We start from the raw sequence: 57,281 nt of genomic DNA on the forward strand, positions 1-57,281 counted from the left end.
CGAACTTGACGTCGACGACGGCGCCGATGACCTGAGTGATCCGTCCGATATGCGTGTCAGCCATCGATGTGGTCCTTGATCGAGTTTGCGGTCAGAGCGCCTCGGCGCCCGAAATGATTTCGACGAGCTCGGTGGTGATCTTGGCCTGGCGCGTGCGGTTGTAGGTGATCGACAGGCGGTCGATCATATCGCCGGCGTTGCGCGTGGCGTTGTCCATGGCCGTCATCTTGGCGCCCATCTCGCCGGCGGCGTTCTCCAGGAGGGCGGAGAACAGCGCGACGGAGACGTAGCGCGGCAGCAGCGTCTCGAGGATGTCCGCCTCGTCGGGTTCGAACTCGTAGTCGGTCTCGATGGCGGCAGCCGGCGCCTCGACCCGCACCGGCAGAAGCTGGCGCGCGGTGGGGATCTGCTGGATCACCGACTTGAATTCGGAATAGAACAGCGTGCAGACGTCGAACTCGCCGGCCTCGTAGAGTTCGACGACGCGCTTGCCGAGATCGACGGCGATGTCGAAGCTGACGGTCTTGATGCCCCGGAGTTCGACGCGGTCGATGATGCGGTTGCCGTGCTCGCGCTTCAGCGCGTCGGCGCCCTTCTTGCCCACCGTCAGGATCTTCACCGTCTTGCCGGCGGCGATCAGCGCGGCGGCATGTTCGCGCGCCAGACGGACGATCGACGAGTTGAAGCCGCCGCAGAGACCGCGCTCGGCGGTGCAGACGACCAGCAGGTGCACGTCGTCGCGGCCGGTGCCGGCGAGCAGCAGCGGCGCGTCGTCGCGGCCGTCCATGGCGGCGGCGAGGTTGGCGACCACCACGCCGAGCCGGCGGGCGTAGGGACGGGCGGCAACCGCCGCCTCCTGCGCGCGACGCAGCTTCGCCGCGGCGACCATCTGCATCGCCTTGGTGATCTTCTGCGTCGCCTTCACCGAAGCGATGCGGTTCTTGAGTTCTTTCAAGCTGGCCATATCGGCTCCTGCCCGTCGGGCATCGGGGCGCGGGAGAGGAGGGCGGCGCCCGCCCTCCCGGTTTCATCCGGCGAGGACGTCAGGCGAAGGTCCTGGCGAAGTTCGAGATGGCGTCGTGGAGCTTGCCGCGCAACTCGTCGGAAAGCTGCTTCTCGGCCCAGATGCGCTCGAGAATGTCGGCGTGCTTCTCGCGCAGGTAGCGCAACAGCCCCTCCTCGAACGGCCGCACCTTGCCGAGCGGCAGCGGGTCGAGGAAGCCGGAGACGCCGGCGAAGATCACCGCCACCTCTTCCTGGGTCTTCAGCGGCGAGAACTGCGGCTGCTTCAGAAGTTCGGTGAGGCGGGCGCCGCGGTTCAGGAGCTTCTGCGTCGAGGCGTCGAGGTCGGAGCCGAACTGGGCGAAGGCGGCCATCTCGCGATACTGGGCCAGTTCGCCCTTGATGGTGCCGGCCACCTGCTTCATCGCCTTGATCTGGGCCGACGAGCCGACGCGCGACACCGAGAGGCCGACGTTCACCGCCGGGCGGATGCCCTGGTAGAACAGCGAGGTCTCCAGGAAGATCTGGCCGTCGGTGATCGAGATGACGTTGGTCGGGATGTAGGCCGACACGTCGTTGGCCTGCGTCTCGATGACCGGCAGGGCGGTGAGCGAGCCGGCGCCGTTGTCGTCGTTGAGCTTGGCGGCGCGCTCCAGCAGGCGGGAGTGCAGGTAGAACACGTCGCCGGGGAAGGCCTCGCGGCCCGGCGGACGGCGCAGGAGCAGCGACATCTGGCGGTAGGCGACGGCCTGCTTGGTGAGGTCGTCGTAGGCGATCAGCGCGTGCATGCCGTTGTCGCGGAAATACTCGCCCATGGCGCAGCCGGCGAACGGGGCGATGTACTGCATCGGCGCCGGGTCGGAGGCGGTGGCGGCGACGACGATCGAATACTTGAGGGCGCCGGCGTCCTCCAGCTTCTTGACGAACTGGGCGACGGTGGAGCGCTTCTGGCCGACGGCGACGTAGACGCAGTAGAGCTTGTGCTTCTCGTCGTCACCCTCGTGCAGGGACTTCTGATTGAGGAAGGTGTCGAGGATGATGGCGGTCTTGCCGGTCTGGCGGTCGCCGATCACCAGCTCGCGCTGGCCGCGGCCGATCGGGATCATCGCGTCGATGGCCTTGAGGCCGGTCGACATCGGCTCGTGCACCGACTTGCGCGGGATGATGCCGGGCGCCTTGACGTCGACGCGGGCGCGCGTCTCGTACTCGATCGGCCCCTTGCCGTCGATCGGATTGCCGAGCGCGTCGACGACGCGGCCGAGCAGGCCCTTGCCGACGGGGACGTCGACGATGGCGCCGGTGCGCTTGACCGTGTCGCCTTCCTTGATGTCGCGGTCGGTGCCGAAGATGACGACGCCGACGTTGTCGCTTTCGAGGTTGAGCGCCATGCCGCGGATGCCGCCGGGGAACTCGACCATCTCGCCCGCCTGGACGTTGTCGAGGCCGTAGACGCGGGCGATGCCGTCACCGACGGAAAGTACCTGGCCGACCTCGGATACCTCGGCGTTGCGGCCGAAGTTCTTGATCTGCTCCTTGAGGATTGCGGAAATTTCCGCGGCGCGGATATCCATCAGCCGACCTCTTTCAATGCGATCTTGAGTGCGTCGAGTTTCGTTTTGAGCGACGTGTCGATCATGCGCGAGCCGAGCTTGACGACGAGGCCGCCGATCAGCGCCGGGTCGACGTCGAGTTCGACATGAACGGATTTGCCGGTCATTTCGGCCAGCGCCGCCTTGAGGTCGGCGAGCTGGCCGTCGGTCAGCGGCACCGCCGACACGATGCCGGCCGTCACCTCGCCCCGCCGGTCGGCGAGCAACTGGCGGAAGCCGCGGAACATGTCGGTCAGGGCGGCGAAGCGGTTGTTGGAGGCGACCAGCTTGATGAAGTTGCTGAACGTCTGGCCGAGGCCGGCCGCCTCGACGACGGCGCTGATCGCCCGGAGCTGATCCTCGTTGGAGAACACCAGCGATTTCATCAGGCGCCGGAGGTCGGCACTTTCGCGGCGGAGGGCCTCGAAACGGGCAATGTCGGCCTCGACGTCCTCGAGTTCGCCGTTGTCGCTCGCCAGCTCGAACAGGGCCGTCGCATAACGCTCGGCGACCCCGAAGACCATCGTTTCCGCTTCGCTCACGTAAGAACCCCTCATCGGTCGCGAACCGTCAAAGGTTCACCCGGCTGAACGCTTTGAAGTTATTCGCAAAATAGATACGACGGCGGCACGGCGCACGGCCCCGCAGCGAACTTGGCTCCGTCTACCACAGGACTTTCCCTCACGCAACGCATTCACTGGATTCAGGAATTCGCTTTTTTGCGCGAATATCCTTAGGTATTTGGCCGCTTGGGGCATCCCCTTAAAAAATGTTCATCCTAAAGTCGAATAGTATATCGTTTTAGATAGGCTTTGCCGGTGTTTTCGGGGGCGAATCCCTTCGCCGTCACAGGAAGTTCTGCGGGTCGACATCGACATAGGCCTCGACGCCGCGCGTCGGCCGGTCGGCGGCGGCGATCCAGGCGCGCATGTAGGCGGAAAGGTCAGTGTCGCGGCCCGAGTGGGCGAGGAGGCGGAAGCGGTGGCGGCCGCGCACCACGGCCAACGCCGCCTCGGCCGGGCCGAGCACCTCGACTGCCGGGTCGGCCGGCGCCATGCGGGCGAGGTGGCGGGCGTGATCCTCGGCCAGCTCCCGGCTGGGACCGGACACCAGGATGGCGGCGAGGCGGCCGAACGGCGGCAGACCCGCCCGTTCGCGCTCGGCCAGCTCGGTGCGATAGAAGCGCTCGGCGTCGCCGGAGACCAGCGCCTCGATCACCGGATTGTCCGGCGCGTAGGTCTGCAGGAGGCCGAGGCCCTTGCCGATCACCCGGCCGGCGCGGCCGGTGACCTGGGCCAGGAGCTGGAAGGTGCGCTCGGCGGCGCGCGGGTCGCCCTGGGCGAGACCGAGATCGGCGTCGACGACGCCGACCAGCGTCAGCTTGGGGAAGGTGTGGCCCTTGGCCACCATCTGCGTGCCGACGACGATGTCGCAGTCGCCTTTGGCTACCGCCTCGAACTCGGCCCTGAGGCGCTGGACGCCGCCGCCGATGTCCGACGACAGCACGACGGTGCGCTTGTCGGGCAGCAGCGCGGCGATCTCCTCGGCGACGCGCTCGACGCCGGGACCGCAGGCGACGAGGCTGTCGAGGGTGCCGCAGGCCGGGCAGGCGTCCGGCCGGGGTACCGAATGGCCGCAGTGGTGGCAGACCAGCCGGCCGCGGAAGCGGTGCTCGACCAGCCAGGCCGAGCATTGCGGACACTGGAACCGGTGGCCGCAGGAGCGGCAGAGGGTGAGCGGCGCGTAGCCGCGCCGGTTGAGGAACAGCATGGCCTGCTCGCCGCGCTCCGTCGTCTCGCGGATGGCGGCGACTAGGCCGGGGGCGAGGAAGCGGCCGCGCGGCGGCCCGGCCTTGCGCATGTCCAGAGCGTAGAGGCTCGGCAGGTCGCGGCCGGTGGCGCGGGCCGGCAGGACGATGTGGCGATAGCGGCCGCGCGTCGCGTTGACGCGGCTTTCCAGCGACGGCGTTGCGGAAGCAAGGATCACCGGCACCTTTTCCAGCCGGCCGCGCACCACCGCCATGTCGCGGGCGTGGTAGCTCGCCCATTCCTCCTGCTTGTAGGCGCCGTCGTGCTCCTCGTCGACGACGATCAGGCCGAGGTCGGAGAACGGCAGGAACAGCGCCGAGCGGGCGCCGACCACCACGCGCGCCTCGCCGAGCGCCACCGCCCGCCAGGTGCGGGCGCGCATCTTCGGGCCGACGTCGGAGTGCCATTCGGCCGGCAGCGCGCCGAAGCGCTCGGAGAAGCGTTCGAGGAAGGCGCGGGTGAGCGCGATCTCCGGCACCAGGATCAATGCCTGCCGACCGGCCCGGAGCGTGTCGGCCACCGCCTCGAGATAGACCTCGGTCTTGCCCGAACCGGTGACGCCGTCGATCAGCGTCACGCCATCGGGGCCGGCGGCGCGCAGCCGCTCGACGGCGGCGGCCTGGTCGGGCGTCAGCTCGATCGGGTTGAAATCGGGCTCCGGCGGGCGGAACGGCCGGCCGGGCGGCAGGTCGACCTCGGCCAGCGTGCCGGCGGCGACGAGGCCGTCGACCACCGACGACGACACGCCGGCCGCCGCCGCGAGGCCGGCCCGCGTCCAGGCCTGACCTTCGTTTTCCGACAGCAGGTCCAGCAGCCGGCGGCGGGCGTCGGTGAGCCGTTCGGGCGGCGGGCCGGCCAGGATGAGGCCGCGGATGGGCGGCTCCGGCGCCAGCGCCTCGGGCGCCCGCAGCACCATGCGCAGCACCATGCCGCGCGGCGTCAGCGTGTAGCGGGCCACCCAGTCGACGAAGGTCAGCATCTCCGGCGTCAGCGGCGGTGCATCGAAGGCGCCCTCGATCGGCCTCAGGCGGTTCGACGACGCCGACAGCTCGGGCGGCTCGGCGGTGACGACGCCGACCACCTTGCGCGGGCCGAGCGGCACCTGGACGATCGAGCCCGGTCCCACGTCGAGCCCGCGCGGCACGCGGTAGGAATAGGAGAGGTCGAGGCCGACCGGGGTCAGCACCTGCACCACCTCGCCGCCCCCCGATCGGGGAGCGTCCTTGCCGAACAGGTCGTGGAGTGGGCTGTCTGGTTTTTCCTGGGGCATCGGCTGATTCGGGATGTGCAACGGGCCATCATAGGCTAAACGGAGGGCCGCCGCCCCGCCAAGCCGCCCGAGCCGCAAGAGCCGCCCGCCATGAGCCTGCCCGCCGTCATCGTCCTGTCCTCCTTCGTCGCCCGCGGCTCGGTGGGCGCCCGCGCCGCCTTCGCGCTGGAGCGGCTCGGCCATCGCGTCTGGACGCTGCCGACCGTCGTGCTGCCCTGGCACCCCGGCCACGGCCGCGGCCACCGCATGGTGCTGCCGGAAGCCGACTTCGCGGCGCTCAGCGCCGATCTCGCCCGCGCGCCCTGGCTGTCCGAGGTGGGCGGCATCATCACCGGCTATCTCGGCTCGGCCGGTCAGGCGGAGGCCGCCGCCAGCCTGGTCGCCGCCGTCAAGGCCGTCAACCCAGGGGCGCTGCACCTGTCCGATCCGGTGATCGGCGATGGCGGCAGCCTCTACGTGCCCGAGCCGGTGGCGATGGCCCAGCGCGATCGCCTCGTCGCCATCGCCGATGTCGCCACGCCCAACCGCTTTGAACTCGGCTGGCTGACCGGCCGGCCGGTGGAGACGCTCATCGACATCACCACGGCGGCGCGGGTGCTCGGGCCGGCGCGCGTCGTCGTCACCTCGGCGCCGGCGCTGATGGCCGGCAAGATCGCCTCGGCGCTGGTCACCGAGGCGGACACCCTCGTCGCCGAGACCCAGAAGATCGACGGCGCTCCCAACGGCACCGGCGACCTGTTCGCGGCGCTGTTCCTGTCGCGCCTGATCACCGGCGCCTCCGACGAGGCGGCGCTCGCCGCCGCATCGGCCTCCACCTTCGAGGTGATCGCCCGCTCAGTGAAGGCCGGCGCCGGCGAGCTGGAACTGATGGCCGAGCAGGAGTCGCTGGTGCGGCCGATGACCATGGTCGACATCCGTCGCCTCGCCACCCGTCGCCGCGCCGTCCGGCCGGCGGCGATCGACGGGCCGTGATGGTGTGCGGTTGACGTGGATACGTAGACCTTCGTATAAGCGTCGCGGCGGGGAAACGCCCGCCGTTCCCCTTTTTGATGTGCGCATCGGATTTTTCCGAGAAGTGGCACCACTTTTCGGTCCGATGCTCCAGCCGGAGCGTTCCCGATGACCGAACCGAAAGCCTCCCTTCGCCCGCCGCTGCCTGCCTCGTTTCCGGGGCGCCTGACGACCGGTTACGAGGCTTTTCGCGACGGCCGCTACAAGTTCGAGCACAGCCGCTACAAGCGCCTCGCCGCCGAGGGGCAGAAGCCGCAGATCATGATCATCGGCTGTTCGGACAGCCGCGTGTCGCCGGAGGTGATCTTCGACGCCGGGCCGGGCGAGATCTTCGTCGTCCGCAACGTCGCCAACATCGTGCCGCCCTACACGCCGGACGGCGAGACGCACGGCACCTCGGCCGCGCTCGAATTCGCCGTGGTGGCGCTCGCCGTGCGCCATATCGTGATCATGGGCCACGGCCGCTGCGGCGGCATCGCGGCGGCGCTCGGCGCCGGCGATCCGCTGACGCCGACCGACTTCATCGGCAAGTGGGTGTCGGTGCTCGACGACACCGCCGAGCGGGTACGCTGCGATCATGCCATCGCGCCGTCGCTGCGCTATACCGCGCTGGAGCACGAGGCGATCAAGGTGTCGCTCGGCAATCTCCTCGACTATCCCTTCGTGAAAGCCCGCGTCGCCTCGGGCGATCTCGCCCTGCACGGCGCCTGGTTCGACGTCTCCGAGGGGGCGTTGCACGTGCTCGATCGCGACAGCGGCGATTTTGCCGTCCTCGCCGGTACGCTTCCTCTTGAACCTTGACGGCAAGGCGATTACGGCTAGCGCCCGTATCCGGCCGACGGCCGGCGCCCCCCTTCAAGTTCCAAGGATGCGACGATGCTCAAGAATTCGCTGTTCCTGCTGCCTGGCGACGGCATCGGCCCGGAGATCATGGCCGAGGTCGAGACGATCGTCGCCTTCCTGAACGACAAGGGGCTGACCGACTTCTCGCTCGACCGGGGTCTGGTCGGCGGTTCGGCCTATGACGCGCACGGCGCCGCCATCTCGGAAGCCGACATGCAGAAGGCGCTCGCCGCCGACGCGGTGCTGTTCGGCGCCGTCGGCGGTCCCAAGTGGGACGGCGTGCCCTACGAGTGCCGGCCGGAAGCCGGCCTCCTGCGCCTGCGCAAAGACCTCGGCCTGTTCGCCAACCTGCGGCCGGCCATCTGCTATCCGGCCTTGGCCGACGCCTCGTCGCTGAAGCGCGAGGTGGTGGAAGGCCTCGACATCCTGATCGTCCGAGAGCTGACCGGCGGCGTCTATTTCGGCGAGCCGAAGGAGATCGTCACGCTGGAGAACGGCGAGAAGCGCGCCGTCGACACGCAGGTCTATACGACGCACGAGATCGAGCGCATCGCCCGCGTCGCCTTCGATCTCGCCAAAGCGAGGAACGGCCGCGTCTCCTCGTCCGAGAAGCGCAACGTCATGAAGTCGGGCGTGCTGTGGAACCAGGTGGTGACCCGGATCGGCAAGGAAGAATATCCGGAGGTCAAGCTCGACCACATCCTCGCCGACAACTGCGCCATGCAGCTGGTGCGCCGGCCCAAGCAGTTCGACGTCATCCTCACCGACAACCTGTTCGGGGACGTGCTGTCGGATATCGGCGCCATGCTGACCGGCTCGCTCGGCATGCTGCCGTCGGCCTCGCTCGGCGCCCCCGACCCGGTGACCGGCCAGCGCAAGGCGCTCTATGAGCCGGTGCACGGCTCGGCGCCGGACATCGCCGGCACCGGCGCCGCCAACCCGATCGCCATGATCGCCTCCTTCGGCATGGCGCTGCGCTATTCCTTCGGCCTCATCGACCTCGCCACCAAGCTCGACGCGGCGATCGCCGCCGTGCTCGGCAAGGGGCTCAGGACGAAGGACATCGCCCAGCAGGGCGAGGCCACCGTCGACACCCGCGCCATGGGTGCCGCCATCCTCGCGGAATTCAAGGCTCTGATCGGTTGATGGCTACGACTTTCGGCGAAGGACGGGGCGGTCACGGAGTTGTTAACCAGACCGCTCTTGTTCTGCCGGTCTGCCGCACCAAATCTCAGTCATGACGGCACCGCCCATCAGGCACTGCCCCCCCGTCTCGCCAGCGGCGGTGACCGTCGGCCGGGCTCCCCTCCCGGCCCCGCGCTGATATCCCCAGCGCCGCGCCCAGCCTTCCCCCGAGGCTGGGCGCTTACGTTTGGGGCCGAAAGAAGCCCGGACGGGCCGGCGGCGGCACAACGGCGATTGTCGGCGGGCCGGTTTTTCAGTATAGAGCGTTTCCATGAAAGCGAAGCCGCAGCACACGCGCCTGCCGACGTCGGCCGACTATTTCCCGGCCCACGATCACGCGCGCCTGCCCTGGCGGTTCCTGGCGCGGCAGATCGGTGACGGCCGACTCTGACGGCGCCGTTGGCGCCTCTCCCTTTTCAACGCCTTTCCGGGCCAAATAGCGCCCAACCCACGGAATCGAAAGTCCGCCCATCATGACCGCCACCCCCCGGACCCTCTACGACAAGATCTTCGACGACCACGTGGTCGAAACCCAGGCCGACGGCACGTCGCTGATCTACATCGACCGCCACCTGGTACACGAGGTGACCAGCCCGCAGGCCTTCGAGGGCCTCAGGACGGCCGGCCGCAAGGTGCACCAGCCGCAGAAGACGCTGGCCGTCGTCGACCACAACGTGCCGACCACTGATCGCAGCAAGGGCATCGAGGATCCGGAGAGCCGCGAGCAGGTGGCGCAGCTGGCCATCAACGCCGCCGAGTTCGGCGTCGAATACTATAACGAGCTGGACCGCCGGCAGGGCGTCGTGCACGTGGTCGGCCCCGAGCAGGGGTTCACGCTGCCGGGCATGACCATCGTCTGCGGCGACAGCCACACCTCGACGCACGGCGCCTTCGGCGCGCTCGCCCACGGCATCGGCACCTCGGAGGTCGAGCACGTGCTCGCCACGCAGACGCTGATCCAGAAGAAGGCGAAGAACATGCTGGTGCGCGTCGACGGCAAGGCGCCGGCCGGCGTCACCGCCAAGGACATCGTGCTGGCCATCATCGGCGAGATCGGCACGGCCGGCGGCACCGGCCATGTCATCGAGTATGCCGGCGAGGCGATCCGCGATCTTTCCATGGAAGGCCGGATGACCGTCTGCAACATGTCGATCGAAGGCGGCGCCCGCGCCGGTCTGATCGCCCCGGACGAGACCACCTACGCCTATATCGTCGGCCGGCCGAAGGCGCCGCAGGGCGAGGCGCTCACGCGCGCCATGGCCTACTGGCGGACGCTCTACACCGACGAGGGCGCCCATTTCGACAAGGTGGTGACGCTCGACGCCGCCAGCCTGCCGCCGATCGTCACCTGGGGCACGTCGCCCGAGGATGTCGTGTCGGTGACCGGCGCGGTGCCCGATCCCGAAACCATCGCCGACGAGGTGAAGCGCGCCTCCAAGTGGCGGGCGCTCGACTACATGGGCCTGAAGCCCGGCCAGAAGATGGCCGAGATCGCCCTCGACAAGGTGTTCATCGGCTCCTGCACCAACGGCCGCATTGAGGATCTCAGGGCCGCCGCCGCGGTGGCGCGCGGCCGCAAGGTGGCGCCGTCGATCAAGCTCGCCATGGTCGTGCCGGGCTCCGGCCTCGTCAAGGAACAGGCCGAGGCGGAAGGTCTCGACAAGGTGTTCATCGAGGCGGGCTTCGAGTGGCGCGAGCCGGGCTGCTCGATGTGCCTGGCCATGAACCCTGACAAGCTCGCCCCCGGCGAGCGTTGCGCCTCCACCTCCAACCGCAACTTCGAGGGCCGGCAGGGCTACATGGGCCGCACCCATCTGGTGTCGCCGGCCATGGCGGCGGCGGCGGCGATCGCCGGCCGCTTCGTCGATATCCGCGACTGGAAGTGACGGCAGGCGATCCTGTCCAGGATGCAACAGGCCGGGGTATTGCCCCGGCCTTTTTCATGGCCTGCGCTCGAAGCAACCTGCATCCCGAGGCATACGCCGCCTTACCCTAAATCTTTGCCATGGCGCCGGTTTTCTCTGGGGACGGATGCTTTTCATCCCGATCGCCCAGCCACTCGAACCAGCGGCCGTGATAGTCGCCGCGCGCCAGGACATGGTGCTCGCCCGATGGGAACAGGGTGAGCAGCAGGCCGCCGCCCGGCGAACGACCGTCCGCCTCGAAGCGCAGCCAGGCGAGCGGCGCCTCCTCGGCCGCCCGCAGCATCGCCGTCTGGATGCCGAGGCGGGCCGGGTCGGCGAGATACTGCCAGAAGATCGAATGCACGACCACGCGCAGGGCGTTGCCGATCGGCGGCGCGGCCAGCTCGCGGCCGAGGAAGGCGGCGGCGTCGGCCGCCTCCACCCGTTCCGGCCGGGCGGCGGCGTGGGCGAGGGCGGCGGCGAGCCGCTCCTGGCGCGTCGTCTGGTCGGCCCAGACGTAGGAAGTGAGGCGCGTGCGGTGCTCCTCGTTGCCCGGATCGAGCGGCGCGAGGTCGCAGGCCCGGCGGCGCACCACCGTCATCTCGCCGTCGAGCGGTGGCGGGAAGCGGCACTCCGGCGCCAGTTCGAGCGGCGCGCCGGCACGGCCCCAGCGGGCGCCGGCATAGCGATAGGCGTAGCTGTCCCAGTGGAGATTGAGACCGGCGCTGGCGCCGATCTCGATCACGTCGAGTTCAGGCCCGAATCGCCGGGCCAGCCACAGGAAGCCGGGCAGCAGCATGGCCGAGCGGCCGACTTCGTTGGTCTGCGGCGGGCTCATCAGGTTGTCGTGCAGATCGGCGTCATGCCGGGCCACGGCGGCCGCGACGGCGCCGACAAGGGCGTCGTCGGAGACGTCGGCCGGCGGATAGACGGCGGCAAGGCCCTCGTCGCGACCGGTCAGCACCAGCCGGTGCAGGCCGCCGAACAGGCGCAGCGGCAGCGCGTCCTCGCCGGCGTGGCCGTTCCAGGCCAGGATGCGGCGGCCGGTCAGCGTCGAGCGGTCGATGAAGCGCGGCGACAGTTCGGCGAGGCGGGCGGTAAACGGCGAGCCCATGGCGCGGCAAGCCTTGGCCTGACGGCTGAAATGGTCGAAGACGTCGTTCATCGGGGCCCCTCGGTGAAAGCACGGATGGGCGAGGATAACCGGGCCGACAAGGGCTTGCCAAGCGCGCCGGTCGGCCGGGCGGTACGGTCAAAAGCCTGCGGGGAATCCCCAAGGGATTGTCGTTCGGTGCGGCATCGGCTTGCCGACGCCGCCGGCATGGGGCATTACCTAGGGTGAAGGAAGCGCGAGGGATTTGGGACATGCCGCTGACGATTGCCGCTCTCACCCAGAAGGACGCTCATCAACTGGCGCCGATCATCGCCGCCTATGCCCAGGCGATGAAGCGCGGCGCGCCGCGCCGGCCGGACGAGTATTATGCCGAGCTGCTGGCCGAAGACCCGGCGACCGAGGTGCTCGGCGCCTTCGTCGACGAGGAACTGGTGGGCTTCGCGGTGTTCTTCGACCTGCCGGACACCATGTCCGGGCACCGCTTCGGTCATCTCGAGGACATCTACGTCCTGCCCAACTTCCGCAACCGCGGCATCGGCCGCAAGTTCGTCGAGGTGCTGAAGGTCGAAGGGCAGAGCCGCGGCTGGGATCGCCTGCGCTGGGTGGTGCCGCCGCCGGTCGATGCGGCCGCCACCGGCCTGCCGACCGACAGCGCGCTCTACGACGAGATCGCCACGCAGTCGGCCCAGAAGCTCTACGACATCATCATCGACCCGCTGTCGCGCAAGTCTTAAGCCGCTTCGCGGTTTTCGTTGGCTTTGTTGGCCTCAACCGCCGGCGGCGGCTTCGCCATCTTGGCTTTCGCCGCGCTTTGCGCCTGACGGGGCGGTTCCCGCCACGTCAGGCCCACTCCGCGCGGTGCCGCTTTGCGGCTTCCTGTTCTTTTCAGCCTCAGGCGCCGGCGGCCTTCGTCCCCAGGCGTTTGCGCTCCTCGCGGGCGTTGGGGGCGTTGCCGCTCTTCCGGCTCAAGCTGCCTATCGCGCGGTCAGGTGCTGCCGAAGGTCGAGGCTTTCCCATGCGGGCGTTCTGCCCTTAAATGCGTTCGGTGTGATCGCCGGGAGAGATGATGGCCGTCCTGACCAAGCTGACGCACGTCACCCGCTATGTCTACGACCGGCCGGTGCTGCTGTCGCCGCAACTGGTGCGTCTCCGGCCCGCCCCGCACGGCCGGACGAAAATCTCCGCCTATGCGCTGAAGGTGGCGCCCGAGCGGCATGTCCTCCACTGGCAGCAGGACCCGCACGGCAACTGGCTGGCTCGCCTGATCTTTTCCGAGCCGACGACCGAGTTCTCGGTGATCGTCGATCTTCTGGCCGAGATCGCCCCCCGCAATCCATTCGACTTCTTCATCGACGAGACAGCCGCCGACTGGCCGTTCGCCTACGCGCCGGACCTCGCGCGGGATCTTGCCCCCTTCCTCGCCCTGGAAGGGGAGGGCGAACTGTTCGCGGCCTATCTCGCGACGATCCCGCGCGAGCGGATGCCGACCACCGATTTCCTGGTCGGCGTCAACCGGGCCTTGCATGGCCACGTCGCCTACGAGGCCCGCCTCCAGCCGGGCGTGCAGAGCCCGGAGGAGACGCTCGCCCGCCGCGCCGGCTCCTGCCGCGACAGTGGCTGGCTGCTCGTCCAGCTGCTGCGCCGGCTCGGCGTCGCCGCCCGCTTCGTCTCCGGCTATCTCATCCAGCTGCGGGCGGACGTCGAGACCCCCGACGGCCCGGCCGCCGATTCTGCCGACCTGCACGCCTGGGCCGAGGCCTACATTCCCGGCGCCGGCTGGATCGGCCTCGATCCCACCTCGGGCCTTCTGGCCGGCGAGGGCCACATTCCGCTGGCCGCGACGCCGCACTACCGTTCGGCGGCGCCGATTTCCGGCGTCTATGGCGCGCCGGCCGGCACGGAGACCGATTTCTCCTTCCGGATCGAGGTCGCCCGCCTCGATGGTCCGGGCGCCAGCCGGCCGATTCCCGACGCGGCCTGGGTGCGGCTCGACCGGCTGGGCGCGGCGGTGGACGCCGAGCTTCAGGCCGGCGGCGCGCGTCTCGCCACGGCTGGCGAATTCGCCTTCGTCCCCGCGGAAGACGATGGAGCGGGTGGGCGCGGCCTTGCCGACGACCTGCTTCGCCGACTCGCCATTCGCCTGGCGCCGGGCGGCCTGCTGCACCACGGCGGCGGACCGGACTGGGCTCTGTCGCTCCACTGGCGCCACGACGGCAAGCCGATCTGGCGTAATCCCGATCTCACGGCGCCCGAACGCCAGCCGGCGCCGGCCGACGCCGAGACGGCCTGCGCCCTGGCCCGCGGTATCGCCCGCCGGCTCGGCCTGTCCCGCCGCCTCGCCATCCCCGCCTACGAGGACCCGATCCATCTCGCCGAGGCGGAGGAAAGCGCGGGACGGTTTGAGACGCCGGAGGCGCCCGTCCATCTCGCCGGCCTGTCCGACGCCGGTCCCGGCGCGCCTGCCGCCTATGTGCTGCCGCTCGGACGCTGCCCGGCGGCGGACGGCGGCTGGCAATCGGAAGCCTGGCACCTCCGGCGCGGCCGGCTCTATCTCGTGCCCGGCGAGGCGCCGGCCGGGCTGCGCCTGCCGCTCGCCGCGTTGCCGGCCGAGGATGTCGTGCGCACGGCGCTGAGCGTCGAACCGCATGGCGGCCGGCTCTGCGTGTTCCTGCCGCCGGTCGATGATGCCGACGGCTATCTGACGCTGCTCGCCGCCGTCGAAGCGACGGCCGAGGATCTTAGCCTGCCTGTCCATGTCGGCGGCCATCCGCCGCCGGCCGATCCCCGCTTCGCCGTGCTGCGCGCCACGCCCGAGGCCGGCGCCGTCGTCATCGGTCTGCCGCCGGCCGCCGCCTGGACGGAGGTCGTCACCGTCGCCACTGTCCTTTACGAGGAAGCGCGGTCCTGCGGTCTCGGTACCGAGCGGTTCGCGCCCGACGGCCGCGCCGCCAGCGCCGGCGGCTGCCTGCTGGCGGGCGGCAATCCGTTTATCGAGCGGCCCGACGTCCTGAGAAGCCTTGTTCTCTACGTTCAGCGGCATCCCTCGCTGTCCTACCTGTTTTTCGGCCCGTCGATCGGCTCGGCCGGCCGGGCGCCGCGCCTTGACGAGGGACGGCCGGATGCGCTGTCCGAGCTGGAGATCGCACTCTCCCGGCTGCCGGCGCCGGGCGAGGCAACCGGTCCGATCAAGCCGTTTGTCGGCGATTTTCTCGCCATCGCCGGTCGTGGCGAGATCGACCTCGGCAGCCTGTTGTCGCCGGACGGGGCGGGTGTCATCGCCTGCCGGGCCTTGGCAACGCCGCTCGACGCTCGCCTGGCGCTTGCGCAGCACCTGCTGTTCCGGGCGCTGATCGCCTGGTTCTGGCGCGAGCCGCAACAGGGCTGTTTCACGCGGCACGGCACGGCGCTCCTCGACCGCTTCCTGCTGGAGCATTTCGTCTGGCGCGACTTTCTCGACGTGCTCGCCGATCTCGAGCGGGCCGGCTATGCCGTGGAGCCGCTGTGGTACGAGGCGCAGCGCGAGGCGCGCTTCCCGTATGTCGGCGGTGTCGAGCGGCAGGGCGTATCGCTCGAGTTGCGCGGCGCCCTCGAACCCTGGCGGGGCGACGCGGCGCGCCCCGTCGAACGTTTGCAGGTGCGTGTCGCCGGCTTCGATGCTGCCCGTTACGTGCTCGCCTGCAACGGCCGCCGCGTGCCGCTTGTCGACACCGGTCACGCTGGCATCCATGTCGGCGGCGTCCGCTTCCCGGCCGACCTACCGCTGATCTTCGATATCGTCGATCGCCGGTCAATGCGCTCGCTGGGCGGTGCCGGCTATTCGCCGGCTTTTCCCGGCGGCCAGCCTGGCGACGCTCCGCCGGTCAACGCTCGGGAAGCGGCGGCGCGACGGCTCGCCCGTTTCCAGGAGATTGGTCATACGCCCGGCATCGTGGCCCTACCATCCGAGGAGCCGCCCGGCGAGTTTCCGACGACGCTCGACCTGCGCCGGTACTGACCAGCTGATACGAAAATTTGCCGGATAAATTTATGAAAAGGGCGGAATTTCGCGGTCGGTGCCCATGGCGCCGATGTTTGCTCGGTTGATATTAACCCGGCTAAATTTCTAATCGTCAACTTCCGACCGGCGGCGGCAGCAAGTCCTGCCCGATGGCCTCGGCAAGCCGGCCGGAGGCGACCATGCGGGTGGCCGCGGCGATATCAGGCGCGAAATGCCGATCGTCGGCGAGCGGCGGCACTTCGGCGCGCAACAGGCCGATGGCGGCGGCGAGCGGCGCCGACGTGGCGAGCGGCGCGTGGAAGCCGATCCCTTGCGCGGCGGCGAGATATTCGATGCCGACGACCGAAGCGGCGTTCCTCGCCATCGCCGTGAGGCGGCGGGCGCCGTGGGCCGCCATGGAAACATGGTCTTCCTGGTTGGCGGAGGTCGGGATGGAATCGACCGAGGCCGGATGGGCCATCTGCTTGTTCTCGGAGACCAGCGCTGCCGCCGTCACCTGCGGGATCATGAAGCCGGAGTTGAGGCCGGGCCGCGGCGTCAGGAAGGCGGGCAGGCCGGAGAGCGCCGGGTCGACCAGCATGGCGACGCGCCGTTCGGCCAGCGAGCCGATCTCGCAAAGGGCGAGCGCCAGCATGTCGGCGGCGAAGGCCACCGGTTCGGCGTGGAAATTGCCGCCGGAGATCACCTCGCCGGTGTCGGTGAACACCAGCGGATTGTCGGACACGCCGTTGGCCTCGTCGGCCAGCGTTGAAGCCGCCTGGCGCAGCAGGTCGAGGATGGCGCCCATCACCTGCGGCTGGCAGCGCAGGCAATAGGGATCCTGCACGCGGCCGTGATCGTCGAGGTGCGAGGCGCGGATGGCCGAGCCCGCCAGCAGGGCGCGCAGGCTGTCGGCGACGTCGATCTGGCCGCGGTGGCGGCGGAGCAGGTGGATGCGCGGATCGAACGGCCCGTCGGACCCCTTGGCGGCGTCGACGGACAGCGCGCCGGTGATCAGCGCCGCCTGGAACACCCGTTCGGCCTCGAACAGGCCGGCGAGGGCGAGGGCGGTCGACACCTGCGTGCCGTTGAGAAGGGCGAGGCCCTCCTTGGGGCCGAGTTCCAGCGGCTGGAGGCCGCTCTCGCCCAGCGCCAGGGCGGCGTCGACCGGCTTGCCGTCGATGAGGAAGGCGCCCACGCCCATCAGCGCCGCCGTCATGTGGGCGAGCGGCGCGAGATCGCCGGAAGCGCCGACCGACCCCTGGCCGGGGATGACCGGGATCAGGCCGCGGTCGAGGCAGGCGGCGAGATGGACCAGCGTTTCCCAGCGGACGCCGGAGGCGCCCTGGGCAAGGCTCGACAGCTTCAGCGCCATGATCAGCCGGACCACCGGCGCCGGCAGCGGCTCGCCGACGCCGGCGGCATGCGACAGCACGATGTTGCGTTGCAGCGTCTTGAGGTCGGCGGCGTCGATCCGCACCGAGGCGAGCTTGCCGAAACCGGTGTTGACGCCGTAGACCGGCTCGCCCTTGCCGATGATCGCCGCGATGGCGGCGGCGGCGGCGTCGACGCGCGGCTCGGCCGACGGATCGAGCGTCACGCCGTCGCCGAAATAGACGGCGCGCCAGACGGACAGCGGCACCTCGCCGGGGATCAGGCGATGAAGGGTCGGGGTGTCGGTCATTCACCTCTCCAGTAGCGGGCGGCGAGCGGATTGAAGCCCAGGCGGTAGACCAGCTCGGCCGGGCGCTCGGCATCCCAGACGGCGAGGTCGCACCATTTGCCTGCAACGATCGAGCCGGTGTCGCCGGCAAGACCGAGCGCGGCGGCGGCGTTTATGGTCAGGCCGGCGAGGCACTCGGCCACGGTCAGGCGGAACAGCGTCGCCGCCATGTTCATGGCGAGAAGCGGCGAGGTGAGCGGCGAGGTGCCGGGGTTGCAGTCAGTGGCGACGGCCATCGCCACGCCGTGGCGGCGGAACAGCTCGACGGGCGGCAGCTTGGTCTCGCGCAGCGTGTAGAAGGCGCCGGGCAGCAGCACGGCGACAGTGCCGGTTTCGGCCATGGCGGCGACGCCGGCCTCGTTCGTGTATTCGAGATGATCGGCGGACAGTGCCCTGTGACGGGCGGCCAGCGCCGCGCCGCCGAGGTCGGAAAGCTGGTCGGCGTGCAGCCGCACGGCAAGGCCGAGCCGGCGGGCGGTGGCGAAAAAGGCATCGACCTCGGCGGGCGAAAAGGCGATCCCCTCGCAGAAGGCATCGACGCTGTCGGCGAGGCCCTCGGCGGCAACGGCCGGCAGCAGCGCGTCGCGGACCCGCGCCAGATAGCCGGCTCGGTCGTCGCGGTATTCGGGCGGCAGGGCGTGCAGGCCAAGGAAGGTGGTGCTGACCGTGACCTTGCGCTCCTCGGCCAGCCGGCGGGCGGCGCGGAGCTGGGCAAGTTCGGTCTGGAGATCGAGGCCGTAGCCGGATTTCACCTCGACGGTGGTGACACCCTCGGCGATCAGCCGGTCGAGGCGGGCGAGGGCGCTCCGGACGAGGCCATCCTCGCCGGCCGCCCGGGTGGCGGCGACGGTGGAAACGATGCCGCCGCCGGCCCTGGCGATCTCCTCGTAGCCGGCGCCGGCCAGCCGCAGCTCGAATTCGCGCGCCCGGTCGCCGCCGTGGACGAGATGGGTGTGGCAGTCGATCAGGCCGGGGGTGACCAGCCGTCCCTCGAGGTCGATCGCCTCGGCGCCGCGCGCCGCCGCCGGCAGGCCGTCTTCCGGACCGGCATAGGCGATGCGGCCGTCGACGGCGAGGATCGCCGCTTGCTCGATGGGCACGAGATCGGCGGGGTCGGCCATCGAGACGAGGCGGGCGTTGCGGAACAGGCGGGCGGCCATGACGATCCCCGGGGACGGTTCATGTCTTCGGTGTTGTCCTTATATGTATAGACAACCTCGGGGCCGATGCAAGCAACTCGCGACCGCCAGGGATCGGCGCCATCCGGAGAGGCGCCCGACTTGCGCAAGACAGTGGCGCGAAATCCGAATGGGTCATCGAAAATCGGTATCCCACTCTATGGACAACACAGCCCGGAAATGCTGCATTGCCGGCCGCATCGTCCGGCTGCTCCCTTCGGGGCTCCGGCGGTTTTCCCTTGTCCGGAGTTGTCCATGTCGCCGCTCGCCCTCTTCAGCCTCGAAGGCCGCAAGGCGCTGGTGACCGGCGCCAGCCGCGGCATCGGCCGGGCGGTGGCCGAGGCGCTGGCCGGCGCCGGCGCCGACGTGGCGATCACCGCCCGCGACAACGCCTCACTCGGCGAGACGGCGGCGGCCATCGCGGCGCTCGGCCGGCGAGCCGTGCCGCTCGTCCTCGACGTTCGCGACGTCGCCTCAAGCCGGGCGGCGGTGGAACAGGCGGCCGACGGGCTCGGCGGCCTCGACATCCTCGTCAACAACGCCGGATACGAGGAGGTGACGCCGTCGCTGGAGGTCGGGGAAGCGGTGTGGGACCGGGTGGTCGACACCAACCTCAAGGGCGCCTTCTTCGTGGCGCAGGCGGCGGCGCGGCGCATGCAGGCGGCCGGCCGCGGCGCCATCGTCAACCTCGCCTCGCTGACCAGCTATGTCGGCGTGCCGACGGCGGCGCCCTATGGCGCGTCGAAGGCCGGGCTGATCGGCATGACGCACGCGCTCGCCGCCGAATGGGCGAGTCTGGGCATCCGCGTCAACGCCATCGCGCCCGGCTATTTCCGCACGGCGATGACCGAGGTGTTCTATCGGGACGAGACATGGCAGGCGGCGATGCTCGGCAAGATCCCGCTCGGCCGCTTCGGGGCGCTCGACGACCTGGCGGGCGCGGTGATCTTCCTCGCCTCCGACGCCTCGGCCTATGTCACCGGCCAGTGCATTCCGGTGGATGGCGGGTATCTTGCCTCTATTTGAGGCATGCACAAAAATACCTCGATTAGCCGGTGGCGGCTTGTCCAGGGATGTATATGGTGGTTCGGCCGCCGCACGGGACGGCGGCGCGGCGTGAGGGCAGAGAGCAAGGGGATGACGACATTGATGGGGACCGATGCGCCGTTCGCGGTGTCGGTGCGCGGCGTCAACATGGTGTTCGACGGCGTGCATGCGGTGCGCGACGCCACCTTCGACCTCGAAAAGGGGCGGTTCCTGACCATCCTCGGCCCGTCCGGCTCGGGCAAGACGACGCTGCTCAGGATGATCGCCGGCTTCGGCAAGCCGACCTCCGGCGAGGTATTCATCAACGGCCTCGCCGTTGGCTCGGTGCCGCCGCACCGGCGGTCGATCGGCATGGTGTTCCAGAAGCTCGCCCTGTTCCCGCACATGACGGCGGCCGAGAACGTCGCCTTTCCCCTGCGGATGCGCCGCTTCGACGCCCGCACCATCCCGGACCGCGTCCAGCGCTATCTCGACCTCGTCAAGCTCGGCAAGCTCGGCGACCGCCGCATCCACGAACTCAGCGGCGGCCAGCAGCAGCGCGTCGCCATCGCCCGCGCCCTGGTGTTCGAGCCGGACCTCTTGCTGCTCGACGAGCCGCTGGCGGCGCTCGACCGCAAGCTCCGCGAGGAGATGCAGCTCGAATTCCGCCGCATCCAGCGCGAACTCGACGTCACCACCATCAACGTCACCCATGATCAGCGCGAGGCGCTGGTGGTGTCCGACGAGATCATCGTCATGGACCACGGCCGCATCCAGCAGAAGGCGCGGCCGGAAGCCACCTACCGTCAGCCGAGCAACGCCTTCGTCGCCAACTTCATCGGCGTCACCAATTTCATCGACGGCATGGTGACGGCCGTCGACGGCGACACCATCGCCTTCGACCGTCCCGGCCTCGCCGGCCGGCCCGGCAACGGCTTTCGTCCCCTCGTTGGCATGGCGGCGCGCGGCGCGCTCCGGGCCGAGCAGATCCGCATCGCCGGCGGCCGCGAGGCGCTGGGCGACGTCGACACCGTGTTCGAAGGCGCCGTCACCGACGCCATCTTCGAGGGCGAGCGCGTCGTCTACGAGGTGACGGTGCCGGACCTCGACGGCGCGGCACTCCGGGTATTCGACCACGACCCCGTCGCCCACAGCCAGCACGAGGTGGGCGCCGCCGTGGCGGTCGGCTGGAACGCCCGAGACGTGCTGGTGTTCGGCGACTGAACGGGATTTCCCATAAAAACCAGAGGAGAACGACAATGACTGGATGGACCAAAGCCGATTTCGATCTGAGCCGTCGCCGTTTCCTGCGTGGCGTCGGCCTTGCCGGCGCGGCCGGTCTCACCGGCCTGCCGCTCCGCGCCTTCGCCGCCGAGCCGGACAAGCCCAGGGAACTGATCGTCCGCGCCTGGGGCGGCTCGTGGGTGGACAGCCTGAAGGCCGGCGTTTCCGATCCCTTCACAAAGCTGACCGGCATCGCCGTCCGCCACGATCTCACCGAGGACAACGAGATCCAGCCCAAGCTGTGGGCCGCCGCGGCGCAGAAGCGCGTGCCGCCGATCCACGTCAACTGGGACACCACCACCAACGCCACCAAGTCGGCGCTGCGCGGCGTCACCGAGGACCTGTCGGATCTGCCCAACCTCAAGACGGTGAGCGAGGCGGCCAAGCCGGTCGGCGTCGACGGCTATCCGATCGTCAACACCTACGGCTACGTCTACGTGCTGGCCTACCGGCCGGGGGCCTTCCCCGACGGCGCGCCGAAATCGTGGAAGGTGCTCACCGACCCGAAGTTCAAGGGCCGCGTCGCCGTCTACAACGACGGCATCGGCCTGCATTTCCCGGCCGAGATCGCCGGTGGCGGCAAGCTTGAGGACATCCCCGGCAACATGCAGCCGGCCTGGGACTTCTTCACCGCGCTCAAGGCCAACGAGCCGCTGATGGGCGAGGACCCCGATTTCACCACCTGGTTCCAGAAGGGCGAGATCGACGTCGCCTGCACCATCTCCTCCAACGCCCGCGAGGCCAAGAAGAACGGCATCGACATCGCCTGGACCGTGCCGGAGGAGGGCGCCACCTACGAGACCGACGGCCTCTGGGTGCCGAAGTACCTGCCGGAGAACGAACTCTACTGGGCCAAGCAATACGTCAACTTCGCGCTGACCCAGGAGGCGCAGCAGGTGTGGCTCGACGGCCTCGGCCTGCCGGGCGTGGCGCCGGGCCTCAAGCCGCCGGCCGATCTCGTCGGCGACCCGTCCTATCCGGTGAAGCCCGAGGATTATGCCAGGCTGCTGCGCGTCTCCTCCAAGGTCGAGGTCGAGCACGAGAGCGAGTGGTTCGGCAAGTTCAAGGAAATCATGCAGGGCTGACCTCGCCCTTTCCGTCATTGCCCGCCGCCGTCGGCGGCGGGCCGCCTTTCCGAGATTAGCCGGCTTATCAATGCGCGCGCGCCGAACTTCCTACCCTCTCTCCTGGCGGCTGATGGACGCCCTCGAAGCGGTGGCCGCCGCCCTGTGGCCGCGGCGCCTGTCGTCGGCGGTGCCCTGGCTGATGCTGCTGCCGGCCGTGGTGCTGACCGGCCTTCTGGTGCTCGGCCTCTGGGAAATGGCCGACGGCTCGTTCCGCACCCTCGACACGGCGACCTTCCTGCCGTCCGACGACTATTCCTTCGCCAACTATCACCGCGCCTTCACCGAGAAGCTGTTCGTCACCGTGGCGAGCCGCAGCCTGATCGGCTCGCTGATCGTCACCGCCGCGACGCTCGTTCTTGCCTTTCCCTATTCCTACGTCATGGTCAGGACGCGCTCGGCGGCCTTGAGAAAATTCCTGCTGATCGCCCTGTTCCTGCCCTTCTTCATCGGCCAGGTGGTGCGCGCCTACGGCTGGCTGATCATCCTGGGCTCGCAGGGCATGGTCAACGAGGCGCTCGGCCTGGTCGGCGTGGCGCCGATCCGCCTCCTCTACAACTATCCGGCCGTGCTGTTCGGCCTCGTCCAGTACATGCTGCCGTTCGCCGTGCTGATGCTGGCGCCGGCGCTGACGGCCATTCCCGAGGAGATGGAATCTGCGGCCGGCTCGCTCGGCGCCAACTGGGTTCGCACTTTCGTCCACGTGGTGCTGCCGATGGCCAAGCCCGGCTTCATCGGCGCCGGCCTCGTCGTGCTGACGCTGTCGCTGACCGATTTTGCCATCCCGGCCATCCTCGGCGGCGGCTCGCAGGACTTCATCGCCAACGCCATCTACGACCAGTTCTTCCGTACCTCCGACCAGGGCATGGGCGCGACGCTGGCGCTGCTCCTGGTCGCCGTCGGCTCGATCATGGTCGGCGTGGTGTTCGCGCTGTTCGGGGCCGGCACGCTGGCCATGGGGAGGAAGCCATGAAGGGCGACCGCTCCAAGGCCGTGACGCTCTGGACCTTCGTCGTGGCGGCGCTCATCATGCTGTCGGCGCCGACGCTGGTGGTGCTTGGTGCCTCCTTCACGGCCGGCAACATGATCACCTTTCCGCCCGAGGGCCTGTCGCTGAAGTGGTATGCGGCGATCGCCGGCGCCACCGACCTGCGCGACGCCTTCCTGCGCTCGCTGATCGTCGCCAGCATCTGCACGGCGGTGGCCATCCCCACCGGCACGCTGGCCGGCATCGCGCTGGCCAAATACCGGGTGCGCTTCGCCGCCGGCGTCCAGGTCTACCTGCTGCTGCCGTTCACCGTGCCGCTGATCGGCTCGGGCATCGGCCTGATGCTGATCTTTGGCCGCTGGGGCGTGCTCGGCCAGCTCTGGCCGGTCGGCGTCGCGGCGGCGGTGATCAACCTGCCGTTCATGATCTGGGCAGTGACGGCCAGCGCCGCCGCCCTCGACCCCGACCTGGAGCTGGCCGCCGCCAACTGCGGTGCGCCGCCGCTCTCCACCTTCCTCGCGGTGACCGTCCCGGCGGTGATGCCGGGCATCATCACCGGCGCGCTGCTGATGTTCATCCTGGCGCTCAACGAGTTCCTGGTGTCGCTGCTGCTCGTCGACGCGCGCATCGTCACGCTGCCGGTGCAGATCTACAATTCCATCCGCTCGATCATCACGCCCGACCTCGCCGCCATCTCCGTGGTGTTCATCGCCGTCGCCGCCGCCGCCATCGCGCTGCTCGACCGGCTGGTCGGGCTGGACATTTTCCTGAAATCGAAATGAGGGCGTGAAAAACGCCAGCCCGAGGACTGCTGACATGACCGACGTTTCCTTTCACGACTATGCCAAGCTCGATGCGGCGGGCCGCGCCGCGCTGCTCAAGCGTTCGGAAACCGACCTCACCTTCTTCCTCGAAAAGGTCGAGCCGATCATCGCGGCGGTGAAGACGGAAGGCGACGCCGCGCTCCATCGCTTTGCCCGCGACCTCGACAAGGCCGATGTCAAGCCCGGCGCGCTGAAGGCGACCGAGGCCGAGTTCGATGCCGCCTTCAAGGCCGTCGAGCCGGAGGTGATCGAGGCAGTCCGCTACGGCATCGACAACATCCGCCGCTTTCATGAGGAGCAGAAGCCGGAGGCGATGTGGCTGAAGGAGATCCGGCCCGGCGCCTTCGCCGGCGACCGGGTGACGCCGATCCGCTCGGTGGCGCTTTACATTCCGCGCGGCAAGGGCGCCTTCCCGTCGGTGACCATGATGACGGCGGTGCCAGCCGTCGTCGCCGACGTGCCGGAGCTGGCCATCGTCACGCCGCCGACGCCGGACGGTTCGGTCGATGCGGCGACGCTGGTTGCGGCGCGGCTTGCCGGCGTCGAGACCGTCTACAAGGTGGGCGGCGCGCAGGCAGTGGCCGCCGTCGCCTACGGCACCGAGACGGTGCAGCCGGCATTGAAGATCGTCGGCCCCGGCAGCCCGTGGGTGGTGGCGGCCAAGCGCCTTCTCTCCGGCGTCATCGACGCCGGCCTGCCGGCCGGGCCGTCCGAGGCGATCATCTTCGCCGACGATACCGTGCACGGTGGCCTCGCCGCCCTCGACGTGCTGATCGAGGCCGAGCACGGGCCTGACAGTTCGGCCTATATCGTCACCCATTCGCGCCGCGTCGCCGAGGAGGCGCTGGCCGCGCTGCCCGAGCACTGGGCGCGGATGACGCCGCAGCGGGTGGAGTTCTCCCAAAAGGTGCTCGGCGGCGCCTTCGGCGGCATCATCCTGACCTCGTCGGTCGAGGAGAGCCACGCCTTCGTCAACGCCTACGCGCCGGAGCACCTGGAAATCCTCTCCACCGACCCCTATGCCCATCTCGGCAAGATCACCGAGGCGGCGGAAATCCTGATGGGTCCGTACACACCGGTGTCGATCGCCAACTTCGGCCTCGGCCCCAACGCCGTGCTGCCGACCAGCCGCTGGGCACGCACCTGGGGGCCGCTGTCGGTGCACGATTTCGTCAAGCGCTCGTCGATTGGTTATGTGACGGCCGGCGCCTATCCCGAGCTGGCGCATACCGCCCGCGTGCTCGCCCGCTACGAGGGCTTCTCCTCCCACGAGAACGCGGTGTCGGCGGTGCGCGACGCTTATCTGAAGGGCTGAACGATGAAGGCCGTCCGCCTTTATGCCGCCGGCGACCTCCGCGTCGAGGACATTCCGGCCCCGGCTGCGCCCGGAGCCGGCGAGGCGCTGGTGCGGGTGTCGGCGGCCGGCATCTGCGGCTCCGACCTCCACAATTTTCGTACCGGCGCCTGGATCGTCCGGTCGCCGTCGGTGGCCGGCCACGAGTTCGCCGGCACGGTGGCGGCGGTGGGCGAGGGCGTCTCCGATCTTGAGGCGGGCGACAGGGTGGTGGCCGATTCGCGGGTGACCTGCGGCGCCTGCGCCGCCTGCAAGGGCGGCCGGCCGAATGTCTGCGAAAGGCTCGGCTTCGTCGGCGAGGTCTGCGACGGCGGCTTTGCCGAGGCGGTGCTGCTGCCGGCCTCGCTGCTGGTCAGGGCGCCGGCCGGCGTCGATGCGGCGGCGCTGGCGATGGCCGAGCCGCTGGCCGTGGCATTGCACGCCGTCCGCCGGCTTGCGCCGCCCAAGGGCTCGCCGGTGCTGATCGCCGGTTGCGGGCCGATCGGCGGCCTTGCGGCGCTGCTGCTTTCGGAACGGCATGACGGGCCGATCCTCGTTGCCGACCGCAATGCGGCGCGAACGGCGAGAGTGGCGGAGGTGACCGGCGCCCGCGTCGTCGAACTGACGGCCGATGCCGTCGGGGGAATGCCGCTGCTCGCGGCGCTCGACGCCACCGGCAATCCCGGCGTGATCGGCACGCTGCTCGATCTCCTGTCGCCCGGCGGCACGCTGGCGCTGGTCGGCATCGGCCACGGCGGCCTCGCCGTCGATCCGGCGCGGCTGGTCGAGCGGGAGATCGCGCTGGTCGGTTGCCATGCCTTCATCGACGAGTTGCCCGAGGCGGTGGCGCTGCTGCCGGCGCTGGAGGGCAAGCTGCTGGCGCTCGCCGACGAGACCATCGGACTCGACGACGTGCCGGCCGCCTATGCGCGGTTGATCGCCGGACAATCGGCCGGCCTCAAGACGATCATCCGGCCATGAGCGCGACGAGCCGCACCGCCGAAATCCGGCGTCTCGCCGCCAGCGACGAGCCGGCGGCAGCTGCTGCGCTCGCGGCGCTGTTTGCCGACCTGTTCGATCTGTCGGCCGAGGGCGTCGCCATCAACCGCGACCAGTACAGTCTCAACTCGCTGAACGGCTTCTTCTCGGCCGGCGGCGCCGACTATTTCTTCAAGTTCCACCAGGAGGACGGCGAGGAGGCGATGACCGGCGAATATTATCGCGCCGACATACTCGCCCGCGCCGGCCTGCCCGTGGACATGCCGGTGTTCGTCTCCAACCTGCCGGGCGAGCAGGTATTGGTCTACCGTCGCCGCGCCGATCCTCGTTTTTCCGACGTGCTCCGGGCACTCGATATCGCCGCGCTTGATGGGCGACGTGACACGGCCGGCGAGTCGGATGCGGTCGCCGCCGAGCGCGGCCTCGATGCCGACGTGGCGCGCGTCTATCTCGACAGCCTGCATCCGATCAGCGTCGCCGAGGCGGCGGCCGAGCCGATCCACCGGCTGTTCCACGACCGGCTCGTTGACATGCCCGGCCGGCGCTTCCCCGGCGGCCGTCTGGCCGGTTTCTATCTTGGCAAGACGGTGCGCCTTCCGGGCGTCGAACTCGCCTGGGAGGATTTTGCCAGCTGGCGCCTCGTGATCAACGGCCGGGCCTACCGGCGGACGATCGGCGACCTGTTCGCGGCGGCCGGCGCGCGCCTCAGGCCGGACCGCCTCGCAGCGGCCGGCGGCGTGGTGGCGCATGGCGACGCCCACAACGCCAACGTCTGGTACGGCCGGGGCGCGGGCGGGCCGGCGCTCAGCTTCTACGATCCGGCCTTCGCCGGCGCGCATGTGCCGGCGCTGCTCGCCGAGGTGAAGGCCACCTTCCACAACGTGTTCGCCCATCCGCTCTGGCTCTACGATCCGACCGAGGCGACGCGGCGGTTCACGGCGTCGGCCCGGCTTGGCGATGGCGTCCTCGCCATCGACACCGACTGGTCGCTGACGCCGGCGCGGCGAGCGCTGCTCGCCGCCAAGGCGGAGCTTGTCTGGAAGCCGCTCATCGTCGCGCTTGCGGCGCGCGGCCTGTTGCCGGACGACTGGCGCGAGGTGATCCGCCTCGCCCTCTTCCTCTGCCCGACGCTGGTGATGAACCTCAGGGCTGGCGCGACGACCCACACCGAGACCTCCTCGGCCATCGCCTTTGCCGTCGCCGTCATGGTCGGCTCGGAGCCGGAGGATGGCGCGGACGAGTTGACCGCCTTCCTCGATGCCATCACGCCCCGATAGCCCCCGATCGAATACCTAGGGCGTGGACAACAGCCGCCCCTGTTCCTTAGGATGCGTCCGACAAGCGGCATCGGAGAGGGGCGGGGCGGTCCGCCATGGACGTTGCGGCCGGCGCGCGGGAGGCGGCCGGTCCGGGGAGGGCAGGATGCAGAGCGCCGTCATGAAGGACCTGATCCGCGAGGTGATCGTGGCGCCGCTCGACCGCGGCTTCCTCGCCTTCTCGCACGACTATCCCTATTCCTACACCGGCTGGCACTATCATCCCGAATACGAGCTGCATCTCATCAAGCGCAGCTCCGGCTCGTTCTTCGTCGGCACCTACGCCGGCCGCTTCGAGCCGGACAATCTGGTGCTGATGGGGCCGAACATGCCGCATATGTGGGTGTCGGACAATTCCTTCAGCGAGCGCGACGACCGGCTGTTCATCCACGACCGCGACATGGCCCTGCAATTCTCCGGCACCTTTGCCGATCGCTGTTTGCAGGTGTTCGCCGACGCGGCGCCGTTCGGCGAACTGTTCGAGCAATCGCACGCCGGCATCGAATTCTCGGCCGCCGTGTCGGCCGAAGTGGCGGAGCCGCTCTGCCGCCTGACCACCGCCGAAGGTCCGGAGAAGCTGGCGCTGTTCTTCACCGTGTTCAGCGCGCTGGTCGCCGACAAGGGCCGGCGGCTGCTTTGCCCCGGTCTGCCGGCCGATCTCGGGCCGCGTTCGGCTCGCCTCAATTCGGTGCTGCAATTCATTGCCGAGAACTACAACCGCCCCGACCTGACCTGCGGCATGATCGCCGAGCGGGAGGGCATGCCGCTGTCCACCTTCTCGCGCTTCTTCGAGAAGAACCTCAGCTGCTCCTGCCTCGAATACATCAACCGTCTCAGGATCTACAAAGCCTGCCAGCTGCTGATGGAAACGCAGGTGCCGATCACCTCGATCTGCTACGACATCGGCTACGACGTGCTGTCCACCTTCAATCGCAACTTCACCCGCTTCATCGGCGTGTCGCCCAGCGACTTCCGCCATCAGCGCGGCCTGACCTGGCGGCTCGAACCGGGGGTGCCGTTGTCGGCGGCGGCCGGCGGCGCGGATGGCGCCCCCCGGCCGGCCTCCTCGGCCGATACCCGCTCGCTGGAGGAACGATCGGGCACCGGCCGGACGTTTCAGGCCCTGACGTCGTAGATGCGCTGGAGGGCATCGGCGTAGCGGCCGAAGGCGTCGTCGTAGGCGGCCCGCCGGGCCGGATCGGGCCGGGCGGTCTTGTCCGCGTCGAGCGCGATGCAGCGCTCGGCGATCGCCGGCAGCGGCTCGGGCGTGCCGGCCTCGCGCCCGGCCGCCCACATCGCCTGAAGCGCGCCGCCGAGGCAGCCCGCCTCCTCGCCGGCCGGCACGACGATCTCGGCGCCGGAGGCGTCGGCGACCAGCTGCCGCCAGGCGGCGCTGCGGGCGCCGCCGCCGATCAGAAAGATGCGGTCGGGATCGCGGTTGCCGAGGATGCGGCGCATGGCGCCGGTCACCCCGAAGCTGACGCCCTCGACCATCGCCCGCACCATGTTCTCCGGCGTCAGGTTGTCGCTGCGGAGGCCGACGAGGCTGCCGGTCGCGGTCGGCAGGTCGGGGGTGCGCTCGCCGTTGAGGAAGGGCAGGAGCGTCAGGCCGCCGGCCCCCGGCTCCGTGGCATCGAGCGCTTCGGTGAGGAAGCCGATGTCGCGGCCGAACGCCGAGACCATGCGGCCGGTGACGTTGGTGGCGTTCATGGTGCAGATCAGCGGCAGCCAGCCGCCGTTCGACGAGCAGAAGGGCGCCACCCAGCCGTCGGCGTCGGTGACCGGCTGGTCGGCGTAGCAATAGGCGGTGGCCGAGGTGCCCAGGCTGATGGTGACCACGCCGGACCGGACGTTGCCGGTGCCGATGGCGCCCATCATGTTGTCGCCGCCGCCGGCCGACACCAGGCAGCGCGTCGAGAGGCCGAGCGCTTCGGCGGCGGCGGCCGTCAGGCGGCCGACCACGGCGTCGGGGGCGATCAGCTCGGGCAGCGCGGCGGCGAGCAGGCCGCTGCCGCCGTCGATCAGGTCGAGCGGCGCCGTCGCCCAGGCGCGCTCGCGGATGTCGAAGAAGCCGGTGCCCGAGGCGTCGCCGTATTCGGCCACCGCCCGGCCGGTCAGCCAGTAGTTGAGATAGTCGTGCGGCAGCAGGATGTGGCGGATGCGGCGGAAGTTGTCCGGCTCCTTTTCCTTCAGCCACAACAGTTTGGAGATGGTGTAGCCGGTGCGCGGCACGATGCCGAGCCGGTCGAACCAGGCGGCCGGACCGCCGAGGCCGGCGATCAGCGCCTCGTTCTGCGGCGCCGTCTCGGTGTCGTTCCAGAGCTTGGCCGGCCGGATCGGCGCACCGGCCTCGTCGAGCACCACGAGGCCGTGCTGCTGGCCGGAGACGCCGAGGGCGACGATGTCGCGGCCGTCGATGCCGGCGTCGGCGACGGCAGCGCGCACGGCGGCGGTCATCGCCGCCACCCACCAGGCGGGGTCCTGCTCGCGGGCGCCGTTTCCCCGCTCGATGAGGTCGTGGGCAGCGTGGCCGAGGCCGAGCGTGCGGCCGGCGGCGTCGACGATCAACGCCTTGGTGCCCTGGGTGCCGCAATCAATTCCGAGAAACATGGGGGTCTTCCTCCGGAGAGACCGGGTGGCCGGCGGACGGGGCAAAGGGGGAGGCCCTTGCCCGTCCGCCGGCGCTTCAGCAGTAGCGACGAACGGTTTCCAGCGCTCCTGCCGAATGGAGCGAGGCGAGAGCCTCCCGGTAGGCGTCGACGAAGCGCGGTTCGTCGGCGAGATCGCCGAACAGCTCGCGGTTCTCGATGAAGGCAGTGGGGTTGTCGCGGTTGTGGGCGGCGATGGCCATCAGCTTGTCCTTCAGGCGGTCGACCACCTCGATCGGCCGGCCCTCCTCGTCCTTGCCCTCGGCATAGCGGGCCCAGCTCGCCACCACCGCCGCCGAGCGGGAGATGTCGCCGCCGGTCTTGAGCTGGGCGCGGATCACCGGCAGCAGCCACTTAGGGATGCGGTCGGAGCTTTCGGCGCAGAGGCGGGCCAGCGTGTCGCGCACTTCCGGATTGGAGAAGCGGGCGATCAGCGTGCGGCGGTAGTCGTCGAGATCGACGCCCGGCACCGGCGACAGCGTCGGCGTGCCTTCCAGCGTCATGTAGTCGAGGAGGAACTTGGCGAACAGCGGGTTGCCGGTCACCTCGTGGGCATAACGGTAGCCGGCGAGATAGCCGAGGTAAGTCAGCGCCTGATGGCTGGCGTTGAGCAGGCGCAGCTTCATCAGCTCGTAGGGCACCACGTCGGCGACCATCTGCGCGCCGACCTTCTCGAAGGCCGGCCGTCCCAGCGGGAAGTGATCCTCGATCACCCACTGGGTGAACGGCTCGCAGACCACCGGCCAGGCGTCGTCGATGCCGAAGCGACGGGCCACCTCGGCGATGTCCTCCTTGGTGGTGACCGGCGTGATGCGATCGACCATGGCGTTGGGGAAGGCGACGTGGCTGGCGATGAAGTCGCCGAGATCGACGTCCTTGGCTGAGGCATAGGCGCAGAACATCTTCTTGGCGACGTCGCCGTTGCTCTGGATGTTGTCGCAGCTCATCACCGTGAACGGGGCGATCGAGCGGGCGCGGCGGCGGCGCAGCGCCTCGGTGACCAGGCCGAACACTGTCTTCGGCGCGGCGCCGGGCGCCAGATCGTGGACGACGTCGGCATTGCCGAGGTCGAACTCGCCGGTGACGTGGTGGAAGTTGTAGCCGCCCTCGGTGATGGTCAGCGACACGATGCGGGTCGACGGCGCCGCCATCAGCTCGATCACCGCCTCCGGATCGTCGGGGGCATAGAGGACGTCGATGATCGAGCCGATCACCGACGCCTCGTAATGGCCGTCCGGGTGCTTGACCATCAGCGTGTAGAGGCCGTCCTGGCCGTTCAGCGCATCGCGCATGCGCTGGTCGGACGGCATGACGCCGACGCCGGTGATGCCCCAGTCGAGCGCCTCGCCCCTGTTCATCAGCCGGTCGAGATACATCGCCTGATGGGCGCGGTGGAAGCCGCCGACGCCGAAGTGGACGATGCCGGTGGTGACTTTGCTGCGGTCATAGGCGGGGCGGGCGACGTCGGCGGGAAGCGTCGCCAGGTTGGCGTTGTTGAGCTTGATCATGATTGAAAACCTAGGGAAAAACCGCGTCAGGAGCGCGAGGACAGGCGGAGCTTCAGGCTCTCCAGCAGCACCGCGAGGACGATGATGATGCCCTTCACCACCTGCTGGTGGTAGCCGGGGATGTTCATGAGGTTCATGACGTTGGAGATCACCGACAGGATCAGCGCGCCGATGATGGTGTTGAACACCCGGCCGCGGCCGCCGGCGAGGCTGGCGCCGCCCACCACCACCGCGGCGATGGCGTCGAGTTCGAAGCCGATGGCCAGGATGGGCGAGCCGACGCCGGTGCGGGTCGAGGCGATGATGCCGGCGACGGCGCAGGCAAAGCCGGAGATCACGTAGACGCCGAACTTGTAGCGCTCGACGCGGATGCCGGCGAAGCGGGTGGCGACCTCGTTGGAGCCGATGGAGATCACCAGCCGGCCGAACACCGTCTTCTTGTAGAGGAACAGCGCCACGGCGAAGCAGATGAGCAGCACGTAGACGGTGGTCGGCAGGCCGAGGAAGGAGGCGACGCCGAAGTCGTTGAAGCCGTCGTCGTTGATGAATTCCGGCTGGCCCTTGGAGATGATCAGCCCGGCGCCGCGGGCGATGGTCATCACCGCCAGCGTGGCGATGAACGGCGCGATGCGGAAATAGGCGACCAGCACGCCGGAGATGGCGCCGAAGAAGGTGCCGGTCAACAGGCCGAGGATCAGCGCGCCGAACAGGCCGTAGGTGGGAATGGACAGCGCCACCACCACCGAGACGATGGCCATCAGCGAGCCGACGGAGAGGTCGATGCCGCCGGTCAGGATGACGAACAACAGGCCGAGCGACACCACGCCGAGCGGCACGCACTGGCGCATGATGTTGGTGAAGTTCTCGAAGGTGTAGAAGCGGTCGGTGAGCAGCATGGCGATGACGAGCATCGCGATGAAGACGATGAGCGTCGACTGGTCGAGCAGCAGCGACAGGATACGCTCGCGCGACCATCTGGGCGCCGGCGCGGCCACGGACGTACCCGGGCCAGACGTGATCTCGGTCATGGTGGGTTCCTTCCCTTGGGACTGGTTGGTCATGTCTTTTCCCCTCACTGGATGCTGCGCTTGGGGATGGCGAGCGACATGATCCGCTCCTCAGACAGTTCGTCGCCCGTCAGCTCGCCGGCGATGCGGCCGTCGGCCATCACGTAGACGCGATGGCAGAGGCCGATGACCTCGGGCAGTTCGGAGGAGATGACGAGGAGGCCCTTACCCTCCTCGGCCAGCCTATGGATGATGTTGTAGATCTCGGACTTGGCGCCGACGTCGACGCCGCGCGTCGGTTCGTCGAACACCAGGAAGTCGCAGCCGACGTTGAGCCACTTGGCGAGCACCACCTTCTGCTGGTTGCCGCCGGACAGGCTCATCACCGGGTCGGAGAGCTTGCCGAGCTTGATGCGCAGCTGCTCGCGCAGCCTCTGCGTCAGGGTCTGCTCGTAGCCGTGGCGGATGACGCCGAAGCGCGATACGCCGCCGAGCCGCGACATGGTCATGTTGGCGTCGATGCCCATGGGCAGCACGGCGCCCTGCTCCTTGCGATTCTCCGGCACCAGGCCGATGCCCTGGGCCACCGCGTCGGCCGGATGGGCGACCGACACCTTGCGGCCGTTCTTGATCATCTCGCCCTGCTGGTAGCGGGCGAGGCCGAAGATGCATTCGGCGATCTCGGTGCGGCCGGAGCCGATCAGGCCGGCGAGGCCGACGATCTCGCCCTTGCGGACGACGAGGTCGATGTCCTCGATGACGCCGCGGCGGGTGAGGCGGCGGATCTCGAACAACGGCTCGCCCTGCGGCGGCAGCTTCTCGGGGAACAGCGACTTCAGCTCGCGGCCGACCATGGCGGTGATGATGTCGTTCTCGCTGCAGGTAGCGGGATCGAGGTCGCAGACGGTGACGCCGTCCTTCACCACGGTGATGCCGTCGGCGATGCGGAAGATCTCCTCAAGCCGGTGCGAGATGTAGAGGATGGTGACGCCCTTGGCCTTGAGGCGGCGGAGATTGTCGAACAGAAGGTCGATCTCCGGCGTCGTCAGCACGGCGGTCGGCTCGTCGAGGATCAGGATGTTGACGTCGCGGGCCAGCGACTTGGTGATCTCGACCATCTGCTGGTAGGCGACGGTGAGGTCGCCGGTGCGGCGGCGCGGATCGATCGGAAAGCCGAAGGATTTCAGCAGCTCGCCGGCACGGGCGTTGATCGCCTTCCAGTCGACCAGCGGCCGGCCGCGGCCGAGGTCGTCGAGGAAGATGTTCTCGGCCACGGAGAGGTCCGGCGACAGCGCCAGCTCCTGGTGGACGATGCCGACGCCCTTTTCGCGGCTCTGCTGCGGCGTCTCGAAGTGGACTTCCTCGCCGTCGAGCAGGATGCGGCCGGCGTCGCGGGTGTAGATGCCGGACAGGATCTTCATCAGCGTCGACTTGCCGGCGCCGTTCTCGCCGACGATCGCGTGGATGGTGCCCTTCTCGACTTTCAGGTTGAAGTCGGACAGCGCCCGGACGCCGCCGAAGTGCTTCTTCACGCCCTCGATGACGATGGCTGGACTATGCATGGAAACGACCCTCCCGTCGTTCGTCACGTGGATTTGGGTGGGCAGGATCGCCTGCCCACCCGGTCCCTGATCAGAAGAGCGACTCGGGGTCGTAATAATCGGCCACGTTGTCCTTGGTGATCAGCAGCGGCTTGATGTACTCGTAGTTGTTGAAGGTGCGCTTGCCCTCATGATGGGCCTTGATCACCTCGAACACCTTCTCGGTGAGCAGCTTCGGATTGTTGGAAGCGGTCGCCTGCTGGTCGCCACGCTTGATGGCGTCGAGGGAGAACTTGTAGCCGTCATGGGCGAACACCTTGACGTTCTCCAGCTTGCCGGCCGCCTTGAGGGCGCGGATGGCGCCGAGCGCCATGTCGTCCATCTCCGAATAGACCATGTTGATCTTGTCGCCCTGGGCGACCAGCGCGTCTTCCATGGCCTTCAGGCCGCCCTGCTGGTCCCAGTTGCCCCAGGTCTGGGACAGCACGGTGAAGCTGGTGGCGCCGTAGTCGCGCATCTGGGCTTCCATGACGCCGGCGATGAAGTTGTCACGCCGCGCCTCGCCGACCAGGTTGCCCTGGTTGCCGGAGATGATCACCGCGTTGATCGGGTTGTTGCCGAACTGCTTGACGGCGAAATCGCCGATCAGCCGGTTGTTGGCGGCATTGTTGGCCATGACGCGGGTGATGACCGGCGCGTCGAGCGAGATGTCGCTGTCGAGGTCGATGACCGGGATGCCCTTCTTGGCAGCCATTTCGGTGATCTTGACGCCGGCCGCCGGGTCCTGCGGGTTGAGGACGAGATAGTCGATGTTCTGCGACAGCATGTCCTCGACGTCGGAGACCTGTTTGTCCATGTTGCCGGCGGCGTCGGTGGTGATCAGCTCATAGCCAGCCTTCTCGGCATTGAGCTTCATGTATTCGGTCAGGCCGACGAAGAAGGCGCCGTTGAGTGTACGGTTGGCAAAGCCGATCTTCAGGGCTCCCTCGGCACCCGCGGTCGAAGAAAGGCCAAACGTCATCATTGCCGCGGCAAGCGCAGCGCCCAAGAACCTATTCATTTTCTCTCTCCATGAACTTGCTGTATCGGTCGATAGTCTTGGAGTTTCCTCGCGGGACAGGTATGCGACCGATCCGGGCGGCGTCCTACACTGATGTGTTCTCCCTTGGCTCGCCCGATGACTGATGCTCGCATGGCGGGTCGGCGCTTGCTAAGCATTGGCTGTCGATTATTGTGCAATTTTTGCAGAGAGACGCTGCGAGGATCCGGGGCGGATAGCGTCGAAAATGCAGAATCTTTCGGTTAACCGTTTGAGTTTTCACGGTCCGGCCGTATGCAGACTGCAAAATCGTATCCGAGTGGCGGGTTCCCGCCGTTTTCCCGACGTGTAGAATCCCCTATGCGGTGACGCACTGAAAAGCGTGGCGGCGCTGCGCTGTGCATCTTTCCCGTTGGAGGAGGGTAAAACTCCTGTTTTTTGCACAGTGCCGGGTGACAGCAGGATTATCGATGTCGTGATGGTCGCGGCAGTGCTGACCGGGCGGCCGAGGCCGCTCCGATGGCCTCGGCCGCCGGCACAAAAAGAAAGGGAGCGGCGCCCGCGGGCATCCGCTCCCCTCGTTCCGGTCGGACAGGCGCCGATCGCGACGGCGCCGTCCGCAATGCTGCCTCAGGCGGCGGCCGGCATGCACGAGCCCGACGGGCAGACTTCGGCGCACTGCTGCGTGTCGAAGTGGCCCTCGCACTCGGTGCACTTCTTGGCGTTGATCGAGTAGACCTTGCCCTTGTGGGTGATCGCCTTGTTGGGGCACTCGTCTTCGCAGGCGCCGCAGGAGGTGCAGGTTTCGTTGTCGATCATATAGGCCATGGGTGTCACTCCTCTTGGTTGTCAACGGAGCCGCGTGTCCGTTTCTTGTTGCGGCCCCGGTCTCGGGTCGCCGGAGCAAGCGGTTGGCGCCCTTGCTCTCGGCTCAAGTGTTGGCGGTTTCGCCCGATCCGGAAAGTCTGCAACTTTCCGGATGGACCTTTAGCGCTCCGTGCAGGAGAGGCAGGGGTCGATGCTGTTGACGATCATGGCGATGTCCGCGACCTTGGCATCCTGCAGCATGAAGCGCAGGCCGTCCCAGTTCATGAAGGTCGGCACGCGCCACTTGACGCGCTCGGGCTGCGGCGTGTCGTTGGTGCGCAGGTAGTAGATCACCTCGCCGCGCGGCGCCTCGCTGCGGGTCACCGCCTGGCCCGGCGGGATGTCGGGCCGGTCGTTGATGTTGACCGGGCCGCCCGGCAGGTCGCGCAGGCAGACGCGCAACAGGTCGATCGACGTCAGGATCTCTTCCAGGCGGACCATGGCGCGCGACCAGACGTCGCCGTCGGTGGCGCCGTGCACCACCAGCGGCAGCCGGTCGTAGGCGGCATAGGGCGCCTCGCGGCGCACGTCGTAGTCGACGCCGGAAGCGCGGGCCACCGGGCCGACGACGCCGCAGGTGATGGCGTCGGCGTGGGTGAGCACGCCCACGCCCTTGGTGCGGCGGAGGATGGCGCCATTGGTCTTGAAGGTCTTGATGAAGTCCTGGACCTCGACCTCGATCTTGGCGAGGGCGCCCTTGATGTAGGCGATCGACTTGTCGTCGAGGTCGTAGCGGACGCCGCCGATGCACATGGCGCCGATGTCCTGGCGGTTGCCGAAGATCGATTCCAGCATGTCCTGGCCGATCTCGCGCACCTGCATCATGTGCATGAAATAGGTCTCGTAGCCGACCAGGTGCACCAGGAGGGCGACGTTGAACAGATGCGAGGTGATGCGCTTCATCTCGTCGGCGACGGTGCGCAGATAGATGCCGCGCTCGGGCACCTCGATGCCGGCGATCTTCTCGGCCGCCATGGCGAAGGTCTGCGGGTGGCTGTTGGAGCACAGCGAGCAGATGCGCTCGGTCAGCACCACGTTCTGGTACATCGAGCGCTTGGTGGTCAGGTACTCGATGCCGCGGTGGGCGTGGCCGGCGTTGATGTCGACGTGGCTGACGGTTTCGCCCTGCACGTCGATCTTGAAGTACATCGGCTCCTCGAGGGCCACGTGCAGCGGGCCGACGGGGATGCTGAAGGTCTCGGGGACGTTGTGCGTGCTCATGCTGCACCCTTCTTTCCGGCGAGGAGCCGTTCCCACAGCCCCTTGGTGCTGGCGGCGTTGACCAGCGTCGAGAACGGAACCAGCCGTTCGAGGACGGCGCCGTCGACGGAAGCGTCGAGGAACAGGCGGCGCGGATCGGGGTGTCCGGTCACGGCGACGGCGTAGAGTTCCATCATCTCGCGCTCGTGCCAGTCGGCGTTGCGGAACAGCGGCGTCAGCGACGGGATGCCGCCGCCCTGCGGCACGTAGGCGATGACGGTGAGCGCGTCGCCGGCGATGTCGAAGTGATAGTCGATCTCGTAGGAGGTGCCGTCGAGCGGCGTGCCGCCGAACGACTTCGGCGTCTCTTTCGGCGCCGCCTCGGCCTTCTCCTCGCCGTCCTCGCTATCGTCGTCGTCCTCGTCTTCCTCCTCCTCCTCGGGGGCGGAAGGCATGGTGCAGGTGATCATCGACAGGCGGGCGCCGAGGTCCTTCAGCAGCGCGGCGACCGGCGACAGGTCGGCGGCGGCGGCGAGGCCGCACCAGGCGACGGTGACGCCGTAACTGTCGGTTTCCGCCGAGAACTCGACGCCGGCCGGGGCCGCGGCGGCGAGGCGGGCTTCCAGGTCCTGAGGCAGACGGCTCATGACGGCACCTTCCGGTTCTTGAGATACTTGGCGCGGCACTTGGGGCAGCGGGCGCGCAGTTCGGCGTATTCGGCGTCGCTGAGCGGCGGCTTGGCGTTCTTGATCACCGGTGCCGTGTTGAGCGCCGTGGCGCCGCAGTCGGCGCATTTCTGGTTGGGGATCAGGCCATGCTCGACCATCTCGAACTTGTCGGCGTTGACGTGGGTGAGGTCCCAGTCGTTGGTCTGGTGGATGGCGTCGGTCGGGCAGTAGAACTCGCAGTTGCCGCAGAAGACGCAGGTGTTGTGCCAGCAGTCGAAGGTCATGCCATCGGGCGTCTTGGCGAAGCGGATGGCGTTCGCCGGGCAGACGCGCTCGCAGATGCGGCAGCCCTCGCAGCTCTCCGCCTTGAATTCGATGCGGCCGCGCAGGCGCTCGGGCGTGAAGGCCGGGCCGAGCGGGAAGGCCTCGGTCTGCGGGCCCTGCCTGAGGTTGCGGGCGAAAATCGTCAGGAAGTTCATCTTTCGGCCTTTCCTCAGAGACGCTCGCGCCAGATTTCGATGGCCTTGGCCACGCCGGCGATGATCGCCTGCGGCCGCGGCGGACAGCCGGGCACGTTGACGTCGATCGGGATATACTGGTCGATCGGCGCCAGCACGGCGTAGCTCTCGCGGAAGATGCCGCCGGAGATCGGACAGACGCCGACCGCCACCGTCACCTTCGGCTCGGGGATCTCGTCGAACATGCGCAGCACGGCGTCTTTCACGCGCACCGTCAGCGGGCCGGAGATCAGCACGATATCGGCGTGCTTGGGGCTGCCGCAATACTGGCAGCCGAGCCGCTCGACGTCGTAGCGCGGGATCAGCGCGGTGGTCGCCATCTCCACGTCGCAGCCGTTGCAGGAGCCGGCGTTGATGCGGTAGAGCCAGGGCGACCGCGTGGCGATCTTCTTGAAATCGGGTATCAGGCCCATCTAGCCCTCCTCAGACCACGACGACGACCGCCAGGCTCGCCACGGCGAGCAGCAGGGGCCACTTCAGAAAGAACACGAAGGCCTGGTCGATGCGCATGCGGCCGGTGGAGAGGCGCACCACGGTGATGCCGATCAGCATCAGCACGGCCATCTTGATCAGCCAGACCAGGAGGCCGCCGACCAGGCTCTCGGGAGCGAGGGGGAAGAACAGGGCGATGCCGAGACCCAGCACCACCACCTTCTTCACCGCCGACATCACCTTGAACAGCGCCAGCGTGGGGCCGGAATACTCGATGATCGGGCCTTCCAGCACTTCCGTTTCGGCCTCCGGGATGTCGAAGGGCACGATGCCGAGGTTGGCCGGGTAGAAGAAGCAGAAGGCGGCGACGGCCGGCCACATCACCGGATCGAACAGGAAGGCGCCGTGCGTCTGCTGGTAGGCGATGATGTCGTTGAGCGAGAAGGTGGCCCAGCCGCCCATCCCCATGCCGGTGCGGATGGCGACGGCGGCGGCGATCAGCACCAGCGGACCCTCGTAGGCGATCATCAGCGCCATCTCGCGGGAGAAGCCGATGGCGCCGTAGGGCGAGCCGGAGGCCGAGCCGGCGATCATCAGCACGATGCCGGGGATCATCAGGAGGTAGAGCAGCACCAGGAGGTTGCCGATGGCGGCGTCCGGCGCATAGACCGAGGTGATCGGCACCAGGGCGGCGGCGATCAGCATGGAGACGACGCCGACCAGCGGCGTGTAGAGGAACACCGTCTCGTTGGCGGCGGCCGGCACCATGGTGCGCTTGAAGCCGAGCTTGATGATGTCGAAGAACGGCTGCATCAGCGGCGGCCCGACGCGGCTTTGCAGCCGGGCGGCGACGCGGCGGTCGACGCCCTTCAGGGCAAGGCCGAGGGCAAGGGCGAACACTCCACCGGGGAAGAGGAGCACCGCCAGCAGGATAGCGATCTGGTTGGACATTTTCTCTCCTCTCCCGTCAGTGCTGCTCGCCGGCCTTGGCCGGCTTGGCCTTCGGCAGGCGGGGCGCCAAGAGGCCGCGGATGGCAGCGGTCGGGGACTCGAACAGGTTGACGGCGCCGACGCGGCCGCCGGCTTCCGGCAGGAAGTCGTTGGGCGTGGCGCCGGAGAAGTGCAGCTCGCTCCGCTTGATGCCGCGATGGGCGAGGCGCATCCAGGGGATGAACAGCGCCGCGACGATCAGCGTGATCAGGCTGAGGGCCAGCGGGCTCCAGCCGCCGGCGCCCGGCAGCGGGCCGAAGAGCGAGGCGTCGATCGGCGTGAAGCCGAGTTCGGCCTGCATCTGGGCGATCGGCACCAGCGCGAGGCCCGGGAAGAAGCCGAGCAGCACGCTTGCCGCCACCAGCACGCCCATCGGCAGCAGCATGGACAGCGGCGCTTCCTCGGCCTGAAGGGCCCTCTGCGTCGGCGCGCCCATGAAGGCGGCGTGGGCGAACTTCAGAATGGCGGCCAGCGTGAACAGCGACGACACCATGGCGCCGGCACCCAGCGCCCAGTGGCCGCTCTCGAAGGCCGCCGAGAAGATCATCCACTTCGAGGAGAAGCCGTTCAGCGGCGGCACGCCGGCCAGCGACAGGCCGGCGAACAGGAAGAAGCCGAAGGTGATCGGCATCTTGCGGCCAAGGCCGCCCAGTTCGTCGAGCTGGCTGGCATGGCTCTTGACCATGACGGCGCCGGCGACGAGGAACAGCGTGTCCTTCAGGAACATGTGGTTGACGAAGTGGAACAGGCCGCCGGCGACGCCGAGCGAGGTGCCGAGGCAGATGGCCATCAGCACGTAGCCGAGCTGGCTGACGGTGGAGTAGATCAGCAACAGCTTGATGCCGTTCTGAACCACCGCCATGGCGCCGGCGTAGACGACGGTGATGCCGGCGATGACGGCGATGATGTCGATCAGCGCCGGAACGCCGCCGATCTCGCCGCCGAGGCGCAGGAACACCGCGCTGCCGCCGAACAGGCTGAACAGCTTGAGGACGCCCCACGGGCCGGACTTCAGCAGCACGGCCGAGATGTAGCCGGACACCGGCGTCGGCGCGAGAGCCGGGTGCATCTGCACGTCGATGCGGACGGGCAGCATGGCGGCCTTCATGACGAGGCCGATGAACACCGGCACGATGCCGAGCGCCAGCGTGCCGAGCGGCATGGTCAGCGCCTCTCGGCCGATGCCGACCAGGTCGAAGGTGCCGGCATGGGCGGCGAGCACGGTGACGCCGAGGAACATGAAGGAGGCGCCGACGGTGTTGAAGAAGAAGTACTTGAAGCCTTCCCGCCGTGCCTCGTCGTTTTCCTCGTGGATGATGGCAACCCAGAGGGCCCAGCTCGACATCAGCTCCCAGAAGCCGAAGAAGGTGAAGATGTCCCTGGCCGCCGTCATGCCCAGGAGACCGGCGATCATCACCGCGAAGGCGGCATAGAAGCGCGGCTGGGCATGGTTGTGGGCGAGATAGGCGGTGGCGTGCAGCATGTTGAGCGCGCCGACGCCGGCGATCAGCACCGCGAACCAGAAGGACAGCGTATCGTAGGCCGGCGCGGTGAAGATCACCGCCAGGAAGGCGGCGACTAGCACGGCGACGGCAAGATAGCCGGCCTGGGCGACCGACTTGCGGCCGACCAGCCACACCGCCGCAGCGCCGAGGAAGGCGATGACGGCGGGCAGCGTCCAGTGCATGACGAGGCTGGGCAGCACCGCCGCGGCAAGACCGCTGCGGGCGGCCACCTCGGCGCCGACGGCACCGACGAGATCGAGCTGGAACGACGGCAGGACGCCGCCGAACAGGATGGCGGCGGCCAGCACGCCGACGGCCACCAGCATGGTGACCGGGGCTTCCTTGACGCCGGCCTCGCCCTTCCAGGGACGGAAGAACAGCATGCCGACGACGCGGAGATAATAGACGACGGCGATGATGCCGCCGACCAAGAGGCCGATGGCCACTTCGTAGTGGCCGGCATCGGCCGCCGCGTAGACCATCAGGAACTTCGAGACGAAGCCGGAGAAGGGCGGCAGGCCCATGATCGCCACGGTGGCGAGGGCGTAGCAGCCGGCGGTGAACGGCATGACGCGGCCGACACCGGCGAGGTCGGCGATGTTGCGCCGGCCGGTCTGCATGATGAAGGCGCCGGCGGCGAAGAACAGCAGCGTCTTCATCACGGCGTGGTTCATGACGTGCAGCAGGCTGGCGTCGGTGGCCAGCGCCGTGCCGATGCCGAGCACCGCGACGATCTCGCCGATCTGGGCGAGCGTCGAGAAGGCCAGCATCCGCTTGATTTCGGTTTCAAAGAGGGCGCGGATCTCGCCGTAGAGAAGGGTGATCAGGCCGAGGCCGATCAGCACCACCTCGAGGCTGAGCCCCCAGCCGGTGAAGGTGGAGAGCGCCGGCACGCCGATGACGATGAACAGCACCTTGACCATGCCGAACACGCCGGCCTTGGTCAGGATGCCCGACAGCGGACCGGAGATCGACGACGGCGCCGCCGGATGGGCGATCGGCAGCCAGCTGTGCAGCGGCCAGACGCCCGCCTTCACCGCGAAACCGGCGAAGAAGCAGAGCGCGATGACCAGACCGGCCAGCGGCGAAATGGTGCCGACTTTCTCGGCCAGCGTCGCGAACTCGAAGGAGCCGATCTCGGCGTGGGTGAGCAGGATGCCGAAGTGCATCAGATAGGCGCCGGAGGCGCACATCATGAAGTAGATGAGGCCGGCGCGCAGCGACTTCTGGGTCTGCTCGTGGATGACCAGGAAGTAGGAGGTCCAGGTCATCAGCTCCCAGTAGACGTAGAAGTTGCCCATCTCGTGCGCGGTGGTCAGGCCGAGCAGCGAGCCGATCATCAGGAAGGCGAAGAAGTAGTAGCGGTTGGTCCACTCGGCGCGGGCCATGTAGCCGATCGAGTAGACGACCATCACCGCGGTGATGCCGGCGAATACCAGCGCGAAGACGCGCGAGGCCGGATCGAGGTTGCCGTCGAACACCACCAGGGCCAGCGTCGCGACGGCAAGGATCACGGCGCCGATGTCGCGGGCGCGGGTCGAGATGTGGCCGAGGCCGTAGATCGCGAAGGCGCCGAGATAGGGAACGAGGACCAGCAGCGCCCAGGGCGACTCGAATTCGGGCACGCCGCCGGCGGCGCCGGCCAGCGCCTCGGCCGCGTGCTGGAAGGGCAGCGGGAACACCGAGATCAGCGCCGTCAGCGCGGCCAGCGCCCAGGCGATCGGCAGGGCGAGGCTAGGGGCGTCCTTGAGTTCGACGCGGCGGGCCGGATGCTCCAGGCAGACGCGCTGGATCACCACCAGATAGTAGTAGGCGGCGACGATCGAGGCGGCGGTGCCGACCAGCGCGATGGCCCAGTGGCCCTGCTCGATGGCGGCATAGAGCACCAGGAACTTGGAGAAGGATCCCTTGAACGGCGACAGGCCCATCACCGAGAACATGCCGAAGCCGAACAGCGTGGCGGCGACCGGCATGCGCTGGCCGGAGCCGGCGAGATCGTCGAGCCTCGACGAGCCGGTGCGGCGGATGATGTACCAGCCGGCGGCGACGACGAGGCCGCGCATGACGAGCTGGTAGCCGAAGTGCATGTAGGCGCCGGTGAGGCCCGCCTCACCGCCGAGGCCGATGCCGATCAGGATGTAGCCGATCTCGGCGATCGTCGACCAGATGACGACGCGCGTGAGGCTCGGCAGGCTCATGAGGGCGGCGACTTCGCCGAAGAACAGGAAGATCGCGCCCATCCAGGCCAGGGCCGTCGGGTCGATCTGAGTGAGGGAGAGCATGAGAGGAGATCCTTCCGCAGACATGCTTGGGCTGTCATGGACGACGTTAATCACCGCATCCACTAGGGTATGTCGGCTAGCCGACATATACGCATTCGCACGACGCCAATGCTTTGGGGAAGGAAGTAAAAGTGATATTTACATTCAAGTTATTAGAAATGCAATAATAGCAATGAAATCAGCAAATTGGCCGGATTGTGTCCGATTGATGGCGGTGCCGGCGGTGGCCGGACTAATGGATTTAGGTGGCCGTTTCGAGCGATTTTCTAAGTAGTATGTCCGATGCAGCTTTGCGCATTCCCGCCATGCAAAAACCAAGGGATTCCGGTTAGTTGCGAGCGATTTGCAGCAAGGGGCGAAAAAATCCGGCATTTCACCGACAAGTATTTCCACGGCGGCGGCGAATGCGGTAGAGGATCGGGCAAGACCTGAAAGGAAGGACCGATGCACGAGACGGCGGTGGTCGAGGGCCTGATGCGCATCCTCGGCGAGCAGGCGAAGAAGAACGGCGCCGTCCGGGTGGTGTCGGTGCGGCTGAAGATCGGCCGGCTGCGCGGCATCGACAGCCGGCAGATCCGGCTGGCCTTCGAGATGTTCGCCGAGGGCACCTTCGCCGAGGGAGCGCGGCTCGACATCGACGAGGTGGGCGTGACGGCCAGGTGCCGCGACTGCGGCACCGTGTTCGAGGTGGCCAACTACCGCTTCGTCTGTTCGGGCTGCGGCGGCTCCGACGCCGAGGTGCTGACCGGCCGCGAGTTGCACATCGAGAGCTTCGAGGCGACGCGCGGCTGAGAGACCGTCTTGAAATTCCACTCCGACGGCCGTCTGACCTGACCTTTTGCGCTTCCGATGCTCACGGACTTCAATGTCCGCTGCGCTCCGGTTCTCAAAAGCCGGGCCAGCCGACTCCCTGGAGCGAATTTCAAGACGGTCTCTCAGCGCTCAGGGCTGGCGGGCGGCGCGGCGTTCGGCGAGGCGGTCGACGATCCAGCCGGTCCAGGCGTCGAGGCCGGCGCCCTTCTTGGCCGACACCTCCAGCACCGGGCCGGGGCCGTGGACGCGGCCAATGGCGGCGCGGGCGCGTTCCGTCGAGAATTCCTCGATGGCCGGCAACAGGTCGGTCTTGGTGATCAGCACCAGGTCGGCCTTGCGGAAGATCACCGGATACTTGTCCGGCTTGTCGTCGCCCTCGGTCACCGACAACAGCACCACGTCGTGATGCTGGCCGACGTCGAAGTCGGCCGGGCAGACGAGGTTGCCGACGTTCTCGACGAACAGCACGTCGACGGCGTCGAGGTCCAGGACGTGCAGCGCGTCGTGGATCATCACCGCATCGAGATGGCAGGTGACGCCGGTGGTGATCTGCACCGCCGGCACGCCGTGGCGGCGGATGCGGTCGGCGTCGTTCTCGGTCTCGAGGTCGCCCTCGACGACGGCGACGCGGATGCCCTTCGGCAGCGCGGCGATGGTCGCCTCAAGGAGCTGCGTCTTGCCCGAGCCGGGCGACGACATCAGGTTGATCGACAGGACGCCGTGGGCGTCGAGATGCTCGCGGACGTGGGCGGCGAGGCGATCGTTCTCCGACAGGAGGTTCTCGACGACGGGGATGGTGGTGGTGGCGACCTTGTCGCCGCAGCCGCAGGCGCTGCACATGGGCGGAACTCCAGGAAGGGGGACGTCAGCGGACGCCGGCAAGCTCGCGGCGCAGGCGGCCGAGATCGGAGATGACCATCGAGCCGCCGCCGAAGCGGTAGAGGATGCCCGAGCGCACCAGCTCGGCGATGACGGTGGAGACCGACTGCCGCGTGGCGCCGATCTGCATGGCGAAGTCCTCGGCGTTGGGCAGGTGGTCGATGACGATGCCCCCCTCGGCCGGCCGGCCGAGCCGATCGGCGGTGTCGCAGAGCACGCGGATCAGCCGGTGCTTGACGCCGTGGAAGGCGATGTCCTCGATCATCCGCACCGACTTGCGCGTCAGGCGGTCGAGCGCTGGCAGCACGGCGAGCGCCAGCTCCGGCTCGATCAGCGCCAGTTGGCGGAAGGCGGCCGGCGAGACGGTGACGATGTCGGCGGCGTTGCGCACCTCCAGCATGGCGCCGCCGTGCAGATAGAGGGCGTCGCCGGCTTCGAGCATGTAGAGCGTCAGCTCCTTGCCCTCGAAGGAGGTGAAGCAGCGCAGCCGGCCGGAGCGGACGATCATCAGGTCGCCGTCGGTGGATTCGCCGCCGTAGAGGATCTGGCCGTCGCGCATCGACCGCTGGGCGAAGAGGCGGCCGTGGCCGTTCCCCAACAGGCGTTCGACCAGCGCGATCAGCGGATTCTCGGTCTGCATCGGCCTTCCAGGCGCCGGGCGGCAAGCCGAAACCTCCGCCTGCGGCGCGTACGAGAAATCATGCGTCTGTTTGTCAGAGAATAGTCCCAAGCGGCCTGTCTTTTCAAGTTGGGCTATGTACTTCCAGCCGCTCGATTTTCAGGGCTGGGTTGCCGTATTTGCATGGAGGGGGAGGGCTGCCGGACCACGCCGCGCAGCGTGAACAGGATATAGCCGACAAAGGCGATGGCCCAGCTCCAGCGACCGGCGATGATCAGCTCGTCATGCAGGCCGGGTTCGACGGCGGCGCCGACGCGGGCGACCGCGGCGGCGGTGATCGCCAGATAGATGATATCGGCGAGGAGCGACGGCATCAGCGACCGCTTGTCCTTCTTGCGGACGATGGAGGTGGCGATGGCGATGGCCAGCGTCGCGATGCCGCCGACCGCGAAGGCGTGGATGACGGCGAAGGGCGAGACGTCGGCGAGGCCGAGGTCCATGACGGCCAGCAGCAGCATGGCGAGCCGCTTCCAGAGGAGGCCAACCGCCATGATGACGCAGCCGGCATAAGGCTTGATGCGCCAGGGCTCGATGTGGACGAACCAGGCGGTACCGAACAGAAAAGCGGCGAGCGCCGGCCAGCCGGCGTTCCAGCCGAGGCCCCAGAGGGCGAGCGCCAGGATGGTGAAGGCGCGCTGCGGCAGGGCGATCCAGGCCGGCACCGGCTTGAGCTTCGGGTAGCCGGCCCGCTCGCGCGCCACCGCCAGCACGGCGATGCCGATGCGGTTCGACACCTCGATGCAGATCAGCACGATGACGGCGAGGCCGGCCATGGTGGCGCCGGGCCAGCCGTAGAGGAAGGCGGCGACGCCGAGAAGGGTGTGCAGCGCGGCGAGGCCGAGGATCGGCAGCGTCTCGGCGGTCTTGCCGGGCGGGACGGCGGCGAGCAGCAGCACGACGCCGGAAAGGCCGGTCAGCGCCCGCAGCACGCCGCCGGTGTGGAGATCGACCGAGCCCCAGAGGAAGGCGGCGGCGTGGGCGGCGAGCACGCCCCACAGCAGCCACGGCGGGGCGATCGGCCGGCCGATCCAGCGCGGCATCGCCACGGTCAGGAAGCCGAACAGCTGCAACGTGAAAAAGCCGAAGATCAACTCGTCCGGATGGCTGGCGACGTCACCGATCCCCGGAGCGATCTCCGGGCCGATCGCCCTCAGCGCCGTCAGCGCCGCCAGCACGAAGGCGACGCGGAACGGGTCGGGGGCGGTCATGCCATTTCCACGCGGGCGCTCCCCGGCTCGCCGCGCGAGAAGCCGTCGACCAGCTCGCCGGGCAGGTTCAGCGCCCTGAGGCCGGCCAGCGTCTCGGCCCGGTCGGCCTTGCCGTCGAGCAGGGCGCGGTAGAGGCGGCTGACGGCCACCATGTCGCAGGTGTGCGGGGAGAGGCGCAGGCGGCGGACGCCGAGCCTTGCAAGTTCATCCGGCGCCGGGCAGAAGGCCTCGAAGCCGTGCGACAGCGTCTGGATGCCGTTGATGGCCAGGAAGCGCTGGCCGTCGAGGGTGTCGACGGCGAGGCCGTCGGGGTCCTTGTCGCAGACGAACTGGCAGCCGTCCTTATGCAGGCCGGCGAGGCGGGCGTGATAGCAGCGGCCGGACAGCGCCAGCGGCAGGCGGCCGAAGGCGAACTGCTCGAATTCCACCTCCGGCAGCGCGGCGGCGATCACTGTCACCGAGGCGGCCGGCAGCTCGACGGGCAGGCAGATGCCGGTGGCGCCGCGACCGGCCAGGAAGCGGGCGGCGCCCTCATTGTAGACGTTGACGAAGGGGCCGACCAGGAACGGCTTGCCGGCGACGGCCGGCAGGGCGGTGAGATCGTTGATCTCGGCGACGAGGCCGACCTCGCAGAAGTCGCGCACGCTGGCCCGCTCGCGCGGATTGTAGGGCAGGGCGAGCGTCGACAGCACCACCTCCTTGCCGGCGGCGGTCAGGCGGTCGATCAGTTCCGGCCACAGCCGGTCGGTGAAAGGCTGGCGCTTGCCGCATACCACCTCGCCGAGGTGGACGCGGTCGACGTCGGCCTCGTCGGCGATGCGGGCATAGAAGTCCCTGAGGCGGTCGGCCGACCAGTTGAACAGGACGGGGCCGAGGGAAAGGCCGGTTTTGGTCATCATGGTCTCCGTCCTCAGCGCCAGGTCTTCTTGTAGGCGCCCGACGTCTGGCGGCCGCCCTCGACGAGGCCGGCCAGCAGACGGCCGACCTCAACCTCGGTGCCGCCGGCGTCGATCGCCTCGACGGCGGCGCGGAAGGTCCTGACCACCTCGGCGACGTAGCCCTTGCCGCGCTGGCGGCCCTCGATCTTCAGCGCCGTGACGCCGGCCTTCACCAGCGCGGCGATCAGGCTGGCGGCGTTGAGGCTGACCGGGTCCTCGAACAGGTAGCCGGTCTTGCCGCCGGCCGCGAAGCGGCCCTTGCAGAGCGTCGGATAGCCGGCCGGCTCGCCGGCGCCGAAGCGGTCGATGGTGAAGCCGGCGAGGCGGGTGGCGGTGCCGTCCCTGTCTTCGGAATAGGCGACGTGCTCGGGCGGCGAGCAGACGCCGGTGAGGTTGGGCGACTTGCCGGTGGCGTAGGAGGACAGCGAGCAGCGGCCCTCGGTCATCGGGCAGAGGCCGCCGAACACGAAGGCTTCGGTCTCCACATTGATCGCCGCGTTGAGCTTGGCGATCTCCTCGACGGAGAGCACGCGCGGCATGACGATGCGCTTGACGCCGAAGGTGTCGGCGTAGAAGGCGATCGCCTCGGGAGTGGCCGCCGCCGCCTGCACGGAGAGGTGCAGCCGCAGGTTCGGGTGATGCGTCGCGGCGTGGTCGAGCACGGCGAGGTCGGCGAGGATCACCGCGTCGGCGCCGGCCTTCTCGGCGTTGGCCAGCGCCGCCTTCCAGGCGTCCATGGCGCCGGCCGTTGCGAAGGTGTTGATCGCCACCAGCACCTTGGCGCCGTGGGCGTGGGCGAAGCGGACGCCCTCGACCATCTCGTCGGGTGAGAAGTTGAGGCCGGGGAAGTTGCGGGCGTTGGTCTCGTCGCGGAAGCCGCAGTAGACCGCGTGGGCGCCGGCCTCGACGGCGGCGCGCAATGCCGCCGGCGTGCCGGCCGGGCAGACCAGCTCGATGCTCATGACGGCTCTCCGGCAACCGGCGATCCGGTGAAGCGGCGGGCAAGGCCGAGGCCACCGAACACCGAGCGATCGACCAGACGGCCGAGGGTGCCGGTGACGCCGACGAAGTCGGCCGGCGTCAGCTCGGCGTCCTCGATGGCGTTGCGGAGCGCCACCAGCGCGTCGGTGCGGCCGGACACGGATATGGCGCGGTTGAAGAACAGGGCGTCGCCGTCGAAGGTGCCGTCGATGAGGCCGAGGAGGACGAGCAGCGGCCCGCGCACCGTGACGTCGGCCGGCTGGCTGGCCCGGCGGCGCAGGCACTTCACCTCGGCGCGGACGCCGTCCGGCACCATCAGGAAGCTGATGTCGAGGTCGGACGGTTCGATCAGGAAGGAGCATTGGCCATAGGTGCCGAGCCGCTCGAAGACGGCGGGCTTGCGGCGGGCGAATCGGCGGACGGCCAGCGTCAGCGCCGGTCCGAGCGGCAGAAGGCCGGCCGGCGCCGCCAGAATTCGGAGGGCTTTGGGCAACTCGCCCCGGAAATGATCGGCCATGGCATCATCCATCTCGAAAGGCGGGGAGTTTAGGGTGGTCCGCCGCTCAGGTTTTTGTCTTATCGCAAAGACTCACCGCTTTTAAGTCTAGCAGGCTGTCCGTGCCAAGAAAGGGTGCTATGTCTCCGGCAACGGCAAAACCCGCGTCCCGCCAGCAAGAGGTCGGAAAGATCGACATGTTCAGTCGCAGCCTGCCGCGCTTTGCCGATCTCGGAAGCTTTGTCGCCCATCTCGAAGCGCAAGGCGACGTCCGCACCGTGACGGCGCCGGTCGACATGCGCCTCGAAGCGACGGAGATCCACCGGCGGGTGATCGCGGCCGGCGGGCCGGTGCTGCGCTTTGCCGCGCCCACCGTATCGGGCCAGCCCTCGGCGATGCCGGTGATCGCCAACCTGTTCGGCACGCGCCAGCGTGTCGCCGCCGGCCTCGGCACCGACGTGGACGGCCTCGCCCGGCTCGGCCGCATGATGGCCTTCCTGCGCTCGCCCAAGCCGCCGCGCTCGCTGAAGGAGGCCGGCGGCCTCTGGCCGGTGGCGCGGGCGGCGCTCAACGCCCGGCCGAAAACAGTCAACGATCGCGGCCGCTGGGGCGACCTTCCCGTCGATCTCTCGGCGCTGCCGATCCAGACCTGCTGGCCTGATGACGCCGGGCCACTGATCACCTGGCCGCTGGTGATCACCCGGCCGCCCGGCGCCGACGACCTCAACGCCTACAACGTCGGCGTCTACCGGATGCAGGTGCTCGACCGGACGAGCGCCATCATGCGCTGGCTGCCGATGCGCGGCGGCGCCCAGCATCACCGGCAATGGCTGCGGGCCGGCGAGACCATGCCGGTGGCCGTGGTGATCGGCGCCGACCCGGCGACGCTGCTCGCCGCCGTCATGCCGGCGCCGGAGGGGGTGACGGAGCTGGCGCTGTCCGGCCTGATCGCCGGCAGTCGCCTCGCCATGACGCCCTGCCGCACCATTCCCCTGCACGTGCCGGCGTCGGCCGAGATCGTGCTGGAAGGGACGATCACCGCCGGCGACATGGCGCCCGAGGGGCCGTTCGGCGACCATACCGGCTACTACAACCCGCCCGAGATGCACCCGGTGTTCCGCCTGACGGCGATCCGGGCACGCGAGGGGGCGCCCTATCTCACCACCTTCACCGGCCGGGCGCCGGACGAGCCGGCGGTGATGGGCGAGGCGCTGGCCGAGGTGTTCAAGCCGCTGCTGATCGAGGCGATCCCGGAGATCCGCGACCTCTGGCTGCCGCCGGAGACCTGCTCCTACCGTGTGGCGGTGATCGCCATCGACAAGCGCGTCGCCGGGCAGGCGCGGCGGGTAATGATGGGCTTCTGGTCGCTCTTGCCGCAGTTCACCATGACCAAGATGGTGATCGTCGTCGACGACGATATCGACGTCCGCTCGTGGTCCGACGTGATGTGGGCAGTGGCGACGCGCGCCGATCCGGCCCGCGACACGCTGGTGCTCAATCGCACGCCGATCGACCATCTCGATTTCGCCTCGCCGCTGGAAGGGCTCGGCGGCAAGATCGGCATCGACGCCACCAACAAGATCGGCGCCGAGACGACGCGCGAGTGGGGTCGGGTGATGAAGATGGACGCGGGAGTGGTGCAGACGGTCGATGCCCGCTGGGCCGAACTGTTCGGGGAGGGGCCATGATGAAGATCGTCGTCGGCATCAGCGGCGCCTCGGGCGCTGTGCTCGGCCGCGAAGTGCTGCGGCAGCTCGGCGCCGCCGGCGTCGAGACGCATCTCGTCGTCACCACCGGCGGCGAGCGGACGGTTCACCACGAGCTGGGTCCGGACGGCCTTGCCGAGCTGCGGGGAATGGCGTCGGTGGCGCACGACATCGGCAATCTCGGCGCGTCGATCGCCTCCGGCTCATTCGGCGCCGACGCCATGGCGGTGGCGCCCTGCTCGATGCGGACGCTGGCCGCCCTGGCGCATGGCTTCGGCGACAACCTGCTGACGCGGGCCGGCGACGTCATGCTGAAGGAGCGGCGGCGGCTGGTGCTGCTGCCGCGCGAGGCGCCGCTCACCGAGGCGCATCTCAACGCCATGCTGATGCTCACCCGCATGGGTGCCATCGTGGCGCCGCCGGTGCCGCCGTTCTATGCCCGGCCGGAGACCATCGACGACATGGTCCGGGAGATGGCGGCGCGGGTGCTGTCCTGGCTCGCTGTCGATCCCGGCGCCGCGCTGACGCGCTGGCGCGGCATCTGAGCCCTTGTCAGTTCGCATTTCTGCGGGTATAGCCCTTGATATGACCACGAAGACCGACATCACGCGCTTCATCTCCGCCGAGGGCACCGCCCGCGGGGATCGCGCTCGGATGCTCGGCTCGCTGCTTCGTCTCGGCCTTATCAGCGGTTGCCGGGTCCAGTGAGGGAGCGCCCGGCGGCCGATAGCCCGCCGCTGGCCATGAGCTCTCTCGTACTCCCCCTTACGCTTGACAAAACGCGCTTCACGCTGCTCGCCGACGTCCCGATGACGCGGCCGGCCGGGAGCGCCAGCCAGAGACGAGCCACAGCATCATGACCGAGACGACCTTCCGCGACCGGGCGGGCATGCCCAACGCCGCTGCCAAATACCGACCTGTCACCCCCATCGACCTCAGCGACCGCACCTGGCCCGGCAAGGTGATCGACAAGGCGCCGATCTGGTGCTCGGTCGACCTGCGCGACGGCAATCAGGCGCTGGTCGATCCCATGGGCCACGACCGCAAGGCCCACATGTTCCACCTCTTGCTGGAGATGGGCTTCAAGGAAATCGAGATCGGCTTCCCGTCGGCCTCGCAGACCGACTTCGACTTCGCCCGCTGGTGCGTCGAGGAGGGCGGGGCGCCCGACGACGTCTCGTTGCAGGTGCTGGTGCAGTGCCGGCCGGAGCTGATCGTCCGCACCTTCGAGGCGCTGCGCGGCGCCAGGCGGCCGATCGTCCATTTCTACAATTCCACCAGCGCCTTGCAGCGGCGCGTGGTGTTCGGCAAGGACGTGGCCGGCATCAAGCAGATCGCCGTCGACGGCGCCAAGCTGATCGCCGACATGGCGGCCAAGGAAGGCGGCGGCTTCCGCTTCGAGTATTCGCCGGAGAGCTTCACCGGCACCGAGCTGGAAGTGGCGCTGGAGATCTGCAACGCGGTGATCGAGGTGATCGATCCGACGCCCGACAACAAGCTGATCCTCAACCTGCCGTCCACCGTCGAGATGGCGACGCCCAACGTCTACGCCGATCAGATCGAGTGGATGAGCCGCAATGTCGACCGGCGCGACTCGGTGCTGATCTCGCTGCACCCGCACAACGACCGCGGCACCGGCATCGCCGCCGCCGAGCTGGCGCTGATGGCGGGCGCCGACCGCGTCGAGGGCACGCTGTTCGGCAACGGCGAGCGCACCGGCAACGTCGACGTGGTGACCATGGCGCTCAACATGTTCACGCAGGGCGTCGATCCCGGCCTCGACTGCTCCAACATCGAGCGCATCCGCGACGTGTTCGAGTATTCCAACCAGATGAAGGTACCCGAGCGGCATCCTTATGTCGGCGAACTCGTCTACACCGCCTTCTCCGGCTCGCACCAGGACGCCATCAACAAGGGCCTCAAGGCGATGAAGTCGTCGAACAGTGGCGTCTGGGAAGTGCCCTACCTGCCGATCGACCCGCAGGACGTCGGCCGCTCCTACGAGGCGATCATCCGCATCAACTCGCAGTCGGGCAAGGGCGGCATCGCCTACCTGATGCAGGAGGACCACGGCATCAACCTGCCGCGCGCCCTGCAGGTGGAATTCCGCGAGGACATCCAGGCGATCACCGACCGCGAGGGCCGCGAGCTGTCGTCGCAGCGCATCTACGAGCGCTTCATGCAGCTCTACGTCGACCAGCCGGAGGGGCGCCTCAAGTTCGTCGACCACCACACCTATCCCGACACCGAGGTGAAGGGCCGGCGCATCTGCGTCGCCGAGATCGTCGACAATGGCGTCGCCCGCACCATCGAGGGTCGCGGCAACGGTCCGATCGACGGCTTCGTGCATGCGCTGTCGGTCTATCTCGGCATTGCCGTGTCGGTGGCCGACTATTCCGAGCACTCGTTGCAGCAGGGTTCGGACGCCTCGGCCATCGCCTATGTCGAGCTGAAGCACCCCGGCGGCAAACTGCACGGCGTCGGCATCAACACCAACATCGTCACCGCCTCGCTCTCCGCCGTGGTGTCGGCGGTCAATCGGGTGGTGGCGCTGAACGCCGGCTGATTTCTCGAGCTTCAACAGAACAGGCCCTCCGATTCGCGCGAATCGGAGGGTTTTTCTTTGGCTTCGCACATAAAAACCGGGCGGCGGGTTGCCCCGCCGCCCGGCTGTCAAAGTCTCGAAAGCGCCAGGTCTCAGTAGACCATGGTGCTCATCTTGATCTCGCCCCAGATCTCCTTCACCGTCAGCTCCAGCTCGGCCTTGCGGTCGGTGTAGAAGGTGTGCAGGAGGTGGTGCGCCTTCTCCGAGTTGGGCGAACCCAGGAAGTCGCGGTAGAGGGCCTTGACCTGCTCGTTGTTGTGCGACTGGCGCACCTTGGCGGCGCGGTCGATGCCGAACATCGTCTCGCGGCGCTTCAGGGCATAGGGCAGGTACTGCTTCTTGGAGCGCAGCGTGCCGCCGCCGTCGACGCAACCGCCGGGGCAGGCCATGATCTCGATGAAGTCGAAGTCGGCCTCGCCGGCCTTGATCGCCTCCATCAGCGCCCGCGTCTCGCCGAGGCCGTGGGCCATGGCGATCTTCACCTCGCCGATGTTGCCGCCGAGGTCGACGGTGGCCGAGCGCACGCCCTCGAAGCCGCGCAGCTGCGTCAGCTCGATCTTGTCCAGCTCCTTGCCGTTGACCACCTTGTAGACGGTGCGGAGCGCCGCCTCCATGACGCCGCCGGTGGTGCCGAAGATGACGCCGGCGCCGGAATACTCGCTCATGTAGGGGTTGTCGAAGGTCGACGGCTCGATGGTTCTGAGGTCGAGGCCCTCGCGCTTCAGGAGACGGGCGAACTCGCGCGTCGTCAGCACGACGTCGACGTTCGGCATGTCGTCCTCGCCGAGCTGCGGCCGGACGATCTCGTCCTTCTTGGCCGTGCAGGGCATGATCGAGATGACGCGGATCTTCTTGGGGTCGAGCCCCATCTTGACCGGCAGGTAGCTCTTGGCGATGGCGCCGACGACCGCCTGCGGCGAGCGGGTGGACGACAGGAGCGGCAGCAGCTCGGGATAATGGACCTCGGCGAAGTTGATCCAGGCCGGGCAGCAGGAGGTGATGGTCGGGCGCTTGCGCTCGCCGAGGCGATGCAGCAGCTCGGTGCCTTCCTCCATGATCACCACGTCGGCGCCGAAGTTGGTGTCGAGCACGATGTCGACGCCGAGCTTGCGCGAGGCGGCGATGATCTGGCCCTCGACGTTGGTGCCCGGCGCCATGCCGAACTCCTCGCCGAAGCCGACGCGGATGGCCGGCGCGAACTGGAGGACGGTGGTGATCTCCGGGTCGTAGATGTAGTCGAGGACGCGATCGGTCTCGTCCTTTTCGGCGAGAGCGCCGGTCGGGCAGACCAGCACGCACTGGCCGCAGGTGACGCAGGTCGAGTCCTTCTGGTTCTTGCCGTGGCGGAGGCCGATCGCCGTGTCGAGGCCGGTGCCGGTGACCACCAGCGCGTCGACTTCCTGGTAGTTGCGGCAGACCGTGACGCAGCGCTGGCAGCGGATGCACTTGGTCATGTCGCGGACCATGGCCGGCGACGAGCGGTCGACCTCGCGGGTGGCGACGCGGGCCGGCGTGAAGAAGCGGTTCTCCTTGAGGCCGACGAACTGGGCGACGTCCTGCAACTCGCAGGCGCCGTGGCGGATGCAGGTGGCGCAGTCCTGCAGATGGTCGGCCATCAGCAGTTCGACTTGCAGCTTCTGCATGTCGCGCACCTTCTTGGTGCGCGTCTCGACGGCGAGGCCATCCTTCACCGGCGTGTTGCAGGCCGTCACCATGTGGGTGCTGGCCTGGCCGGGCATCTGGATCTCGACCAGGCAGACGCGGCAGGTGCCGGGCGTGTGGTCGATGTCGGCCAGCTCGCACAGCGTCGGGATGTAGAAGTCATGCCGGCGGGCGGCGGCGAGGATCGTCTCGTTCGGATAGGCCGTGACGGCCTTGCCGTTGATCTTGAAGCCGACCGTGGCCTCGGTGCCGACGGGGATCAGGGTTTCGACGTTGCACATGGTCTCACGCCGCTCCTTCGGGGATGGAGTGTTCGGTGATCACGGAATAGATGCGGTAGCAGCGCATGCAGCGCATGGACTCCTTGTAGGCGTCCTCCGAGCTGATGATCTGCTCGACTTCCCCGAACATGGTCTTGCGCACTTCCGGCGACAGCTCCGGATGGTGGACGCGGTATTCGTTCTTGACCGGCACCTCGATGCAGTCGTTGGAGAACAGCTTGTTCTTCTCCAGGATCTGGCGGATGCGCGAGCGCGGGAAGAAGCGCGTCGAGCCGAGGCGCAGGTAGTCGTCGATGTTGCGGGCGGCCTTGAGGCCGTTGGCCATGGCGGCGATCAGCGTCGACGGGCCGAGGTAGCAGTCGCCGCCGGCGAACACGCCCGGCCGCGAGGTGGCGAGCGATTCCTTGTCGGCCACCACCCAGTTCCACTTGCTCATCTCGACGCCGTCCTCGGGCTTGACCGAGCCGGTGTCGACCTGCTGGCCGATGGCGGCGATCACCACCGAGCAGGGCATGACGTATTCGCTGCCGGGGATCGGCCGCACGTTGCGGCGGCCCTTGGCGTCGACCTCGGTCTGCTCCATCTTCGTCAGCTTGACGCCGACCACCTTGCCATCCTCGGAGACGATGGACACCGGGTTGGTCAGCACGTGGAACTCGATGCCCTCGTCATGGGCGGCGACCACTTCCTCGCGGTCGGCCGGCATGTCGGCCTCGGTGCGGCGATAGACGAGATGCACCTTCTTGGCGCCCATGCGGACGGCCGAGCGGACGCAGTCCATGGCGACGTTGCCGCCGCCGACCACCACCACTTCGCCGTCGATCGGATGCGGCTTGATGCCGGCGACGTGGTCGTGGACCTTCAGGAGGAAGCCGATGCCGGACTCATAGCCGACGAGGCTGGTATCCTCGTTGTCGCAGCCCATCTTGGTGCCTTCCTGGCAGCCGAGGGCCAGGAACACCGACTTGTAGCCGCGCTTCATCAGGTCATCGACGCTGAAATCCGTGCCGAGGCGCTGGTTGAAGAAGAAGCGGCCGCCGAGATTGGTGATGGCGTTCATCTCGTTGAGGAGAACGTCCTTCGGCAGGCGGTAGGACGGGATGCCGATGGCGGCCATGCCGCCGGCCTCGCCCTGGGCCTCGAAGATGTCGACATGATAGCCGCGCATCAGGAGGTGGTAGGCGCAGGAGACGCCGGCCGGGCCGGCGCCGATCACGGCGACGCGCTGGTCTTCCGGCAGCACGTGGGCGATCATGTCCTTGGAGAACACCAGCGGGTGCGGGCCGGTCTGGTACTCGGCGACGTAGCGCTTGAGGATCTTGATGCCGACC

At 68.5% G+C, this 57,281-nt stretch carries 48 protein-coding genes (2 of these 48 only partly in view); 20 read left to right on the top strand and 28 right to left on the bottom strand.

Annotated features, from left to right (window positions below; translation table 11 throughout):
* The 5 genes from atpD to H512_RS0109545 all read right to left on the bottom strand — a co-directional run.
* A protein-coding gene (atpD, locus tag H512_RS0109525) for a F0F1 ATP synthase subunit beta (RefSeq protein WP_026783262.1) crosses the window boundary here: on the bottom strand, window positions 1–64 show its beginning. Its footprint begins 1,376 nt before the window's first position; 64 of the gene's 1,440 nt are visible here — the first part of the coding sequence; it begins with the start codon at window positions 62–64; its stop codon lies beyond the left edge, outside the window.
* Between the two features lie 27 nt (window positions 65–91).
* Window positions 92–964, bottom strand: coding sequence for a F0F1 ATP synthase subunit gamma (locus H512_RS0109530; protein WP_026783263.1), 873 nt, complete (start codon window positions 962–964; stop codon window positions 92–94).
* 79 nt (window positions 965–1,043) lie between these two features.
* On the bottom strand, window positions 1,044–2,573 hold the full coding sequence (gene atpA, locus H512_RS0109535; RefSeq protein WP_026783264.1) for a F0F1 ATP synthase subunit alpha: 1,530 nt from the start codon (window positions 2,571–2,573) through the stop codon (window positions 1,044–1,046).
* Entirely contained in the window at window positions 2,573–3,148 is a 576-nt protein-coding gene (locus tag H512_RS0109540; RefSeq protein ID WP_156899439.1) for a F0F1 ATP synthase subunit delta, read from the bottom strand. The genes atpA and H512_RS0109540 overlap by 1 nt, the downstream gene beginning before the upstream one ends.
* A gap of 289 nt (window positions 3,149–3,437) precedes the next feature.
* Window positions 3,438–5,669, bottom strand: a complete 2,232-nt coding sequence (locus H512_RS0109545; RefSeq protein ID WP_084798399.1) for a primosomal protein N' — start codon at window positions 5,667–5,669, stop codon at window positions 3,438–3,440.
* Between the two features lie 90 nt (window positions 5,670–5,759).
* On the opposite strand from H512_RS0109545, the gene pdxY reads away from it, so the two are divergent.
* The 4 genes from pdxY to leuC all read left to right on the top strand — a co-directional run bounded on the left by pdxY (window position 5,760) and on the right by leuC (window position 10,594).
* Window positions 5,760–6,641, top strand: a complete 882-nt coding sequence (gene pdxY, locus H512_RS23320; protein WP_053239721.1) for a pyridoxal kinase — start codon at window positions 5,760–5,762, stop codon at window positions 6,639–6,641.
* A gap of 147 nt (window positions 6,642–6,788) precedes the next feature.
* A complete protein-coding gene (locus H512_RS0109555; protein ID WP_053239722.1) occupies window positions 6,789–7,481 on the top strand; it encodes a carbonic anhydrase in 693 nt (230 codons plus the stop codon).
* Between the two features lie 75 nt (window positions 7,482–7,556).
* Window positions 7,557–8,669: a 3-isopropylmalate dehydrogenase gene (gene leuB / locus H512_RS0109560; RefSeq protein ID WP_026783268.1), complete on the top strand. Its 1,113-nt coding sequence runs from the start codon at window positions 7,557–7,559 to the stop codon at window positions 8,667–8,669.
* Window positions 8,670–9,181: 512 nt separating this feature from the next.
* Window positions 9,182–10,594, top strand: coding sequence for a 3-isopropylmalate dehydratase large subunit (gene leuC, locus H512_RS0109570; RefSeq protein ID WP_026783269.1), 1,413 nt, complete (start codon window positions 9,182–9,184; stop codon window positions 10,592–10,594).
* A 106-nt stretch (window positions 10,595–10,700) separates the two neighbouring features.
* On the opposite strand, the gene H512_RS23325 is transcribed toward leuC, so the two are convergent.
* Window positions 10,701–11,777: a DUF2332 domain-containing protein gene (locus H512_RS23325; RefSeq protein WP_053239723.1), complete on the bottom strand. Its 1,077-nt coding sequence runs from the start codon at window positions 11,775–11,777 to the stop codon at window positions 10,701–10,703.
* A 200-nt stretch (window positions 11,778–11,977) separates the two neighbouring features.
* Between H512_RS23325 and H512_RS0109580 the strand changes: the two genes are divergently transcribed.
* Window positions 11,978–12,460, top strand: a complete 483-nt coding sequence (locus tag H512_RS0109580) for a GNAT family N-acetyltransferase (protein WP_026783270.1) — start codon at window positions 11,978–11,980, stop codon at window positions 12,458–12,460.
* Between the two features lie 329 nt (window positions 12,461–12,789).
* Window positions 12,790–15,720, top strand: a complete 2,931-nt coding sequence (locus H512_RS0109585; protein ID WP_053239724.1) for a transglutaminase family protein — start codon at window positions 12,790–12,792, stop codon at window positions 15,718–15,720.
* Between the two features lie 115 nt (window positions 15,721–15,835).
* On the opposite strand, the gene hutH is transcribed toward H512_RS0109585, so the two are convergent.
* The gene (gene hutH, locus H512_RS0109590) at window positions 15,836–17,386 is read right to left on the bottom strand and encodes a histidine ammonia-lyase (protein WP_026783272.1); all 1,551 of its coding nucleotides are present in this window, start codon (window positions 17,384–17,386) and stop codon (window positions 15,836–15,838) included.
* Window positions 17,383–18,585, bottom strand: coding sequence for an imidazolonepropionase (hutI, locus tag H512_RS0109595; protein ID WP_026783273.1), 1,203 nt, complete (start codon window positions 18,583–18,585; stop codon window positions 17,383–17,385). Before hutI ends, hutH begins: the two co-directional genes overlap by 4 nt.
* Window positions 18,586–18,858: 273 nt before the next feature.
* Here hutI and H512_RS0109600 point away from each other — a divergent pair, with 273 nt between their 5' ends.
* The 9 genes from H512_RS0109600 (at window position 18,859) to H512_RS23330 (ending at window position 28,632) form a co-directional block, all read left to right on the top strand.
* Window positions 18,859–19,629: an SDR family NAD(P)-dependent oxidoreductase gene (locus tag H512_RS0109600; protein WP_026783274.1), complete on the top strand. Its 771-nt coding sequence runs from the start codon at window positions 18,859–18,861 to the stop codon at window positions 19,627–19,629.
* A gap of 123 nt (window positions 19,630–19,752) precedes the next feature.
* Entirely contained in the window at window positions 19,753–20,853 is a 1,101-nt protein-coding gene (locus H512_RS0109605) for an ABC transporter ATP-binding protein (RefSeq protein ID WP_245585381.1), read from the top strand.
* 35 nt (window positions 20,854–20,888) lie between these two features.
* Entirely contained in the window at window positions 20,889–21,998 is a 1,110-nt protein-coding gene (locus tag H512_RS0109610) for an ABC transporter substrate-binding protein (RefSeq protein WP_026783276.1), read from the top strand.
* A gap of 70 nt (window positions 21,999–22,068) precedes the next feature.
* On the top strand, window positions 22,069–23,010 hold the full coding sequence (locus H512_RS0109615; protein WP_026783277.1) for an ABC transporter permease: 942 nt from the start codon (window positions 22,069–22,071) through the stop codon (window positions 23,008–23,010).
* A complete protein-coding gene (locus H512_RS0109620; protein ID WP_026783278.1) occupies window positions 23,007–23,807 on the top strand; it encodes an ABC transporter permease in 801 nt (266 codons plus the stop codon). Before H512_RS0109615 ends, H512_RS0109620 begins: the two co-directional genes overlap by 4 nt.
* A gap of 34 nt (window positions 23,808–23,841) precedes the next feature.
* Entirely contained in the window at window positions 23,842–25,164 is a 1,323-nt protein-coding gene (gene hisD, locus H512_RS0109625) for a histidinol dehydrogenase (RefSeq protein ID WP_026783279.1), read from the top strand.
* Between the two features lie 3 nt (window positions 25,165–25,167).
* A complete protein-coding gene (locus H512_RS0109630) occupies window positions 25,168–26,163 on the top strand; it encodes a zinc-dependent alcohol dehydrogenase (RefSeq protein ID WP_026783280.1) in 996 nt (331 codons plus the stop codon).
* Window positions 26,160–27,458 (top strand): hypothetical protein, encoded by a 1,299-nt coding sequence (locus tag H512_RS0109635; RefSeq protein WP_026783281.1) that lies wholly within the window; start codon window positions 26,160–26,162, stop codon window positions 27,456–27,458. Before H512_RS0109630 ends, H512_RS0109635 begins: the two co-directional genes overlap by 4 nt.
* A gap of 145 nt (window positions 27,459–27,603) precedes the next feature.
* Window positions 27,604–28,632: an AraC family transcriptional regulator gene (locus H512_RS23330; RefSeq protein ID WP_053239725.1), complete on the top strand. Its 1,029-nt coding sequence runs from the start codon at window positions 27,604–27,606 to the stop codon at window positions 28,630–28,632.
* Here H512_RS23330 and xylB read toward each other — a convergent pair.
* The 12 genes from xylB to H512_RS0109700 form a co-directional block, all read right to left on the bottom strand.
* Window positions 28,614–30,107, bottom strand: coding sequence for a xylulokinase (gene xylB, locus H512_RS0109645; protein WP_026783282.1), 1,494 nt, complete (start codon window positions 30,105–30,107; stop codon window positions 28,614–28,616). The genes H512_RS23330 and xylB overlap by 19 nt on opposite strands.
* 76 nt (window positions 30,108–30,183) lie before the next feature.
* Window positions 30,184–31,653 carry a mannitol dehydrogenase family protein gene (locus tag H512_RS0109650; protein WP_026783283.1) on the bottom strand — a complete coding sequence of 490 codons (1,470 nt, stop codon included), beginning with the start codon at window positions 31,651–31,653 and terminating at the stop codon, window positions 30,184–30,186.
* A gap of 26 nt (window positions 31,654–31,679) precedes the next feature.
* Window positions 31,680–32,681 carry an ABC transporter permease gene (locus H512_RS0109655; protein ID WP_084798406.1) on the bottom strand — a complete coding sequence of 334 codons (1,002 nt, stop codon included), beginning with the start codon at window positions 32,679–32,681 and terminating at the stop codon, window positions 31,680–31,682.
* 44 nt (window positions 32,682–32,725) lie between these two features.
* Entirely contained in the window at window positions 32,726–34,222 is a 1,497-nt protein-coding gene (locus H512_RS0109660; RefSeq protein ID WP_026783285.1) for a sugar ABC transporter ATP-binding protein, read from the bottom strand.
* Window positions 34,223–34,292: 70 nt separating this feature from the next.
* Window positions 34,293–35,261: a substrate-binding domain-containing protein gene (locus H512_RS0109665; RefSeq protein WP_084798400.1), complete on the bottom strand. Its 969-nt coding sequence runs from the start codon at window positions 35,259–35,261 to the stop codon at window positions 34,293–34,295.
* Window positions 35,262–35,870: 609 nt separating this feature from the next.
* A complete protein-coding gene (locus tag H512_RS0109670) occupies window positions 35,871–36,068 on the bottom strand; it encodes a 4Fe-4S dicluster domain-containing protein (protein ID WP_026783287.1) in 198 nt (65 codons plus the stop codon).
* A 159-nt stretch (window positions 36,069–36,227) separates the two neighbouring features.
* A complete protein-coding gene (locus H512_RS0109675; protein WP_026783288.1) occupies window positions 36,228–37,328 on the bottom strand; it encodes a hydrogenase large subunit in 1,101 nt (366 codons plus the stop codon).
* Window positions 37,325–37,954 (bottom strand): NADH-quinone oxidoreductase subunit C, encoded by a 630-nt coding sequence (locus H512_RS25760; RefSeq protein WP_053239726.1) that lies wholly within the window; start codon window positions 37,952–37,954, stop codon window positions 37,325–37,327. Before H512_RS25760 ends, H512_RS0109675 begins: the two co-directional genes overlap by 4 nt.
* Entirely contained in the window at window positions 37,951–38,454 is a 504-nt protein-coding gene (locus H512_RS0109685) for a 4Fe-4S binding protein (protein ID WP_026783289.1), read from the bottom strand. Before H512_RS0109685 ends, H512_RS25760 begins: the two co-directional genes overlap by 4 nt.
* 14 nt (window positions 38,455–38,468) lie before the next feature.
* Window positions 38,469–38,906, bottom strand: coding sequence for an NADH-quinone oxidoreductase subunit B family protein (locus tag H512_RS0109690; RefSeq protein WP_026783290.1), 438 nt, complete (start codon window positions 38,904–38,906; stop codon window positions 38,469–38,471).
* A gap of 10 nt (window positions 38,907–38,916) precedes the next feature.
* Window positions 38,917–39,876, bottom strand: coding sequence for a respiratory chain complex I subunit 1 family protein (locus tag H512_RS0109695; protein ID WP_026783291.1), 960 nt, complete (start codon window positions 39,874–39,876; stop codon window positions 38,917–38,919).
* A 16-nt stretch (window positions 39,877–39,892) separates the two neighbouring features.
* Complete coding sequence (locus H512_RS0109700) at window positions 39,893–43,702, bottom strand: proton-conducting transporter transmembrane domain-containing protein (protein WP_026783292.1); 3,810 nt, start codon at window positions 43,700–43,702, stop codon at window positions 39,893–39,895.
* Between the two features lie 444 nt (window positions 43,703–44,146).
* Between H512_RS0109700 and hypA the strand changes: the two genes are divergently transcribed.
* The gene (hypA, locus tag H512_RS0109705; protein WP_026783293.1) at window positions 44,147–44,494 is read left to right on the top strand and encodes a hydrogenase maturation nickel metallochaperone HypA; all 348 of its coding nucleotides are present in this window, start codon (window positions 44,147–44,149) and stop codon (window positions 44,492–44,494) included.
* 150 nt (window positions 44,495–44,644) lie between these two features.
* On the opposite strand, the gene hypB is transcribed toward hypA, so the two are convergent.
* From hypB to ubiT, 6 genes are all read right to left on the bottom strand, one after another.
* A complete protein-coding gene (hypB, locus tag H512_RS23340; RefSeq protein WP_053239727.1) occupies window positions 44,645–45,355 on the bottom strand; it encodes a hydrogenase nickel incorporation protein HypB in 711 nt (236 codons plus the stop codon).
* 25 nt (window positions 45,356–45,380) lie between these two features.
* Window positions 45,381–46,034: a Crp/Fnr family transcriptional regulator gene (locus tag H512_RS0109715; protein ID WP_026783294.1), complete on the bottom strand. Its 654-nt coding sequence runs from the start codon at window positions 46,032–46,034 to the stop codon at window positions 45,381–45,383.
* Window positions 46,035–46,147: 113 nt separating this feature from the next.
* Window positions 46,148–47,281 carry an NnrS family protein gene (locus H512_RS0109720; protein WP_026783295.1) on the bottom strand — a complete coding sequence of 378 codons (1,134 nt, stop codon included), beginning with the start codon at window positions 47,279–47,281 and terminating at the stop codon, window positions 46,148–46,150.
* Window positions 47,278–48,177: a ubiquinone anaerobic biosynthesis protein UbiV gene (ubiV, locus tag H512_RS0109725; RefSeq protein ID WP_026783296.1), complete on the bottom strand. Its 900-nt coding sequence runs from the start codon at window positions 48,175–48,177 to the stop codon at window positions 47,278–47,280. The genes H512_RS0109720 and ubiV overlap by 4 nt, the downstream gene beginning before the upstream one ends.
* A gap of 14 nt (window positions 48,178–48,191) precedes the next feature.
* Window positions 48,192–49,181, bottom strand: a complete 990-nt coding sequence (gene ubiU / locus H512_RS0109730; RefSeq protein WP_036790954.1) for a ubiquinone anaerobic biosynthesis protein UbiU — start codon at window positions 49,179–49,181, stop codon at window positions 48,192–48,194.
* Complete coding sequence (ubiT, locus tag H512_RS23345) at window positions 49,178–49,717, bottom strand: ubiquinone anaerobic biosynthesis accessory factor UbiT (protein WP_053239728.1); 540 nt, start codon at window positions 49,715–49,717, stop codon at window positions 49,178–49,180. The genes ubiU and ubiT overlap by 4 nt, the downstream gene beginning before the upstream one ends.
* 176 nt (window positions 49,718–49,893) lie before the next feature.
* On the opposite strand from ubiT, the gene H512_RS0109740 reads away from it, so the two are divergent.
* The 4 genes from H512_RS0109740 to leuA all read left to right on the top strand — a co-directional run bounded on the left by H512_RS0109740 (window position 49,894) and on the right by leuA (window position 53,968).
* Window positions 49,894–51,384 carry a UbiD family decarboxylase gene (locus tag H512_RS0109740; protein WP_026783298.1) on the top strand — a complete coding sequence of 497 codons (1,491 nt, stop codon included), beginning with the start codon at window positions 49,894–49,896 and terminating at the stop codon, window positions 51,382–51,384.
* A complete protein-coding gene (locus H512_RS0109745) occupies window positions 51,381–51,947 on the top strand; it encodes a UbiX family flavin prenyltransferase (protein WP_036790957.1) in 567 nt (188 codons plus the stop codon). Before H512_RS0109740 ends, H512_RS0109745 begins: the two co-directional genes overlap by 4 nt.
* Before the next feature lie 40 nt (window positions 51,948–51,987).
* Complete coding sequence (locus tag H512_RS27755) at window positions 51,988–52,110, top strand: hypothetical protein (RefSeq protein ID WP_281170337.1); 123 nt, start codon at window positions 51,988–51,990, stop codon at window positions 52,108–52,110.
* A 148-nt stretch (window positions 52,111–52,258) separates the two neighbouring features.
* On the top strand, window positions 52,259–53,968 hold the full coding sequence (gene leuA / locus H512_RS0109755; protein WP_026783300.1) for a 2-isopropylmalate synthase: 1,710 nt from the start codon (window positions 52,259–52,261) through the stop codon (window positions 53,966–53,968).
* A 131-nt stretch (window positions 53,969–54,099) separates the two neighbouring features.
* Here leuA and H512_RS0109760 read toward each other — a convergent pair whose 3' ends face one another.
* The gene (locus H512_RS0109760; protein WP_053239729.1) at window positions 54,100–55,950 is read right to left on the bottom strand and encodes a [FeFe] hydrogenase, group A; all 1,851 of its coding nucleotides are present in this window, start codon (window positions 55,948–55,950) and stop codon (window positions 54,100–54,102) included.
* Between the two features lie 4 nt (window positions 55,951–55,954).
* Window positions 55,955–57,281, bottom strand: the 3' portion of a protein-coding gene (locus H512_RS0109765; protein WP_026783302.1) for an FAD-dependent oxidoreductase. 674 nt of this gene lie beyond the right edge of the window; the window shows 1,327 of its 2,001 coding nt (coding positions 675–2,001); its start codon lies off the right edge, out of view; its stop codon occupies window positions 55,955–55,957.

Source organism: Pleomorphomonas koreensis DSM 23070 (assembly GCF_000425185.1).
Taxonomy (GTDB): domain Bacteria; phylum Pseudomonadota; class Alphaproteobacteria; order Rhizobiales; family Pleomorphomonadaceae; genus Pleomorphomonas; species Pleomorphomonas koreensis.

Coding starts and splice junctions, on each gene's coding strand:
- H512_RS0109530 (WP_026783263.1), bottom strand. CDS start 964: ATGGCCAGCTTGAAAGAACTCAAGAACCGCATCGCTTCGGTGAAGGCG.
- atpA (WP_026783264.1), bottom strand. CDS start 2,573: ATGGATATCCGCGCCGCGGAAATTTCCGCAATCCTCAAGGAGCAGATC.
- H512_RS0109540 (WP_156899439.1), bottom strand. CDS start 3,148: ATGAGGGGTTCTTACGTGAGCGAAGCGGAAACGATGGTCTTCGGGGTC.
- H512_RS0109545 (WP_084798399.1), bottom strand. CDS start 5,669: ATGCCCCAGGAAAAACCAGACAGCCCACTCCACGACCTGTTCGGCAAG.
- pdxY (WP_053239721.1), top strand. CDS start 5,760: ATGAGCCTGCCCGCCGTCATCGTCCTGTCCTCCTTCGTCGCCCGCGGC.
- H512_RS0109555 (WP_053239722.1), top strand. CDS start 6,789: ATGACCGAACCGAAAGCCTCCCTTCGCCCGCCGCTGCCTGCCTCGTTT.
- leuB (WP_026783268.1), top strand. CDS start 7,557: ATGCTCAAGAATTCGCTGTTCCTGCTGCCTGGCGACGGCATCGGCCCG.
- leuC (WP_026783269.1), top strand. CDS start 9,182: ATGACCGCCACCCCCCGGACCCTCTACGACAAGATCTTCGACGACCAC.
- H512_RS23325 (WP_053239723.1), bottom strand. CDS start 11,777: ATGAACGACGTCTTCGACCATTTCAGCCGTCAGGCCAAGGCTTGCCGC.
- H512_RS0109580 (WP_026783270.1), top strand. CDS start 11,978: ATGCCGCTGACGATTGCCGCTCTCACCCAGAAGGACGCTCATCAACTG.
- H512_RS0109585 (WP_053239724.1), top strand. CDS start 12,790: ATGATGGCCGTCCTGACCAAGCTGACGCACGTCACCCGCTATGTCTAC.
- hutH (WP_026783272.1), bottom strand. CDS start 17,386: ATGACCGACACCCCGACCCTTCATCGCCTGATCCCCGGCGAGGTGCCG.
- hutI (WP_026783273.1), bottom strand. CDS start 18,585: ATGGCCGCCCGCCTGTTCCGCAACGCCCGCCTCGTCTCGATGGCCGAC.
- H512_RS0109600 (WP_026783274.1), top strand. CDS start 18,859: ATGTCGCCGCTCGCCCTCTTCAGCCTCGAAGGCCGCAAGGCGCTGGTG.
- H512_RS0109605 (WP_245585381.1), top strand. CDS start 19,753: ATGGGGACCGATGCGCCGTTCGCGGTGTCGGTGCGCGGCGTCAACATG.
- H512_RS0109610 (WP_026783276.1), top strand. CDS start 20,889: ATGACTGGATGGACCAAAGCCGATTTCGATCTGAGCCGTCGCCGTTTC.
- H512_RS0109615 (WP_026783277.1), top strand. CDS start 22,069: ATGCGCGCGCGCCGAACTTCCTACCCTCTCTCCTGGCGGCTGATGGAC.
- H512_RS0109620 (WP_026783278.1), top strand. CDS start 23,007: ATGAAGGGCGACCGCTCCAAGGCCGTGACGCTCTGGACCTTCGTCGTG.
- hisD (WP_026783279.1), top strand. CDS start 23,842: ATGACCGACGTTTCCTTTCACGACTATGCCAAGCTCGATGCGGCGGGC.
- H512_RS0109630 (WP_026783280.1), top strand. CDS start 25,168: ATGAAGGCCGTCCGCCTTTATGCCGCCGGCGACCTCCGCGTCGAGGAC.
- H512_RS0109635 (WP_026783281.1), top strand. CDS start 26,160: ATGAGCGCGACGAGCCGCACCGCCGAAATCCGGCGTCTCGCCGCCAGC.
- H512_RS23330 (WP_053239725.1), top strand. CDS start 27,604: ATGCAGAGCGCCGTCATGAAGGACCTGATCCGCGAGGTGATCGTGGCG.
- xylB (WP_026783282.1), bottom strand. CDS start 30,107: ATGTTTCTCGGAATTGATTGCGGCACCCAGGGCACCAAGGCGTTGATC.
- H512_RS0109650 (WP_026783283.1), bottom strand. CDS start 31,653: ATGATCAAGCTCAACAACGCCAACCTGGCGACGCTTCCCGCCGACGTC.
- H512_RS0109655 (WP_084798406.1), bottom strand. CDS start 32,681: ATGACCGAGATCACGTCTGGCCCGGGTACGTCCGTGGCCGCGCCGGCG.
- H512_RS0109660 (WP_026783285.1), bottom strand. CDS start 34,222: ATGCATAGTCCAGCCATCGTCATCGAGGGCGTGAAGAAGCACTTCGGC.
- H512_RS0109665 (WP_084798400.1), bottom strand. CDS start 35,261: ATGAATAGGTTCTTGGGCGCTGCGCTTGCCGCGGCAATGATGACGTTT.
- H512_RS0109670 (WP_026783287.1), bottom strand. CDS start 36,068: ATGGCCTATATGATCGACAACGAAACCTGCACCTCCTGCGGCGCCTGC.
- H512_RS0109675 (WP_026783288.1), bottom strand. CDS start 37,328: ATGAGCACGCACAACGTCCCCGAGACCTTCAGCATCCCCGTCGGCCCG.
- H512_RS25760 (WP_053239726.1), bottom strand. CDS start 37,954: ATGAGCCGTCTGCCTCAGGACCTGGAAGCCCGCCTCGCCGCCGCGGCC.
- H512_RS0109685 (WP_026783289.1), bottom strand. CDS start 38,454: ATGAACTTCCTGACGATTTTCGCCCGCAACCTCAGGCAGGGCCCGCAG.
- H512_RS0109690 (WP_026783290.1), bottom strand. CDS start 38,906: ATGGGCCTGATACCCGATTTCAAGAAGATCGCCACGCGGTCGCCCTGG.
- H512_RS0109695 (WP_026783291.1), bottom strand. CDS start 39,876: ATGTCCAACCAGATCGCTATCCTGCTGGCGGTGCTCCTCTTCCCCGGT.
- H512_RS0109700 (WP_026783292.1), bottom strand. CDS start 43,702: ATGCTCTCCCTCACTCAGATCGACCCGACGGCCCTGGCCTGGATGGGC.
- hypA (WP_026783293.1), top strand. CDS start 44,147: ATGCACGAGACGGCGGTGGTCGAGGGCCTGATGCGCATCCTCGGCGAG.
- hypB (WP_053239727.1), bottom strand. CDS start 45,355: ATGTGCAGCGCCTGCGGCTGCGGCGACAAGGTCGCCACCACCACCATC.
- H512_RS0109715 (WP_026783294.1), bottom strand. CDS start 46,034: ATGCAGACCGAGAATCCGCTGATCGCGCTGGTCGAACGCCTGTTGGGG.
- H512_RS0109720 (WP_026783295.1), bottom strand. CDS start 47,281: ATGACCGCCCCCGACCCGTTCCGCGTCGCCTTCGTGCTGGCGGCGCTG.
- ubiV (WP_026783296.1), bottom strand. CDS start 48,177: ATGACCAAAACCGGCCTTTCCCTCGGCCCCGTCCTGTTCAACTGGTCG.
- ubiU (WP_036790954.1), bottom strand. CDS start 49,181: ATGAGCATCGAGCTGGTCTGCCCGGCCGGCACGCCGGCGGCATTGCGC.
- ubiT (WP_053239728.1), bottom strand. CDS start 49,717: ATGGCCGATCATTTCCGGGGCGAGTTGCCCAAAGCCCTCCGAATTCTG.
- H512_RS0109740 (WP_026783298.1), top strand. CDS start 49,894: ATGTTCAGTCGCAGCCTGCCGCGCTTTGCCGATCTCGGAAGCTTTGTC.
- H512_RS0109745 (WP_036790957.1), top strand. CDS start 51,381: ATGATGAAGATCGTCGTCGGCATCAGCGGCGCCTCGGGCGCTGTGCTC.
- H512_RS27755 (WP_281170337.1), top strand. CDS start 51,988: ATGACCACGAAGACCGACATCACGCGCTTCATCTCCGCCGAGGGCACC.
- leuA (WP_026783300.1), top strand. CDS start 52,259: ATGACCGAGACGACCTTCCGCGACCGGGCGGGCATGCCCAACGCCGCT.
- H512_RS0109760 (WP_053239729.1), bottom strand. CDS start 55,950: ATGTGCAACGTCGAAACCCTGATCCCCGTCGGCACCGAGGCCACGGTC.